The following is a 54,736-nucleotide window of genomic DNA, read 5'->3' on the forward strand; positions in this document are numbered from 1 at the left end:
ATGCATAGTTGTCTGCGAGACACGGGATGGTGAAAAGCTCAAGGGGCATGGCATCGCCGTTCAGTTTGTTTAAAGTTGTAGCCAAGCCTGACCCAAAGGACGACCGTCTGCAATGCACCTTGATGTGTTGGATCTCCGCAACTTCTATTATCGCAGCCAGCTTGGCCGTGCGGTACAGAAGGTTATCCGCAACGATCTGCTGACGCTCTGGCCCGAAGCGAAAGGCCAGACAGTCGTAGGGTTCGGCTTTGCTGTTCCGATGCTGCGCCCCTATCTGACAGAGGCACGGCGGGTGGTGGGTCTGATGCCCGGACCGCAGGGCGTGATGCCTTGGCCTGCTGGGATGCCGAACGTTTCGGTCTTGTGTGAAGAGACGTTCTGGCCGCTCGATACTGGCAGCGTCGACAAGCTGGTGGTGATGCACGGGCTGGAGACATCCGAGAACCCGACTGCCGTCCTCAACGAGTGCTGGCGCGTGCTTGGGCCTGGCGGTCGGGCGATATTCGTCGTGCCGAACCGCGCAGGGCTCTGGTCGCGGAGTGACCGCACGCCTTTTGGTTACGGTCGTCCGTATTCGCTCGGCCAGCTTGAGGCGCAATTCAAGCAGCACAACTTCATTACCGAGCGTTCTCGGTCCTCGCTCTATCAAGTGCCGTCCTCCAAGCGGATCTGGCGAAAGCTTGCAGGGCTGACGGAGAACATCGGAAAGACGCTTCCGTTCGCGGCTGGCGGCGTGCTGATGGTCGAGGTGACAAAGCAGGTCGCGGCTCCTCGCAGGCCCGGATTGGGTGAGGCGGTCAAGCGACCGCTGCGAGTCCTCGAAGGGGTAGGGCGGCCGGTGCCGAAGCCGGGGCTATCGCGAACGCACCGCGAGTCATCTTGAGTGCAAAATATGTGGATGGATTCGGGTTTTCCGCCTCCACCGTTTAATGATGTCGGCAATTAATTGCGCCAATTGTCGCACATGTTGACATATCCACAATCTAGGGCACAAACATTGGCTAATTCCTGCCGTAAGGCTGTTGCCACATAAAAACCCCTCTGATACATCCCCCCGTGATCTTGTTGCCCCCGCAAATGCGAGGGCCATTTAAGCTGCCTGACGGTCGGCCCTCACGGGTCGAAGAGACGGCCTAATCATCGGAAGGGTGGACGTGTCCGAACCAGCTTCGATCTCAACCGGCATTGCTTCGCGCTATGCATCCGCCGTGTTCGACATTGCCAAAGAAGGCAATGGCCTCGCGGCACTCGAATCCGACATTGACGCACTGGCCGCAGCACTCGACTCGAGCGAGGACCTGCGTGCGCTGATCGGCTCGCCGATCTACAGCCGCGATCAACAGGCAGGTGCCGTCTCGGCTCTGGCCAAGAAAATGGAACTTTCGGAAACTATGAACAGCACGCTGGCCCTTCTGGCCCAGAAGCGCCGCCTGTTCGTGCTTCCGCAGCTACTTGAAGTCCTTCGTGCCCGTCTGGCCGAAGAAAAGGGCGAAGTGACCGCTGACGTCGTCAGCGCGAAAGCTCTGACCAAAGGCCAGACCGACAAGCTGTCCCAGACCCTGAAGGCGAAGGTCGGCAAGGACGTCAACATCAATGCCACTGTCGATGCTTCGCTCATCGGCGGTCTTATCGTTAAGGTGGGCTCGAAGATGATCGACACGTCGATCCGCTCCAAGCTCAGCGCTCTCCAGAACACCATGAAAGAGGTCGGATAATGGCGATCCAAGCTGCAGAAATTTCTGCGATCCTAAAAGACCAGATCAAGAACTTCGGCCAGGAAGCCGAAGTGGCCGAAGTCGGCCGTGTGCTCTCGGTCGGTGACGGTATCGCGCGTGTTTACGGTCTGGACAATGTTCAGGCTGGTGAAATGGTCGAATTCCCGGGCGGAATTCGCGGCATGGCGCTGAACCTCGAAGCTGACAACGTCGGTGTTGTTATCTTCGGTTCGGACCGTGACATTAAAGAAGGCGACACCGTCAAGCGTACCAACTCGATCGTGGACGTTCCGGCTGGTGACGAGCTTCTCGGTCGCGTTGTTGACGGTCTGGGTAACCCGATCGACGGCAAGGGTCCGATCAATACCTCGAAGCGCCTCGTCGCTGACGTTAAGGCTCCGGGCATTATCCCCCGTAAGTCGGTTCACGAACCGATGGCAACCGGCCTGAAGTCGGTCGACGCTATGATCCCGGTTGGCCGTGGTCAGCGCGAACTTATCATTGGTGACCGTCAGACCGGTAAGACTGCCGTTGCTCTCGATGCGATCCTGAACCAGAAGTCGTACAACGAAGCTGCTGGCGACGACGAGTCGAAGAAGCTGTACTGCATCTACGTTGCAGTCGGTCAGAAGCGTTCGACCGTTGCCCAGCTGGTTAAGAAGCTCGAAGAAAACGGCGCTATGGAATACTCCATCGTTGTTGCTGCGACCGCTTCGGATCCGGCGCCGATGCAGTTCCTTGCACCGTACGCTGCAACCGCTATGGCCGAGCACTTCCGTGACAACGGCCGCCACGCTCTGATCATCTATGATGACCTTTCGAAGCAGGCTGTTTCGTATCGTCAGATGTCGCTGCTGCTCCGCCGCCCGCCGGGTCGTGAAGCTTACCCGGGCGACGTTTTCTACCTCCACTCCCGCCTGCTCGAGCGTTCGGCTAAGCTGAACGAAGACAACGGCGCTGGCTCGCTGACCGCTCTGCCGATCATCGAAACCCAGGGCGGCGACGTTTCGGCGTTTATTCCGACCAACGTGATCTCGATCACCGACGGTCAGATCTTCCTCGAAACCGAACTGTTCTACCAAGGTATCCGCCCCGCTGTGAACACCGGTCTGTCGGTTTCGCGCGTTGGCTCGTCGGCTCAGACCAAGGCTATGTCCTCGGTTGCTGGTCCGGTTAAGCTGTCGCTCGCTCAGTACCGCGAAATGGCTGCCTTCGCGCAGTTCGGTTCGGACCTCGACGCCTCGACCCAGCAGCTGCTGAACCGTGGTGCCCGCCTGACCGAGCTCATGAAGCAGCCGCAGTACTCGCCGCTGACCAACGCTGAAATCGTCTGCGTCATCTTCGCAGGTACCAACGGCTACCTCGACAAGCTGCCGGTTTCGGATGTTGCCCGTTTCGAAGACGGTCTGCTGAACTTCCTGCGCAACAAGCGTAAGGACATTCTGGACTGGATCTCGAACGAAGACCCGAAAATCAAAGGCGAAGCTGCTGACAAACTGAAAGCAGTTCTGGACGAATTCGCCGCTGATTTCGCCTGATCGTTGGGCTCTAGTTAAGGAGACAAGGCTGTGCCAAGTCTTAAGGACCTAAAAAACCGGATCACGTCGGTCAAATCGACCCGCAAGATCACTAAGGCGATGCAAATGGTCGCGGCGGCTAAACTCCGTCGCGCCCAGGAAGCAGCCGAGGCCTCGCGTCCTTACGCAGAGCGGTTCAATGCGGTCATCTCGTCGCTGGCAGCTTCGGCTGGCGCGTCGGATACCGCTCCGCTCCTGCTCAAGGGTACGGGAAGCGATCAGACCCACATGCTTGTGGTGATGACTGCTGAACGTGGCCTGTGCGGCGGCTTCAATTCGTCGATCGTCAAGCTCGCCCGTCAGCGCATCCAAGCGTTGAAGGCCGAAGGCAAGACAGTAAAAATCCTGACGGTCGGCAAGAAAGGCCGCGAGCAGCTGCGTCGCGACTATGCCGATCTGTTCGTTGGTCACGTTGACCTGAGCGAAGTCAAGAAAATCGGTTACGCTGATGCGCAGTCGATCGCCAAAGACCTGCTCAAGCGCTTCGAGGCCGGTGAATTCGACGTAGCGACGATCCTCTTCTCGGAATTCCAGTCGGTTATCTCTCAGATCCCGACCGCCCAGCAGGTGATCCCCGCTAAGTTCGATGCACCCGAAGATGGTGTGACGACCGACTATGACTACGAACCTGGTGAAGAAGAGATTCTGGACGACCTGCTCCCGAAGAGCGTTGCGACCCAGATCTTCTCTGCTCTGCTGGAAAACGGTGCTTCCGAACAGGGTGCCCGTATGAGCGCGATGGACAATGCTACACGCAACGCCGGCGATATGATCGACCGACTGACCATCGAATTCAACCGTTCGCGTCAGGCCGTTATCACCAACGAACTGATCGAAATTATCTCGGGCGCTGAAGCGCTCTAAGAACCGGAGAAACGAAACATGGCACAAGCAAATGGCAAAATCACGCAGGTGATTGGCGCCGTTGTGGACGTGCAGTTCAGCGATAGCCTGCCGGCGATCCTTAACGCACTGACCACCGACAACAATGGCAAGACGCTGGTTCTTGAAGTAGCCCAGCACCTTGGCGAAAACACCGTACGTACCATCGCTATGGACGCGACCGAAGGTCTCGTTCGTGGTCAGGCAGTTGAAGACACCGGTTCGCCGATTTCGGTTCCGGTAGGTACTGCAACTCTGGGCCGTATTCTGAACGTCGTCGGCGAGCCCGTTGACGAAAAGGGTCCGGTTAACGCGACTGAAACCCGCGCGATCCACCAGCCCTCGCCGGAATTCAGCGAACAGTCGACCGCGACTGAAATCCTCGTAACGGGCATCAAGGTTATCGACCTTCTCGCACCGTACTCGAAGGGTGGTAAGATCGGTCTGTTCGGCGGCGCTGGCGTTGGTAAAACCGTTCTCATCATGGAACTGATCAACAACATCGCAAAAGTGCACTCGGGTTACTCGGTGTTCGCAGGTGTTGGTGAACGTACCCGTGAAGGTAACGACCTTTACCACGAGATGATCGAATCGAACGTTATCAAGCCGGACAACCTCGAAGAGTCGCAGGTGGCTCTTGTGTACGGTCAGATGAACGAACCGCCCGGAGCACGTGCACGTGTTGCTCTGACCGGTCTGACCCTTGCTGAGCAGTTCCGCGACGCTTCGGGTACCGACGTTCTGTTCTTCGTGGACAACATCTTCCGCTTCACCCAGGCTGGTTCTGAGGTTTCGGCGCTTCTCGGCCGTATTCCTTCGGCTGTGGGCTATCAGCCGACCCTGGCAACCGACATGGGCGCCATGCAGGAACGCATCACCTCGACCAAGAACGGCTCGATCACCTCGATCCAAGCTGTTTACGTCCCGGCCGATGACCTTACCGACCCTGCACCGGCAACCACCTTCGCCCACCTCGACGCTACCACGGTTCTTAACCGTGCTATCTCGGAACTCGGCATCTACCCGGCTGTGGACCCGCTCGACTCGTCGTCGCGTATCCTCGACCCGCAGATCGTCGGTGAAGAGCACTACAACGTCGCCCGTCAGGTTCAGAACATCCTCCAGCGCTACAAGTCGCTTCAGGACATCATCGCCATCCTCGGCATGGACGAACTGTCGGAAGAAGATAAGCTGACCGTTTCGCGCGCTCGTAAGATCCAGCGTTTCCTCTCGCAGCCGTTCGACGTTGCGAAAGTGTTCACTGGTTCGGACGGTGTTCAGGTTCCGCTCGAAGACACCATCAGCTCGTTCAAAGCTGTTGTCGCCGGCGAATATGACCACCTGCCGGAAGGTGCCTTCTACATGGTTGGCGGCATCGACGAAGTGCTCGCTAAAGCCGAGAAAATGGCCGCTTCGGCAGCCTAAGGAGTCGTTATGGCTGAATCGTTCCAGTTCGACCTCGTATCCCCTGAACGGAAGCTCGCTTCCGTCCAGGCCACGGAGGTCCAGATCCCGGGTGCCGATGGCGCAATGACGGCGATGGCAGGCCACGCGGCCACCATCACCACGCTGCGTCCGGGTATCCTGCGGGTTGTCCACACTGGTGGTACCGACGAATACATCGTTTCCGGCGGCTTCGCTGAAATCGGTGGTGAGAACGTATCGGTTCTGGCCGAACGCGCTCTCCCGACGGACGAAGTCACTCAGGACGCTTTCGATGCGATGGTTGCGGAATATCGCGCTGCGCACGAGAAGGCTCTCGAGAACTTCAAAAACGAACCGGGTCCGGTCGATGACGCTGCGCGTCTGCTGGCTGACATGGTTGCCGTTGGTACCCACATGGGTCTGTCGTACCGCGAGTAATCCGCGCTATACGAAAGAAATCAAAGAGAAGCCCCGCGACTGCGGGGCTTTTTGCATTAAATCTATCGTAACGCCTATCCGGATATGTTTATATGTCCGCCAAGCCAAGTTGACGGTAGAATGCTCAAACTCGAAAATCATCTTATTGGTGTGGATCAGGGCGATGTGGTGCTCTTTTCCGACTTCGACACCGACGGAGATATGTGGACGGGCGAGGGGCCGCGTCTAACCCGTTTTCCGGTCACCTTCCGCAAGGCCTATCGCAAGCTGCCTGCCGTTCAGGCGTGGGTGTCGATGCTCGATATGTCAAATCAGAGCAATGCGCGCATCGATGTTCAGGTAGAGAATATCAATTCCGAAGGCTGCGAGATCGTCTTCAGAACGTGGGGCGATACGCGCATCGCGCGGGCCCGCGCTGCGTGGATGTCCATCGGCGAGCTCAGGCACGACGACGATTGGGACATCGAATGAAAAAGGCGGGGAAGTTCCCGCCTTTGTTCTTTAGAGCGTGTTGTAGAGGCCTTCGTAGATCGGGATCAGCGTCTCGTCTTCGAAGAGCGAGGACACCGATGTGCCGTTCCACGTGTTCAGAATGGCCTGAGCGAACATCGGTGCAGTCGGTACGATGCGGATGTTCGGCGCCTTGAGGATCGCGTCGGTCGGCTGGATCGAGTCGGTGATGACCAGCGTCTTGAGGTGCGAGTTGGTGACGCGCTCGACTGCCGGACCCGACATGACGCCGTGCGAGATGTAGGCGTGAACTTCGGCAGCACCGGCCTGCATCAGATGCTCGGCAGCTTTGCAGAGCGTACCAGCGGTGTCGCAGAGGTCGTCCACGATGATGCACTTCTTGCCTTCGACGTTACCGATGACGGTCATCTCGGCCACTTCACCCGGCTTTTCGCGGCGCTTGTCCACTATGGAGAGGGGAGCGTTGATGCGCTTCGCCAGTTCACGCGCACGGGCCACACCGCCGACGTCGGGCGATACGACCATGATGTCCTCGAGGCCGCCTTTGAAGTGGTGCTTGATATCGAGAGCGAAAATCGGCGCGGCGTAGAGGTTATCCACCGGAATGTCGAAGAAGCCCTGAATCTGCGCAGCGTGCAGGTCTAGCGTCAGAACGCGGTCGACACCCGACTGGGTGATGAGGTTCGCGACGAGTTTGGAGCTAATCGGCGTGCGGGCCTTGGTGCGGCGGTCCTGACGGGCATAACCGAAGTACGGAATGACTGCGGTGATGCGGCCAGCCGACGAACGCTTCAGCGCGTCGGTGATGATCAGCAGTTCCATGAGGTTGTCGTTCGCCGGGTTCGACGTCGGCTGGATAATAAACATATCCTCGCCGCGTACGTTCTCGTAGACCTCGACAAAGATCTCCTGGTCGTTGAAGCGCTCGACGCGCGTATCCACCAGACCAACGTTCATACCGCGGTGCATGGACATGCGGCGCGCGATCGATTTGGCGAGTGGAATGTTGGCATTACCCGAAATGAGTTTCGGTTCGGTCATCGTCGGCATCTGCAATTGTCCCCGAAAGCTGAGCATCCGCCGGTGCATGACGGATTCGTGACGTTGACACCGCGTAGCACGAACCTAACGTGAGGCAAAGTTTAGACGGGGAGGAACATTCATAATGCCGCATATAGACTACTTCTTCGCGACCATGTCGCCGTTCACTTACCTTGCAGGAACACGGCTGGAGGAAATCGCGGCAAAGCATGGCGCGACCATCACCTACAAGCCGATGGATATCGGGCAGGTGTTCATGCGTACGGGCGGCACGTTGCCTAAAGACCGCCATCCGACGCGGCTTGAATACCGCGATCAGGAACTGCGCCGTCAGGCAAAGAAAGCCGGTCTGCCGCTGAACCTGCGTCCTGCGCATTTCCCCGTGAACGGTGCACCTGCGGCCTATGCGCTGATCGCGGCGCAGAATGCGGGCGGGGGCGATCTGGGAAAGCTCGTGCACGCGTACACCGGTGCCGTCTGGGCAGAGGATGCCAATCTCGCAGACGATGCGGTCATTCGTGCGTGTCTGGAGAAGGCCGGTTTCGATCCTGCACTGGCGGATAGCGGCCTGCTATCGGGCGCTGCGGCCTATGAGGAGAACACCGAGGAAGCAGTGCGCCGCGGTGTGTTCGGCGCACCGTTCTATATCACCGAAACCGACGAGCGGTTCTGGGGGCAGGACAGGCTGGACGATCTGGACGCCCACCTGTCCGGCAATCTTTAACGCAGGTGTGCGAGGAACGTCTCGACGTTTTCGTCGGTCGTTGACCAGCTACACACGAGGCGCGCTGCGAGGGCTTCTTCCGGCGCGCCTTCGAGGCTCTGGTTGAAGGGCCAGAGGTAATACATTGCGCCGGCCTTGTGGGCCGCTTGGTGGCCGCTGCGCGGGAAGCGGGCAAAGACGCAGTTCGCGTCGGTCGGGTGCAGGAGCGATGCGCCTTCAATCTGCTGGATGCCTTCGCTCAGCTTTGCCGCCATCGCGTTGGCGTTCGTCGCTAGATCGAGCCAGAGGTTATCGTCTAGGTAGACGTCCATCTGGGCCGACAGGTAGCGATGCTTGGAGAATAGGTGCCCACCACGCTTGCGGCGCAGTTCGAATTCCCAAGCCTTCTCGGGATTGAAGATCACGACAGCTTCGACACCCATCAGCCCGTTCTTGGTGCCGCCGAAGGACAGGATGTCGACGCCTGCGCGCCATGTCATCTCTGCCGGAGTGGCGCCGGTCGAGACGATGGCGTTGGCGAAGCGGGCGCCGTCCATGTGGACGGGCAGGTTGTAGTCGCGGGCGACGGCGGTGAGGGCCGTGACTTCTGCGACCGAATAGACGGTGCCGTTCTCGGTCACGTTGGTGATCGACACAGCGCCGCGCTGCATGTTGTGGACGCCAGCGCGGCCGGTGAACTCAATCGACTTGCGCAGGGCATCGGGCGACATCTTCGCGTGCTCTCCTTCGACCAGCGCGAGCTTGCCGCCGCCGATGTAGAATTCGGGCGCACCGCACTCGTCTTCTTCGATGTGGGCATTTTGGTGGCAGAACACGGTCTGCCACGGCTCGACCATGATCGACAGCGCGAGCGCGTTGGCCGAGCTACCCGTGGGCACAAAATAGACAGCCGCTTCGGGCGCTTCGAACAGGTCGCGGATTTTCTGGGCGGCGGACTTGGTCACGTCGTCAGCGCCGTAGCCGCTGGCGTAGCCCTCGTTGGCTTTGGCGAGCGCTTCGAAGACCTTGGGGTGCGCGGGGCTCGAATTGTCGGAGGCAAAGAACATCAGGTGGGTTCCTCAATAATGTAGTCTTCCCAGTCGTCATCGGCGACGTCGAACTCCGACACGGTCTGGCCGCGCAGGGATGCGTGCGCTTCGTGGACCGTTTCCGGACGGCCTGTCAGCAGCGGATGCCACTCGGGAAGCGGCTGACCCATGTGCAGAAGGCGGTAGGCGCAGGTCTGCGGGAGCCAGTAAAGGTTTTCGGTAATGGTTTTCGGCGAAAGGACAATGCACTCGGGAACGAACTGGTGACGGATCGGATACTGGCTACATAGGCAGGTATCGTCGTCCAGCAACCGGCAGGCCACGCGGGTCAGCGCCACTTCGCCGGTTTCCTCGTCTTCGAGCTTGTTCAGGCAGCACTTGCCGCAGCCATCGCAGAGGGCTTCCCACTGCGGGCGGGACATCTTGGCCATCGGGATTTTTTCCCAAAAACGATGGCCGAGACCTTTGCGATCAATTTCCGTCATTTGCGAGGATCTCTCGGCTTTGGCGGCAGTCGGCATCCATCTGGTCGATGAGCGCCTGAAGGCTGTCGAACTTGAGTTCGGGGCGAAGGTATTCGATCAGGGCGACCGACAGCATCGTGCCGTAGAGGTCGCCTTTGAAATCGAAGATGAAAGTTTCGATGTTGGGCACGTTGTCCTGACCGAACATCGGGCGCACACCGATGGAAGCCGCGCCGCCATAGGTGCCCTTATAGGTGCCTTCGAGCACGTCGATCTTCACGGCATAGACACCCAGCTTCGGCTGGTGCAGCCCTTCGATCGACATATTGGCGGTCGGGTAGCCGAGGTCACGGCCACGCTGGTCACCGCGAATAACTTCGCCTTCGATCCGATGCAGGTGGCCTAACATCGCCGCGGCATCACCGGGACGGCCTTCGGCCAGCGCATTGCGGATGTTGGTGGAGGACACTTCTTCTTCCAGCGACAGAAGCGGGGTGACGGTCACGCCGAACCCAAGCTCTGCGCCGAGGTTTTTGAGCGTGTTCACATCACCTGCACGCGCCTTGCCAAAGAAGAAATCCTCTCCGACGACCACATGAGCGAGGCCAAGGCGATCAACGATGATCTGCTGGGCAAACTCGCGGGGCGACAGTCCGGCGAGCGCCGCGTTGAACGGCACTTCGTAAAGCTTCTCAACGCCGAGCTTTTCAAGGCGGTGAGCTTTCGCTTCGGCATTCATCAAGCGGAACGCAGGGGCATCCGGAGCGAAGAACTGGCGCGGATGCGGCTCGAACGTCATGACGCCCAGCGGCAGGCCAGCCTCGTCAGCGACCTTGCGGGCCAGCGAGATGACGGCCTGATGGCCGAGGTGAACACCATCGAAATTACCGATGGCTGCAACGGCGCCACGGTCACTCGGGTCGATATAAAGGGTATCGCGGATAATACGCATGACCGATGCCTAGCCCTGCACGAACCTAGGCGCAAGATCAGAGATGTCTGTGCGCCGCCGAACTTACAATCGCACGGATTTGAATTGAAGCGGTGCATGGCCAAGCCTAACTCTGAGACTGTCGAGCTTACATTCGACGCACATTGAAAGATACACTCATGAACAAATTTGGTTTCGCCGGCATCTCGCTGGCCGCTTCGCTCCTCGCGATGCCCGTTTTTGCGGCTGGCACCCATTGGACCTATTCCGGCGATGAAGGCCCCGACCACTGGGGCGAGCTGCCGAAAGAGTACGCATCCTGCTCCGGCGGTACGTTGCAGTCGCCGATCGACCTGTCGGGCGCCGAAACATCGGGCACAGTCAATTACGAATTCGACGACCAGCCGGTCGCGCTGAACATCCTGAACAATGGCCACACCGTGCAGTTCAACACAGCTGAAGGCGGCGATCTGGTTGAGGCGGGCAAGGCGTTCCACCTCGCGCAGATCCACTTCCATACGCCGAGCGAGCACGATGTGGACGGCAAGGAATTCCCGATCGAGGCGCACTTTGTTCACCAAGCCGACGACGGCGCGCTGGCTGTTCTGGGCGTTCTGATCGAGGAAGGTGAGGCGAACGCGACCCTGCAAACCGTGATCGACAATATGCCGACCACGTCGACCGAGGCGACGGATGTTGCGGGCGTGACCATCGACCCGAACGGCCTGATCCCCGCGTCTCACGAAATCTACCGCTACATGGGTTCGCTCACGACGCCGCCCTGTTCGGAAGGTGTGAACTGGCACGTTCTGGCCACGCCGATGACGGCCTCGGCAGAGCAGATCGCGGCCCTGTCCGAGGTTCTGAACCACAACAACCGCCCGCTCCAGCCGCTGAACGCGCGTCTGCTGGTCGGTCCGTCGGGTAACTGATCAGTCGAATTTACGGCTGGGGGCTAGGACGACAGCTTCGCCTATCAGCACCTTTTTGTTGTTCACGAGGCAACGGGTATCAAGGGTGACGCGGCGCTTGGAGTGGTCGATGTTGATGACCTCGACTTCAGCCAGCACCATGTCACCCGGACGTACCGGTGCAAGGAACTTCAGGTTCTGACCAAGGTAGACTGTGCCGTGGCCGGGAAGCTGTTCGCCGATCACGGCAGAGACCAGACCGGCGGTCAGCATACCGTGCGAGATACGGCCTTCGAAGATCGTATCCTGCGCGTATGCGTCGTCCAGATGGACCGGATTTCTGTCGGTCGACACTTCGGCAAACAGTTCGATATCGCGATCGGTCACGACTTTCCGCAGGGAGCGGACCATGCCGATCTCGATATCCTCGATGCAGATCGTTCCGCGGGGGGCGTTATCCAGCATATTTGGCTCCATGAGTAACAAAAAGTCCCATTGTCCATATTGGGTGTAATTTTGTTACTTTGCGGATGCAGAAAAATCAACCCCCTTTAGACTAACTTAGGAAGCCGATCGAATAGGTCGGCGCCTGCATTTCTTTTTCGAGATAAGCACTTAGCGCGTCCGCATCTGGCTGCGTTTCGGTTTTTGTCTCTTCCGCCGCGATGCCGCCAGTGATGAAGAGGGAATCATAGCCCTCTCCCTGAGCGCCCGAGATGTCCGTTTTGATTCCGTCACCGATGCAGATGATCTGGGCTTCGTCAGGCTCGATACCTTCCTGAAGCAGGCGGCGACGGGCGAGGTCGTAGATCGGCGGGTGCGGCTTGCCGAAGTACAGCGTCTCGCCGCCCATTTCCTCATAGACCTTCGCAACGGCACCGGCGCACCATTCGCGCTTGTCGCCGCGGTCGATGATGATGTCAGGGTTCGCGCAGAGCATCTTCAGACCCTTTTCGCGGGCGAGCAGAAGTTGCGGACGCATGTCCTGCGGGTCGGCCTGCGGATCGAACGGGCCGCAGTTCACGATGCCTTCGGCGTCGTCGAGCGGCACGCGCTGAATGTCCACGGGGTTCTCGACGACCTTGATCGGGTTAAAGAACGTCAGGTCGCGGTCTTCACCGATGAACCAGACTTTTTCGCCCACAGCGCCGGAGAACATGGCAACACGCGCCGCGTCACCAGAGGTAGAGATCGCATCCCAAGTGTCGTCGGGCAGACCCCAATTCTTCATCTGCTCGACAACCAGCGGCCACGCGCGCGGGGCGTTCGTCACATAGATGACCTTGCCGCCGCTCTGACGGTAAGCCTGCATTGCTGCAACGGCTTCGGAGAACGCTTCGATCCCGTTGTGCATACAGCCCCAGAGATCCACGAAAGCGGCGTCATACTGGTCGGAGATTTCGGCAAAGGAATTAATGATCTGGGTCATAGGGAGCCCTGTTAACTAAGGTTTCCCATTGACTATAGACCGCTCGTTTAAAAGGAAAGCGTCGCCTTAGTCGAAGGCTTGCGGATAACGCAGCTCGAGGCTCTTCGCTTTCGCGGGGCCTGCAACCATCGTGTGGCCGACGGGGTAGGGCGATGTCAGGCCCTCCGGCGCGGGGCGGAAACCGGCGGTGGTATAAAGCGCCGGATCGCCGAGCATCACGAGCGTCTGGTCCGTCATGCGGGCCCACTCGGTAATTATGCCGACCATCCGTTTGCCGTAGCCCATGCCGTGCAGGTCGGGATGGATCGCCACAGGCGCGAGGCAAAGCCAACCCTTCGGCGCGATCATGCGGGACAGCGCGAGGTAGCCGACGATGCCCTGTTCTGACGGCAGAACCATTTCGCCCGCCATTGCCTTGGACTTGCGGAGCTTGCGCACGAGGTTCGCTTCGTCCGGCTGGCCGAATGCCGTGTTCAGCAGGGCCTCGACGGCTTGCTCTTCGCCGCTCTGCATTTCGCGGAGGAAGTCTGGTGCGAACATGGTAGGCTCCTTAAATAAAAAGGCCCGCACATTGGCGGGCCTCTGAAAGATCGGTCGAAGCTCAGAGTTTGAGGTTCGGGATGATCTGCTTCTTGCGGGACATGATGCCGGGAAGAACAACGCTGTCGCCTTCGACGGTCGCATCGAACGACTTCTCGGCAACGGTTTTGACCAGATCGTTCGGGACGAACAGGGTGGCTTCTTCGTTCAGAATGTCGACGACGAACAGCAGAACCTGATCAACGCCGTCTTCGGCTGCAACGGCAGCCATCGATTCCATGATCGACGCTTTGCGGTCCAGAACCAGCTTCGGCGCGGTGGTCTCGAGAACCGAAACGCGGAACTTGGTGCCTTCGACGGCGTATTCTTTCGAGTCCATGCGGATCAGTTCAGCGTCCGAGAATGCCGAGATGTCCGACTTGGCTTCGAACATTTCCGAAGCATAGGCGCCGAGGTCGATGTTCAGTTCCGAAGCGAGCTTCTGGGCCAGCGCCTTGTCGACGTCGGTGGTGGTCGGCGAACGGAATTCGAGGGTGTCGGACAGGATGCACGACAGCATAGCGCCCTTGATGTTGTCCGGCATCTTGTTGGCGTCGTCGCCCATCAGGTCGTACATGATGGTCGCGGTGCAGGCGAGCGGACGGATGGTGATGTCGATCGGGCCTTTGGTTTCCAGACCGCCGACCAGTTTGTGGTGGTCGATGATGGCGGTGATGTCTGCTGCGTTGATGTCAGCGGGCAGCTCGGCAGGGTTGTTGGTGTCAACGATGACAACCTGCTGGCCGGCGTCGACCGACGAAATGATTTCCGGCTTCTCGAAGCCCCACTTTTCAACGACGAAAGCGGCTTCGGTGTTCGGCTCGCCGAGCAGAACCGGCTTGGCGTCGACGCCCTTAACTTCGTTGAGGTACCAAGCCCAGATAAGCGGGGAGCCGGTAGAGTCGGTGTCGGGGGATTTATGGCCGAAAACAAGAGTCGTCATTTATCGCATCCTTAAAAGGAAAATTGGGTCGCGGGCCTTATAGGAAGGCCAAACGCCTTTGTCACCAGCGATGAACGGTCCGAATGCCGCAGGGCAGCAGTCATTCGATACGCGCAATGCTCCAGCCGTTTTCCGCGAGCAGATTGAGGATGCCGTCCTCTCCGGGCAGGTGGGCGGCACCGACCACAATAGAGATGTCATCATAATCAGTGGTTTCGGCCTCGATCACGGGAATCCAGTTGTGGTTTCGCTGGTCCAGCAGCAGATCGTTCTGGTCCGCCATAATCCGGTCGGCCTCATCGGGGTCGGCGTAAGGCGCGAGCAGTTCGGGAATGGTATCGGCCACCATCAGTAGGCTGATGTCCTGATCAAGATAGGCGTTCACCATGGTCGAGAGCGTCGCGTTGATGATCTCGGGGTTGAAGTTGGCGATCTCCAGCGTCGCGATCTGGTCGTCCAGAGGCATACTGTCCATCAGTTCGAAAATGGTCGTCGGCGTTTCGAGGCTCTTGTTCGGGATGTCCATTTCCTGCGCCGCGAGGAACGCGCTGTGATCGACGCCTTCCATCGTGGCCGGATCTTGCACGTCAATACATTCGCTCATCAGCGAAAGCTGTGTCGCGACCATGAAGGGCTTCAGCCGACCAACGGTGAACGCGGGAATGCCGCGATCTCTGAGGACTTCATGCAGCGCGGACCACGCAACGGGGTCCATCAGGTCGATCAGGGTCTTGTTGTCCGGCAGCAGGATCAGCGACGGGTCGGCGGCGAGCATCTGATTGACCTTGGCGAAATCCTCGGCGGAGGCTTCGGTCAGCAGCACCTCGGTCGGCGCGATCACCTCGTCCACCATCGTCGCAATCAGCGGCTCCAGCTCGGGCGTGTATATGTGAATACTACCGGCGATATATAGAGTGTCCTCGCCGCGCGTGGCAGTCCAGAAAAGACCCTGCGCGTTGATGACGTCAGCGGCTTTGGCCTGCACCTCGGCCTGACGTTCTTGCGACAGAAACTCCATGAACGACATCTCGCCGCAGAACGCGTCCGCTTGGGTGGCGGTCAGAATGGCGATCGTCGGCAGCAAAAAGCGCTTCATCAAATGTCCCCTAATTCGGCTCACCGCATTTGCGGTGAGCGCAAGAGTAAGAAGCCGATCCGCAGAAATCCACGGCCAATCGCAGCTCTGATTCCCAGATTGCTGGCAGGGGCGGAGCGGTCGCGGAACCGCGGATCGCGCGCGAGTTCGATCAGCGTTGCCTGCGGCTGGTGTGCTTTGGCAATTGGCTCGAAGGTGACGAACGGCTCTGCGGGCGAGTTGAAATCAAGCGCCTCGGGCGCACCACGCCGGATCGGCAAACGTTCGTCGAGTAATTTATGACGGTCCTGGCCCTGCGTCCACGCAGGTCCGCCGTTAATCGGGGGAAGCATCGGAAAAATCCTGAAAATCTTGGGAAATGGCGACGGCGCGAGGCTGTCGAAATAGGTTGCAGCACGGCTGGACTAGCAGGCGTGGAATCGGACTCCGTAAATCATATGCAACCTCCAAAGAGAGACAGGGTTTGTGTGGCATCTGCCTAAGCGAGTGCCCGCGCTTCACCAAGGGTAAATTTGCCTATCCAAAAAATCGTGACTTTTTTGCAAAGGGACCTGTTGACAGGGGAGGGGGGCTTTCTTAGCTATTTCGCTGTTAGCACTCACGAGTGACGAGTGCTAACACCCCTCGGGAGGGGTATTAGAGATAACTGTTAGCTAGGAGCTACAACAATGGCTTTCAAACCGCTGCACGACCGCGTTCTGGTTCGCCGCGTTCAGAGCGACGAAAAAACTGCTGGTGGCCTTATCATTCCGGATAGCGCCAAGGAAAAGCCGGCTGAAGGCGAAGTCGTCGCTTGTGGCGAAGGCGCCCGCAAGGACTCGGGCGAACTGATCGCAATGGCCGTCAAAGCTGGCGACCGCGTTCTGTTCGGCAAGTGGTCCGGCACCGAAGTCACCGTCGACGGTGAAGAACTTCTCATCATGAAGGAAGGCGACATTCTCGGCATCATCGCCTGAGAACGCTTCCTGACCTGACAACAATTTTAGACGAGGAATACAGCAATGGCTGCTAAGGACGTCAAATTCGGCACCGAAGCCCGCAACGGCATGCTTCGCGGTGTCAACATTCTTGCTGACGCGGTAAAAGTGACGCTCGGCCCGAAAGGTCGCAACGTTGTTCTCGAAAAGTCGTTCGGTGCCCCGCGCATCACCAAGGACGGTGTTTCGGTCGCCAAAGAGATCGAGCTTGAAGACAAGTTCGAGAACATGGGCGCACAGATGGTCAAAGAAGTCGCTTCGCGTACCAACGACGAAGCCGGCGACGGTACCACCACTGCGACCGTTCTTGCTCAGGCAATCGTTCGTGAAGGTCTTAAGCAGGTTGCTGCTGGCCTGAACCCGATGGACCTGAAGCGCGGTATCGACATGGCAACCGCCAAGGTCGTCGAGCAGATCAAGTCGATGGCTCGCGAAGTCGCTGACTCGGACGAAGTCGCTCAGGTTGGCACCATTTCGGCCAACGGCGAAGCTTCGATCGGTCGCCAGATCGCCGACGCGATGCAGAAAGTCGGCAACGACGGCGTCATCACCGTCGAAGAAAACAAGGGTATGGAAACCGAAGTAGAAGTCGTCGAAGGCATGCAGTTCGACCGCGGCTACCTGTCGCCGTACTTCGTCACCAACCCCGACAAGATGATTGCAGAACTCGATGACTGCATCGTTCTGCTGCACGAGAAGAAGTTGTCGTCGCTCCAGCCGATGGTTCCGCTGCTCGAGCAGGTCATCCAGTCGCAGAAGCCGCTCCTCATCATCGCTGAGGACGTCGAAGGCGAAGCTCTGGCAACTCTCGTTGTCAACAAGCTGCGTGGCGGTCTGAAGATTGCTGCCGTCAAGGCTCCGGGCTTCGGCGATCGCCGCAAGGCCATGCTGCAAGACATCGCGATCCTCACCGGCGGTCAGGTCATCTCGGAAGACCTCGGCATGAAGCTCGAGAACGTCACCATGGACATGCTCGGCTCGGCCAAGAAGATCCAGATCTCGAAGGACAACACCACCATCGTTGATGGCGCTGGTGAAAAGGCAGAGATCGAAGCACGCGTTGCCCAGATCCGTACCCAGATCGAAGAAACCTCGTCGGACTACGACCGTGAGAAGCTGCAAGAGCGCGTTGCCAAGCTGGCAGGCGGTGTTGCCGTTATCCGCGTCGGCGGCATGACCGAAATCGAAGTCAAAGAGCGTAAGGACCGCGTTGATGACGCACTGAACGCTACTCGTGCTGCTGTTCAGGAAGGCATCGTCGTTGGCGGTGGTGTTTCCCTCGTACAGGCTGGCAAGGCTCTCGAAGGCATGACCGGTGCGAACCCCGACCAGAACGCTGGTATCGCTCTGGTACGCCGCGCTCTCGAAGCTCCGCTGCGTCAGATCGCTGACAACGCTGGTGTCGACGGTGCTGTTGTTGCCGGTAAGGTCCGTGAATCGGATGACGTGAAGTTCGGCTTCAACGCTCAGACCGAAGAATACGGCGACATGTTCGCATTCGGCGTCATCGACCCGGCTAAAGTGACCCGCACCGCACTGGAAGACGCTGCTTCCATCGCTGGCCTGCTGATCACCACCGAAGCCATGGTTGCTGACAAGCCCTCCAAAGAAGGTGCTGGCGCGCCGGACATGGGCGGAATGGGCGGCATGGGCGGCATGATGTAATCATCCGTCCCATCCGGGAAATTGGAACGGGGTCGCTTCGGCGGCCCCGTTTCTTTTTGTGCTGTACGAATGGGGTAGGGCGCAAAAAGAAAAGCCGGGCACAAGGCCCGGCCAGTCAAGAGGGAGTCCCGACGCACAAGGCGCCGAGTCACCAAATTATTTCGCGATATAAGCGCGGAGGGTGTCCGCAACGCCGTTGTCGTAGAGGCTGTTCAGTGCAGCGCCGAAGGCCGCAACGAAAGTCTCGTTCTGGGCCAGATCACCAAAGACAGCCTGGTTCTCGAGGAAGGCTGCGGGACGCTCTTTGGCAGCGTCAGCGTATTCCTTGAGAGCGACGTGGTTATCGTCGTTCGGTGCGATCTCGTTGCCAGCTTCGTCAACGCGGGTGCAGTAGCGGCACCACAGAGCGACTTCGAGAGCGAGGCCCGAAACGTCCGCACCGTTAGCCAGCGCGTCACGCAGGGTCGGCAGGATGAACTTCGGCTGGCGGTTCGAACCGTCGAGGCAGAGACGCGGGATCGTGTCGCCGACTTCAGGGTTCGAGAAGCGCTCGATGATCTTTTCGCGGTACTTCTGGTAGTCCACGCCTTCGATCGGCTGAAGGGTCGGGATCACCTCGCGGCGCTCCAGTGCGTCCAGCCAGTCGTGGATGAGGGGGTCAGCCATCGCGTCGTGGACGAAGTGGTGTCCGATGAGAGCCGACGGGTATGCAATCGCAGCGTGGCCACCGTTCAGGATACGCAGCTTCATCAGCTCGTACTGGGCGACGTCCTCGACGAACTCTACGCCAACCTTTTCAAGGGCAGGGCGGCCCTGCGGAAAGTTGTCTTCCATGACCCACTGACGGAACGGCTCGCAAGCCACGGGCCACGCGTCGACGATGCCGAACTTGTCAGCAACCAGCTGGCGCTCGCGGTCCGAAGTGGCGGGAGTGATGCAGTCGACCATCGAGTTCGGGAAGGCGACGTTCTCCGAAATCCAAGTGGCAAAGTCCGCGTCGATCAGCTTTGCGAGGCCAACGACAGTACGCTTCGCAACGTGACCGTTTTCCGGAAGGTTGTCGCAGGACATGAAGGTGAACGGCGGCAGACCGGCGTCGCGGCGCATACGAAGAGCCTTGATGACCATGCCGAAGACGGTTTTCGGGGTATCGGGGTTCTCTGCATCGTGGACGATGTCAGGGTGCTTGGTGTCGAAGCCATCGGTGAGGGCGTCAACGTAGTAGCCGCCTTCGGTGATGGTGGTCGACACGATCTTGGTGACCGGATCAGCCATGCGGGCGATGGTCTTGTCCGCGTTGATTTCGATGAAGTCGATCATGGAGCCGGTGACTCGCGCGGTCAGACCCGACGGGTCGAGCTCGACCACAGTGGTCATCCAGTCCTGAGCTTCCAGCTTTTCACGCATCAGCGCATCGCCTGCACGGACGCCAGCACCGCAAAGTGCCCACTCGCGGCTTTCGCCGAGCGCAAACAGACGGTCGAGATAGACAGCCTGGTGCGCGCGGTGGAAGTTGCCGACACCTACGTGGAGGATACCGGCAGTCAGAGCGCTGCGGTCATACTCAGGCTTACCCACTTCTGCGGGCAGCTGGTCGAGTGCGGATGTTTCGAGTTTGATAGCCATGTCAGCTCATCCAGTTACCGCCGTCTACGTTATAGGTCTGGGCGACCACGTAATCGGCATCTTTTGTTGCTAGGAAAACGGCCATACCGGTGAGGTCTTCGGCACGGCCCATACGCCCATAAGGGACTTCTTTGCCTACGCGGCGCTTTTTCTCGCCGGGAGGAAGTCCCTCGTACTTTGCAAAGAACGCATCCACACCGTCCCAATGTTCGCCGTCGACAACGCCAGGCGCGATCGCGTTCACATTGATACCGTGGTGAATAAGGTTCAAACCTGCGGACTGCGTCATGCTGATGACGGCCGCCTTAGTGGCGCAGTAAACAGCGACGAGGCTTTCACCGCGGCGACCTGCCTGACTAGCCATATTGATGATCTTGCCGCCGCGACCGCGGGCGATCATGCCCTTCGCGACTGCCTGCATCATAAACAGTGTGCCTTTGACGTTGACGTCGAACACACGGTTATAGTCGGCTTCGGAAATCTCGATGATCGGCGCAGCGGTGAAGAGGGCAGCGTTGTTGATCAGGATGTCGATCCCGCCGAACTGCTCTTCGACCGATGCAACGGCGCTTTCGATGCTTTCGACAGACGTCACATCGCATTGCACCGCGATCGCGGCATCGCCGATTTCCGCAGCAGCTTTGGCAGCTGCTTCCGCATTGATATCGGCGATCGCGACCTTTGCACCTTCGGCCACAAAGGCCTTGGCAAAGGCGAGCCCGATCCCTCGGGCTGCGCCTGTAATCAATGCTGTTTTACCAGCAAGCCGCTCCATCAAATGCTCAGTCCTTCTGCGTTGAAGCGGTGGATCTTGTCTGCTTCCGGCGTCAGGTAAACGGTGTCACCGTGGCGCAGGTTGAATTCGCCGCTCACACGGACGGTGAGGGCTTCGCCCAGACCGGTGTCGTGTACATAGAGGAATGTGTCCGAACCGAGGTGCTCCGAAACGCCGACGGTGCCTTTCCAAGCGCCTTCGGTGGCCGATGCAGCAAGGTGCTCCGGACGGATGCCGATGGTGTGGGCATCGTACTTCGCAGCTTCCTGACCTTCGATGAAGTTCATCTTGGGCGAACCGATGAAGCCTGCAACGAACTTGTTCTTCGGGCTCTTGTAGAGTTCCAGCGGCGAGCCGACCTGCTCGATGACGCCAGCCTGAAGAACGACGATCTTGTCGGCCATGGTCATCGCTTCGACCTGGTCGTGGGTCACGTAGATCATCGTGGTTTCGAGGCGCTTGTGCAGCTCCGAAATCTCGAGGCGCATTCCCACACGAAGAGCCGCGTCGAGGTTCGAGAGCGGTTCGTCGAAGAGGAAGGCAGCCGGTTCGCGAACGATCGAGCGGCCGATGGCCACACGCTGACGCTGACCACCCGAGAGCTGGCCCGGACGACGGTCGAGGTAGTTGGTCAGGTTCAGAACCGACGCGGCGTTGTTCACGCGCTTGTCGATTTCAGCCTGATCCATCTTCGCCATCTTGAGCGGGAAGGCGATGTTCTTGCGTACGGTCATGTGCGGGTACAGAGCGTACGACTGGAACACCATTGCCAGACCGCGCTTGGCGGGCGGCAGTTCGGTGGCGTCCTGACCGTCGATGCGGATCTGACCGCCGGAAACGTCTTCGAGACCGGCAATCAGGCGCAGGAGGGTGGACTTACCGCAGCCAGACGGGCCAACGAAGACTACGAACTCGCCGTCTTCAATGGTGAGGTCCAGCGGCGGAATGACTTCGACATCGCCGAAGCGCTTGGTGACTTTATCGAGAGTAATGCGTCCCATAATCGTATTCCCTTATTTCACGGCGCCGAAGGTCAGGCCACGGACAAGTTGTTTCTGGCTGAACCAGCCCATGATGAGGATCGGTGCGATCGCCATGGTCGAGGCTGCAGAGAGTTTTGCGTAAAAGAGGCCCTCGGGGCTGGAGTAGCTTGCGATAAAGGCCGTCAGAGGTGCTGCTTTGGTCACCGTCAGGTTGATCGTCCAGAACGCTTCGTTCCAAGCGAGGATGATGTTGAGCAGCAGGGTCGATGCGATGCCCGGTACAGCCATCGGAGTCAGAATGTAGACGATCTCTTCTTTCAGCGATGCGCCATCCATACGAGCCGCTTCGAGGATCTCGCCCGGAATTTCGCGGAAGTAGGTGTAGAGCATCCAGATGATGATCGGCAGGTTGATGAGCATAATGACGATAACCAGTGCAGTGCGGCTATCGAGCAGGCCCATTTTGGCCGCGCCGATGTAGATCGGGTAGAGAACGCCAACAGCCGGCAGCATCTTGGTGGAGAGCATCCACATCAGGATGTCCTTGGTGCGCTTGGACGGCGTGAAGGCCATCGACCACGCGGCAGGAATTGCCACCAGAAGACCGAGCAGGGTGGAGCCGACCGAGATGAAGATCGAGTTCCACAGGAAGTTCGTGTAGTTCGAACGTTCCTGAACAACGCGGTAGTTCTCGAGCGTCCAGTCAAAGAACAGGAACACCGGCGGATCCGAGATAGCCTGACCTTCGGTTTTGAAGCTGGTCAGGATGGTCCAGAGGATCGGGAAGAAGATCAGCAGACCGACGGCCCATGCGAGGGCAGTGTTGATCGCTTTTTGCTGCGTAGTAACAGAACGTGCCATGATCGCCCCCTTAGTCCAGGTTTTTGCCGACGATGCGCATCAGGAAGATGGCAACGATGTTGGCGAGAATGATTGCGTAGACACCACCTGCGGAACCCAGACCGACAGCTTGGCTTTCGCTGATGCGCTGGAAGATGAGGTAGGTGAGGGTCTTCGTGCCGAATGCACCGCCGGTGGTCACAAAGATCTCGGCGAAGATCGACAGCAGGAAGATCGTCTGGATGAGCAGGACGATGGTGATCGCGCGGCTCAGGTGCGGCAGGATGATGTACCAGAAGCGGGCCAGCGTCGGAGCGCCGTCCATTTCCGATGCTTCGAGCTGCTCACCGTCGAGCGACTGGATCGCCGTCAGAAGGATGAGCGTCGCGAACGGCAGCCACTGCCAGCTGACGATGATGATGATCGACAGGAGCGACTGTTCCGACATCCAGACCACCGGGTCCGCTCCGAAGAAGCGCCACAGGTGGGCCAGAAGGCCGTTGGTCGGGTCCATGAACATGTTCTTCCAGACGAGCGCCGAAACGGTGGGCATGACGAAGAACGGTGCGATAACGAGGATACGCACGACGCCTTGGCCCCACATCGGGCGGTCAAGGAGAAGGGCGAGAAGAACACCGAAAACGATGGTGATGGCGAGTACGCCGCCAACGATAATCAAGGTGGTGAGGATGCTGGGCCAGAAAGAGCTGCTGCCAATAAAGCGCGTGTAGTTTTCCAAACCAGCGAAGCCGAGGTCGCCGCCGCGCATCGGTCTGTAGTCTCGGAAAGAGAGGTACAGCGTGGCGATCAGCGGAACGAGCATCCATCCCAGAAGGAGGGTAACCGCCGGCGCCATCATAATGCGGGCAGCTGAGCGAGAGTGTTGTGTTGCCATGATACACTTCCTCTGTTGGCAGTAATGACACCACCTGAAAATTTAAACGAGTTGTGCGGGGAAAGTGGAAAACAGGGGGGCAGCCTACGGCCGCCCCCCTGCGTTGGAGGAGACTATTAGCGGTAGCCAGCAGCTTCCATTGCGTCGTTGGTGATCGCCTGTGCCTTCTCAAGAGCTTCTTCGACGGTCTGCTGACCGGCGTAAGCTGCCGAGAATTCCTGCGAAACTTCGGTGGCGATGCCAGCGAATTCCGGGATAGCGGCGAACTGAACGCCAACGTACGGCGATTCATTCACGGTCGAGTCGAGCGGGTCAGCCGACAGGATCGAGTCCAGGGTCATCTGAGCGAACGGAACTTCCATGTAGTTCGGGTTTTCGTACAGCGAGGTACGTGCGCCCGGCGGTACGTTTGCCCAGCCTTCGTTCTCAGCGACGAGCTCGATGTAGTCCTTCGAGGTTGCCCATTCGATGAACTGCTTAGCAGCGTCTTGCTTCTGCGAACCTGCCGGGATGGCAAGTGCCCAAGCCCAGAGCCAGTTCGAGCGCTTGCCCAGACCGTTATCGGGTGCCAGTGCGAAGCCTACGCTGTCAGCAACTTCCGACTCGTTTGCGTTGGTGACGAACGAAGCAGCAACGGTTGCGTCGATCCACATGCCGCACTTGCCCTGCTGGAACAGCGAGAGGTTTTCGTTGAAGCCGTTGGTTGCGTAACCAGCCGGGCCCGACTCGTCCATCATGCCTTTGTAGAAGTTGAGGGTGTTTGCCCAAGCTTCGCCGTCAAAGGTTGCGTTCCAGTCCATGTCGAACCACTGGGCGCCGAAGGAGTTACCCATTGCAGTGATGAAAGCACCGCCTTCACCCCAGCCGGCTTTACCGCGGAGACAGATACCGTTGATGTCGGCGTCACGATCGGTCATTGCAGCCGCTGCTTCGCGGATGAATTCCCAGGTCGGAGCGTCCGGCATTTCCAGACCAGCTTTTTCCATCAGGTCGGTGCGGTACATGATCATCGACGATTCACCGTAGAACGGTGCAGCGTAGAGGGTGCCGTCGTGGCTCAGACCGCCAGCCATTGCCGGCAGGATGTCGTCTGCATCGTATTCGTCCGAAAGATCGTCGAGCGGGACGAGCCAGCCGTTCGCACCCCAGATCGGGGTTTCGTACATGCCGATGGTCATGATGTCGAATGCGCCACCGTTGGTCGAGATGTCGGTGGTTACGCGCTGGCGAAGAACGTTCTCTTCGAGGGTGACCCACTCCAGCTCGATGCCGGTCTTTTCGGTGAAGTCATCGTCAAGACCCTGCATGCGGATCATGTCACCGTTGTTAACGGTGGCGATGGTCAGCGTTTCAGCGTTTGCGAGAGCAGCGGCCGAGCACAGAGCAGTCGCGCCGAGAAGCGCGCGCACAGTCATTGTCATATTTTCCTCCCAATGCCCTTGATGGGCAATTGCTACGTTAGTGGGCAAATGTTCGCGAAAAGGCCGATTCATGTCAATCCCTGACCCTAGCTGCAGCGCAGTAGGCCAGAAAAATTCAATGAAATCAGTTATGCGTTTGAGAAATGCTTGTACGGAAGTACAGGTATGCGCTGACGGCAGGGCTTATTGCTGCGCTGCGGCGAAGCAAATCATGCGACGAATTGGTGGGTTGGGCGGAGAATCAGTCGGCCGAGAGAATCGCTTCGGCGGTTGATTCGCTCGTGATCAGACCGGAGATCAGGCGGCCCCTGAGAGCCCCCATGATACCTCGAACTTTGGATGGCCCGACGGCCACGCCGATGAACCGCTGATCACACGCCGGACGGAGCGGCGCAGAGGCCACACGGCGATTGAACGCGCAGTCGATGATCTCGCCGCTGTCGTCGTAAATCCACGAGGTGATCTCGCCCGCAGCGCCGCGGGCCTGAATTTCGTCGACCTCGTCACGGGTCAGGAAGCCGTCGACGAACAGCGGCGCGGTGCTGTCCATCTGACCGATGCCGACCAGCGTCAGGTCAGCCCGCTCGCAGAGGCTCAGCGTGTTCTTCACCGCCTCTTGGCCGAAGAGGGTGCCGAGTTCCTCGCTGGAGTTCGCGAGCACCGGAAGCGGGTAGGGATACTGCACCGCGTTGATGCGTTCGGCGAGCTGAATCGTAGCGTTATAAGGCGTTGCGGAGCCGTCTGACATCATGTTGCCCAGCCGCGAGACGACGCGGTGCTGGGGGCAATGCATGCGCGGAACCTGCTCAACCGTGGCTTTCAACGCGCGGCCAGTTCCGAGCGCGATAATACGCTCTTCGTCGGTCTTCAAAGTGCGTTCGATCTCCGCTCCGGCGGCGATGGCTGCGCCTGCCATGAGGTTCGGCGCTTCGGGGTCAGAGGGGACAACTTCGCAGAATTGCAGCCCGAATTTTTCGAGGATCGCTTGCGACAGATCCATGCATCTGGCGATCGGGTGGTCGAGGCGAACCTTGACCAGACGCTCGCTCACGGCCATCGCAACGAGGCGCTGCGCGGACTGTCTGGAGACCCCCAGTTTGCGGGCGATTTCGTCTTGGGTGTTGCCTGCGACATAATACAGCCAACCGGCACGAGCAGCGTCGTCCAGTCGCGTAGTTTCGGGCGTGAAACGTCCGACAGTCACAGATTTCTCCCTCTCTCAAAATTGTCGTAAGAGGTGTGCGAAATCGGACCAGTTGTCAAAGGATTGCGTATCGTCAGGCAATCTTATCCCGAGATTCCGCAGGTGCGAAGCGCCCGTGTAGGCCAGTACATTCATCTCTGCGGCCTTGGCTGCCGTGATGCCCGGAATGCTGTCCTCAACGACGAGAATGCGCTCTTTCGGAATGCCCATCTCCTTGGCAACATGGAGAAAAAGGTCAGGCGCGGGCTTGCCGCGCTCGACGAGGCTGGCGGTATAAACATGCTCGCCGAAGTACTTGTCGAGGCCGGTGAGTTCGAGCGTTCTCGCGACCCTCGGGGGGCTGGAAGATGTTGCAACGCAGCGACGGATATCGAGCTGTTCGAGCATCTCCGCAATACCCTCTGTTGGGCGAAGGCGGGTCTCGAACCTCTCCAGTAGCGTGTTGCGGTAGCGCATCTCGAAATCGTCGGGAAGCGGCGTTCTGTGGCTCTCGCGGATCGCCTTCGCGACGGTCGGGAAGCTGCGGCCAAGGCAGTGGATGCGAACATAGTCCCGATCAATTTTGATGCCGACATTGCGCAATTCTTCGATCAGAACCTCCGCGCTGATGATCTCGCTGTCCACGAGGACGCCGTCGCAATCGAAAATAATCAGGTCAATCATTAGTGCTCTCACAATGTATTGCCTCTCTCGTGCCACGGGCTAGCCTACGGAAGCAAGCACAGGAGCGAAAATGACCTCAATTCCCGTATTCGATGGCCACAACGATTTCCTCTTCCGCGTGTCCTCGGTGTCCCCCGACAAGAGGGAAGCCATGTGGTTGGAAGGCGTGGGTGCGCACCACCTCGATTTGCCCCGCATGAAAGAGGCGAACTTCGCGGGTGGCTTTTTCGCGATCTGGGTGCCGTCGCCCGACGATGGCTCCGGCCTCGATTTCGAGGCACAGATGGAGACGCTGCCCTATCACCTGAACCTGCCGCCCATGCTGTCGCAGGCCGATGCCGTGCTAACCGCGATGACCCAAGCGGCCTGTCTGCGTCAGATGGAGCGGGTCTCGGGCGGCGATTTCGTCATTGTTGAGAGCGGTAAACAGATCCGTCCTTTAATCGAAAGCGGGAAGATCGCGGCAATCATGCACATGGAAGGGGCGGAGGCGATCGGGCCAGAGCTTGATCATCTGCAACTATGGTACGACATGGGCCTGCGGTCGCTGGGCCCTGTGTGGAGCCGTCCGACGCTGTTCGGTGAAGGCGTGCCCTTTGCGTTTCCGTCGTCGCCCGATCATGGCGCGGGTCTGACGGACCTTGGAAAGCGATTGGTTGCCGAATGCGACCGCCTCGGCATCCTGATCGACCTGTCGCACCTGAACGAAAAAGGCTTCGAGGATGTCGCCGCGCTCTCCAGCCAGCCGATGATGGCAACGCACTCGAATGCCCATGCCATCACGCCGTCCTCCCGTAACCTCACCGATCGCCAGCTGAAGATCATGGCGGAGACGGACGGGATCGTGGGTTTGAACTATGGTTGCGCCTTCCTGCGTGACGACGGGCGCCGCGATGAAAACGTGGGTTTCGACCCGATGATGCGGCACCTCGACCATCTGTTGTCGATCATGGGTGAGGACCGTGTTGCGCTTGGCTCCGACTTTGACGGAGCGGTCATTCCCAAAGCCATTGGCGATGTCATGGGCCTCTACGATCTGATCCAAGCCATGCAGGCACACGGCTACGGGACCGAGCTCACGGCCAAGATCGCTAACGGCAACTGGCTCAACTTCCTCGAACGCGCGATGTGATTATTCGGCAGGAGCCCAGCCGGCGATAAGCTGACGAAGCCCCAACCAAGCGCCCGCAAAGATGCTCGCGACGACCAGAGGGGCGGACCATGACAGGACGGACATGGCAGACAGGCCCTGTCCAATGCTGCACCCCATGGCTACAACGGCGCCGACGCCCATAAGGGCCGCACCAAAGACCTGACGGCGAAGTTCGCGCGGGTCTTCGCAGGCTTCCCAGCGGAAGTGGCCCTTGATCAGCGAGCCGAGGAACGCGCCGCACCACACGCCGCAGACCGAACCGACTGCGAACGATAGCGAGCTCCCGCTGGCGGTCATGGTCCAAAGGATCGTCTCGCCCAGTGGGGCGGCAAAGGTGTGGCTCGCGACGATAGCGGGGTTGAACGCATATTCGGCGATCCACTGTGTCCCCGCCCAAGCAAGGACGACCGACAAGCCGACGACAGCGCCCCATGCGATGTACTCAGGCGCTTTGCGGACGTGCGACGGGGCGATGGTGGCCGCTAGGACTACGAGGCCGGCGGCAATTCCGATGAGGTTCGGCGAAACGCCTACGATATTGCCAAGCGTATGCGCGATACCCGCTGGAGCATCGGCGCGACCTTGCGGAAAGACCGCGACACGAAGATAGGCGAGGGGGCCGCTAATCGTGGCAAAGGCAGCGATGCCCATAACCACCACGATGACGAAGTTCCGCAGATCGCCGCCGCCCAATCGCGCGAGAGCGCCGTAACCGCAGTTGCCCGCAAGGGCCATGCCGTAGCCGAAAACGAGACCGCCAACGATAGCGCCAATGGGCGCAAACCCGAAGCCGAGGTAGATCGTATCCATGGGGCGGAGCAGGCCGACTGCCATCAGCCCGAAGGTTCCGAGCACAGCCACACCGATCGCCACGCCCCACATCCGGAGGCGCAAGTCATTGTTGCCGTAGAAGTAATCCTCGATTGCGCCGAGCGTGCAGAAGCGCCCGAGGCGAGCTGCTAGTCCGAGCATGATGCCGGTAGCGAGGCCGACAATAGCGGCCATGGTCCCGTCTCCGAGCCAGTCGATCATAAAGTGTCCTCCCTTGGCGACCCAAGGGCCGCACTCACGATCGTTCGCAGAACATCTCGTAGAGCACGTTGATAATCTGGCGGGGACGGTCGTCGGTCAAGCTGTAGTAGATGGTCTTGCCCTCGCGTCGCGGCACCACGAGACCCTCGAGGCGCAGGCGGGCAAGCTGCTGGGATACCGCGGCCTGACGGGCCGAGATAAGTTCTTCGAGTTCGGTTACCGACTTTTCGCCGGAGGCCAGATGGCAGAGGATCATGAGGCGACCCTCATGACTGATCGCCTTGAGAAAATTCGCGGCATCCGTCGAATTCTTCTCCATCTTCGCCATGTCAGCGAGGCTGATAGCGAGCTCACCCATGTCCCAATCCCAGCTTTTTGTAGAGCGTTCCATCGCGACTTACTGATCTTTGTCTACGTTTCAAGTCCCCAATAGGTCCCAGTTCACCCGAGTTGTTAACGCTATCACCCATAAGTCAGATATTCGGCGCGGGTAATTCGGCCTCCGCTAGCAGGTTTCCGAGAAAGCCCCAGAAGAAATCTTCGCCCGGATATCCTTCGATCCGGCCCAGTTCGACGTTGTCTTCGATCAGCACGAAAGTCGGCGAGAAAACAACGGGGCGCACGAAGTCATAGGCGTCCAGCGAGCCATGCAGATCCGCTGTAACCAGAGGTGCGGCCTTGCCCTCGGTCGTCTTGTCATAGGCGTCGCCGACTTCGGCGTCCCAGCGGGCGCACCAAAAACAGCCCGTTTCGCGCACCATCAGAAGCTGCGTTTCGGCTGCGACAGGTGCCGCTACAAGTATTGATAAGGCTGCGATAAGGTACTTCAGCTTCGGTCTCCTAATTCGTTTGACCGGCGTACGACTAGTCATCTAGCGTAATATGAATATGTGAATTCATCAAGGATGCCGCAATGGAGATCAGTTATCTCGGTGCAGCGATTGCCGGTCTGCTTTCTTTCTTCACGCCCTGCGTGTTGCCCATGGTTCCGTTCTACCTGTCATATATGGGCGGGATGTCGATGGCGGAACTGCAAGGCGACGATGAAATTGCGCCTGGTGCGCAGCGTCGGCTGATTTTGGCTTCCATCGCGTTCGCGCTGGGTGTCACGACGATCTTTGTTTTGCTGGGGATGGGCGCGACGACTGCGGGGCAATTCGTGGCGCAATGGAAATCGGTGCTGGCCTATGTGGCCGCTGCGATCCTCATCGTTTTCGGCCTCCATTTCCTCGGCATTTTCCGCATAGGTCTGCTTTACCGCGAGGCGCGCCTCGACTCGACGAAAAAGCCGGCGGGCCTAGCTGGCGCCTACGTAATGGGCCTTGCCTTTGGCTTTGGTTGGACGCCCTGCGTCGGGCCTGCGCTGGCCTCGGTGCTGTTCATGGCGGGCGGTATGGGCAACGTCTGGGAAGGGGGCCTTCTGCTGCTGGTATACGGTGTCGCCATGACCTCGCCGTTCGTCATCGCTGCGTTCTTTGCCAAGCCGTTCCTTGGCTGGGCGCGTAGGAACCGCAAATATTTGGCCTATGTTGAAAAAGTCATGGGCGTCATGCTGATCGTGTTCGGTATCCTCATCGCGACGGGGAGCGTAAACGTGATCGCGGACTGGATGATCAAGGCGATGCCTTGGTTCACCAACATACTCTGATTTCGCAATACGGGAGGAGAATCCGATGCGGAAACTACTGACTTTGCTTGCCGCGTGTCTTTGGACGTCGGTCGCTAGCGCAGCCACGCTCGGCGACGACGGGCTGCACAAGGAAACGTGGATGCGCGACACCTTCAAGGATCTGCGCGAAGACCTCGACGAAGCGACCGCAGAGGGCAAGCGCCTGCTGATCATGGTCGAGCAGCGCGGCTGCATTTACTGCACCAAGATGCACGAGGAGGTGTTCCCCAACGAGACCATCTCCCAGTACATCGAGGACAACTACTTTGTCGTTCAGATCAATATGTTCGGCGATGTCGAAGTCACCGATTTCGACGGAACGACTCTGCCTGAAAAAGAGATGGTCAAGAACTGGGGGATTCTTTTCACGCCGACGCTGATTTTCTATCCGAAAGAAGTGGAAGACGGCGTTGCCGGAATGGATGCAGCTGCAGCGGTGATGCCGGGCGCTTTCGGTAAATGGACCACCTATAACCTGCTACGCTGGGTGGTCGACGAAGGTTACCTCGGCGACGAGAATTTCCAGAAATATCATGCGCGTATGATCGAGGAGGGCGGGCTGTCCGATTGACAGCCTGCGACAATTCGCGCATACGTTGAGGCCCGCCGCAGAGCAGCAATATTCAAATTTTTGAATTTATCGTTGTCAGCGGCGAATGGTGTGCACTAAGGTATTCATTAAGCCGCATATGATGATCAGGGAGGGCTCATGAAGAGCATCATTCAAATGACGGCCGGTCTGGCTTTGGCCGCCACAGTCGCTTCGGCAGAGGACGTTGCTCCGGCAGATGTCGTTTACGAAGAGTATGGTGAGGTCACTGCTTCTCTGACTGGCATAGCTGGCGATCCGGAAAACGGCATCGTTGTTATGACTTCGCGTGGCAAAGGCAACTGCATCGCCTGCCACGAAGTTACGGCTCTCGCGGATTATCCGTTCCATGGCGAGGTCGGGCCGATGCTCGACGGCGTGGGCGGCTACCGCAGCGAAGCCGAACTTCGCGGTATCGTCGCGAACGCGAAACACACATTCCCCGACACGATGATGCCCGCGTTCTACAAGACTAGCGGTTACATCCGTCCGGGCGATGCGTTCACCGGCAAGGCAGGCGAAGAGCCACTTCCGCCGCTGCTGACCGCGCAGGAAATCGAGGATGTCGTCGCGTACCTGCAGACGCTGACCGACTGATCCAACCGTATTCTAAGGAGACAACATGAACCTGAACCGCAGAGAAATGATCCTGCTGGCGACGGGCGCTTCGGTGGCCGCAATGCTGCCGTTCCGCGCTTCGGCTGCCGCTGATGAAGCGATCAATGCATTCACTGGTGGTGCCGAAGTCGGCGAGGGTGGTCTGACCCTCACCGCACCGGAAATCGCCGAAAACGGCAACACTGTGCCGATCGAAGTCGACGCTCCGGGCGCGACCGCGATCTTGGTGCTTGCTGCTGGCAACCCGACCCCCGCGGTCGCAACCTTCAACTTCGGCCCGCTTGCGGGTGCGCAGATGGCTTCGACCCGTATTCGCCTTGCTGGTACGCAGGACGTCATCGCCATCGCGAAGATGTCGGACGGCTCGTTCGTTCGCGCTTCGAAAGAAGTTAAGGTCACCATCGGCGGCTGCGGCGGCTAAGGCATCGGAGAGAGAAAATGGCAGACAACGTAACACCCCGCGTCCGCGTTCCCCGCGATGCCACTGCTGGTGAAGTCATCACCATCAAGACCCTGATTTCGCACCCGATGGAGTCGGGCCAGCGCAAAGACGGCGACGGCAACCCGATCCCGCGTTCGATCATCAACCGCTTCACTTGTGACTTTAACGGCCAGAACGTTATCGACGTCACTCTCGAGCCGGCAATCTCGACCAACCCATACTTCGAATTCCAGGCCACCGTGCCGGAAAGCGGCGCGTTTACCTTCACTTGGTATGACGATGACGGTTCGGTCTACGAGGACACCAAGGAAATCGCGGTCAGCTAAGGGCTGATCGCGTCACAAGGGGAGGATCAATAATGATGAAAACGGCTCTTAAGGGTGCTGTGTACGGGCTGATCGCCCTTGCTGCATCCACTGCCGTCGCTGACGAGAGCGCCGAGCTTGTCATCAACGGCGAAACCGAGATCGTGACCCGCGCTGACGCGCCGGCACACCTTGATGGCGCTCTTTCGGAAGTCACTTCGGGCTGGCTCTACCGCTCCGATGAAACCCAAGCCATGCAGATGGACGACTTCGACAATCCGGGCATGCTCGCTGTCGAAGACGCCATGGTCGCTTGGGGCACCGCCGAAGGCACCGAGAACAAGTCCTGCGCGGATTGCCACGGCGCTGCCGAAGAGGGCATGGCCGGTGTGCGTGCGACCTATCCCAAGTGGAACGACAACGCCGAGGAAGTCCGTACTCTCGCGATGCAGATCAATGCCTGCCGTACCGAGAATATGGGCGCCGAGGAGTGGAAGTACGACGGTGGCGACATGCTCGCCATGGAAGGTCTGATTTCCTACGCCGGTCGTGGTGACACCATCAACGTCGCCATCGACGGACCTGCCCAGGCCATGTGGGAACAGGGTCGTGACATGTACTATACCCGCACCGGTCAGCTCGAGCTCTCCTGCGCGAACTGCCACGAGCAGAATTATGGTAACATGATCCGCGCTGACCACCTCAGCCAGGGCCAGATCAACGGCTTCCCGACCTACCGTCTGAAGAATGCGAAGCTGAACGGCGTTCACTCGCGCTTCAAGGGTTGTGTCCGCGATACCCGTGCAGAGACCTACGCAGTCGGCAGCGAAGACTTCATCGCTCTCGAACTGTACGTTGCAAGCCGCGGTAACGGCCTCTCTGTCGAAGGCCCGTCGGTTCGTAACTAAGCACCTAGGCAGGCCCGCATTCCATGTGGATGCGGGCTTTCTCCTAGCTAAAATATTCAATTTTCAGAATGCGAAGAAGGATCGAGTGACATGATCTCGCGTCGTGATTTTCTACAGGCAAGCATGGCGGCCAGCGCCATCGTCGGTGCCTCGGGGTTTGGTAATTGGGGCCGTCTGGCGGCGCAGCAACTCCTGACGCAGGACGACCTGCTGTCGTTCGAGACTTTCGGCAACGTGTCTCTGATCCACCTGACCGACATCCACGCCCAACTGAACCCGATGTATTTCCGCGAGCCGGAGATCAATATCGGCGTGGGCGAGAACAAGGGCGAGGTGCCGCACATCACTGGCGCGGACTTCCGTCGTCTGTACGGCATCGAGGATGGCTCCCCGTCCGCATATGCGCTGACCTACAACGACTTTGCCTCGCTCGCCAAAGGCTACGGCAAGATGGGCGGACTCGACCGTATCGCGACCGTGGTAAAGGCGATCCGCGCCGACCGCCCCGACGCGCTGCTGCTTGATGGTGGCGATACGTGGCAGGGCAGCTACACCTGCTACCACACCCAAGGTCAGGACATGGTCAACACCATGAACCTGCTCAAGCCCGACGCGATGACGTTCCACTGGGAATTCACGCTGGGTCAGGACCGCGTCCGCGAGATCGTCGAAAACCTCCCCTTCGCCGCGCTGGGCCAGAACATCTTCGACGCGATGTGGGATGAACCCGCTGCGGAATTCGCGCCCTACAAGTTCTTCGAACGTGGCGGCGTGAAGATCGCCGTAATCGGTCAGGCGTTCCCCTACATGCCGATCGCCAACCCTGGCTGGATGTTCCCCGATTACTCCTTCGGTATCCGCGACGAGAACATGCAGGCCATGGTCGACGAATGCCGCGCCAAGGGCGCCGAATGCGTCGTCGTCCTGTCCCACAACGGTTTCGACGTGGACAAGAAGATGGCTGAACGCGTGCAGGGCATCGATGTTGTGCTGTCGGGTCACACCCACGACGCACTGCCGGAGCCGTACCTCGTCGGTGAAACCATCGTCATTCCGTCGGGCTCGCACGGCAAGTTCGTCAGCCGTATCGACCTCGATATACGCGACGGCCGTATGATGGGCTTCCGTCACAAACTGATCCCGATCTTCTCCGATGTCATCGAAGCCGATGCCGAAATGGCCTCCGCGATCGAAGCCGAACGTGCGCCGTTCCAGAGCGAACTGAGCGAAGTGCTCGGCACCGTCGCCGACGACACCACGTTGTTCCGCCGCGGTAACTTCAACGGCTCGTGGGACGATCTGATCTGTGACGCGCTGCTCGAAGAGCGTGATGCAGAGATTGCCATGTCGCCCGGCGTGCGCTGGGGTCCGTCGCTGATCCCCGGTCAGCAGATTACCCGTGAGGACGTCTTTGGCGTGACCTCGATGACCTACCCGAACGCTTACCGCACAGAGATGACGGGCGAGTTCATCCACACCATCATGGAAGACGTTGCCGACAACATCTTCAACCCCGATCCCTATTACCAGCAGGGCGGCGACATGGTGCGTATGGGCGGCCTTGGCTACCACATCGACGTCAGCAAGCCGATCGGCGAGCGCATCTCCAACATCACCATGCTCAAGACCGGCGAACAGCTCGATCCGGCCAAGAGCTACGTCGTCGCAGGCTGGGCGAGTGTCAATGAAGGCACCGAAGGTCCGGCGATCTGGGACGTGGTGGAATCGCACATCCGCAAACTTGGCACCGTTTCCGTAGCGCCGAATACGTCGGTGCAGGTCAGCGGCGTCTAACCGGAGGAAAACAGGATGGATATCAAAATCAAAGGCACAAAGCCGTCCCGCCGGAATTTCCTGACCGGCGCCATGGCTGCTGGCGGTGCCGCTGTCAGCGCGTCGTTCGCGCGTGCCCAAGGTGCGCCCGATCCGGCGATCACCGAACTGCAACCGTGGCGCAACCAGCTTGGCGATGGCGTCGACGCGCGTCCCTACGGTGTGCCGTCAAAGTACGCTTCCGAGGCCGTGCGCCGCGACGTCCCGTGGCTGACTGCCGACCCGATCAGCTCGGTCAACTTCACGCCGCTCCACGAACTTGACGGTATCATCACGCCCAACGGTCTGTGCTTCGAACGCCACCACGGCGGTGTCGCTGACGTCGATCCGGCAGAGTACCGCCTGATGATCAATGGTCTCGTGGACAAGGAAATCGTGTTCACGCTGGAAGACCTGATGCGTTACCCGCGTGAGAACCACGTCTACTTCCTCGAATGCGCGGCGAACTCGGGCATGGAATGGGCGGGCGCGCAGCTCAACGGCTGTCAGTTCACCCACGGCATGATCCACAACGTCATGTATACGGGCATCCCGCTGCGCCTTCTGCTCGAAGAAGCGGGTGTTCAGGCAGGTGGCAAGTGGTTGCTTGCTGAAGGTGCCGATGCGTCTGCCATGACCCGTTCGATCCCGATGGAAAAGGCGCTCGACGACTGTCTTGTTGCGTTCAAGATGAATGGCGAAGCGCTTCGCCCCGAGCAGGGCTACCCTGTTCGCCTCGTCGTTCCCGGTTGGGAAGGCAACATGTGGATCAAGTGGCTCCGCCGCCTCGAAGTGGGTGACGAGCCTTGGCACCACCGCGAAGAAACGTCGAAGTACACCGACCTTCTCGCCAACGGTCAGGCCCGCCGCTTCACATGGGAGATGGACGCCAAGTCGGTCATTACCAGCCCGTCGCCGCAAGCACCGATCACCCACGGCAAAGGCTGGACTGTGGTCACCGGCATCGCATGGTCGGGCCGTGGCACGATCCCGCGCGTGGACGTGACCCTCGACGGCGGCAAGAACTGGCATCAGGCCCGCATGAGCGGTCCGTCGTTCAACAAGTCGGTTCACCGCTTCTACTACGAATTCGAATGGGACGGCTCGCCCTTGCTTCTGCAATCCCGCGCCCACGACAGTACCGGATACGTGCAGCCGACGAAAAACGAGCTGCGCGCCATCCGTGGCGAGAATTCGATCTACCACAACAACGGCATCCAGACTTGGTATGTCAACGAGAACGGCGAGGCTGAAAATGTCGAAATTTCTTAAGATCTTCGTCCCCGCTCTGGGCGGCGCGACAGGCATCCTCGCGATTTCCTACATGATGGCCGACCAGCTGGTCGTCGACATTCCCGCGCCTGTGCGCGAGGCCATCGCGGTTCGCGCGGCCTACGCCGAAGAGGTCAAAGCGCAAGCTGCTGCCGACGCGGAGGCTGCCGCAGCACTCGCCGCGCAAATGGAAGCTGCAGGCCATGCGCCGTCGATCGAAGGCGGCTATGGCCTTGGACGTCCTGCACTGACCGAAGAAGTCGCGGCTTGGAACACCGACATTCGTCCCGATGGTATGGGTCTTCCCGAAGGCTCTGGTGATGTCTGGACCGGTGAAGAAGTTTTCGTCGAAAAGTGTGCCATGTGTCACGGCGACTTCGGTGAAGCTGTTGGTCGCTGGCCGGTGCTCGCAGGCGGGCAGGGAACGCTGGAAAACGAAGATCCGGTGAAGACTATCGGGTCGTACTGGCCCTACCTGTCGACCGTCTATGACTACGTGAATCGCGCCATGCCGTTCGGCGATGCGTCGACCCTCACACCTGACGAAGTCTACGCGATTACCGCTTACCTTCTGTACCTCAACAACGAGGTCGAGGACGACTTCACCCTGTCGAGCGACAACTTCACCGAAGTGCGACTGCCCAACGAAGAGAACTTCTTCATGGACGACCGCATGGACACCGAATTCCCCGTCTTCATTCGTGCCGACATCTGCATGGAGAATTGCAAGGACGAGGTGGAGATCACGATGCACGCCAGCGTGCTCGACGTGACGCCTGAAGAAGAGGGCGCTTCGGAAGAAGATGCTCTGAACGAAGAAGCTGCCACAACAACCGAGGAATCGACAACCGAAGTCGCAGCCCAAGAAACCACCGAGGAAGCTCCGGCCGAAGAACCTGCTGTGGAAATGGCGGCCTTCGATCCTGAACTCGCGGCCGCTGGTGAGCGTGTCTTCGGCAAGTGCCGCGCCTGTCACAAGGTCGGTGACGGCGCGCGTAACGGCACCGGTCCGCAGCTCAACGGCATTGTCGGTCGCGGGATCGGAGCACTCGAAGATTTCCGTTATTCCGATGTTTTCCAAGAGGCTCACGCCAACGGCGAGACGTGGGATGAGGAACGCCTTGGCGCATTTCTTGCAAACCCGCGTGACGCTATGCCGCGTACCCGTATGAGCTTTGCGGGTCTACGTGATCAGGGTGATATCGACGCGGTGATCGATTACCTGAAATCGGTCGATCAGTAATCGGAGCGCTTCCCCCTTGGTTGTAGCCGCGAGGGAAGCTACATGCTCCGAAACATGATATAGATCAAAGCCACGTTTTTGATGTGGCTTTATCAACACCGCAGACTGAGGGGCTTTTGCCATGAACCGTTTTGCCATTTCCGCACTGGTCGCACTGACCGCTTCGACTGCCTTTGCGCAGGAAGCAGTGACCTATGACGTGAATGGCACCTTCGACGATGCCATCTTCGGACTGGAATCGGCGATCACGGGGCGGGGACTGGTGGTCGACTGGGTCAGCCACACCGGAGAAATGCTTGCCCGCACGGGCGAGGATGTCGGCTCCGATGTGACGCTCTTTGACAAGGCCGACGTCTACAACTTCTGCTCGGCAGCCCTGTCGCGCAAGATGATGGAGATTGACCCCCTCAATATCGCGCACTGTCCGTATGCGGTCTTTGTCTTCGAACGGGAAGGCGAAGTGACCGTGGGCTACCGCACCCAACCCGAAGGCGAGATGCAGGAAGTTCAGGCACTTCTTGACGAAATCGCCCGCGAAGCTGCCGGAGAATAATCATGGACTATCAGAACTTCTTCCGCTCGGAGCTGGACAAGCTCCGCGATGAAGGAAACTACCGCGTGTTTGCCGATCTCGAGCGTGAACGCGGCAATTTCCCTCAAGCGGCGAACTTCATTGAGGATAGCGTCCGCAAGGTGACGATCTGGTGCTCTAACGATTACCTCGGCATGGGTCAGCATCCTGTCGTCCTGTCCGCCATGCATGATGCGCTGGATAAGGTCGGCGCCGGTGCGGGCGGTACACGCAACATTTCGGGCACGACGCATCACCATGTCCTTCTGGAGCGCGAACTGGCCGATCTGCATGGCAAGGAAGCCGCGCTGCTGTTCACTTCCGGTTACGTCTCGAACTGGGCCGGTCTGGGTACCCTTGGCGCAAAGATCCCCGGTCTCGTGATCCTGTCGGACGCGTTGAACCACGCTTCGATGATCGAAGGCATCCGTCATTCCAAGGCGCAGCGCATCATCTGGAAACACAACGATCTCGAAGACCTCGAGCGTCATCTTGCGAGCCTGCCTGCCGAACAGCCGAAGCTCATCGCATTCGAGTCCGTTTACTCGATGGATGGTGACATCGCCCCGATCAAGGAAATCTGTGACCTCGCCGACAAGTACAACGCGATGACTTACCTCGACGAAGTGCACGCTGTCGGCATGTACGGCCCCCGCGGTGGCGGCGTGGCAGAGCGCGAAGGTCTGATGGACCGTATCACCGTCATCGAAGGCACGCTGGGCAAAGCGTTCGGCGTCATGGGTGGCTACATCACCGCCTCGCGCGAATTGGTCGATTTCGTCCGTTCGTTCGCTTCGGGCTTCATCTTTACCACAGCACTGCCGCCCGCCGTGGCCGCGGGTGCGTGTGCCGCGATCCGTCACCTCAAAGTTTCCGCAGAAGAGCGTGACGGCCAGAAGGAAAAGGTCGCCAAGGTTCGTGCAATGCTCGACAAAGCAGGCATCCCGCACATCGATAACCCGAGCCACATCATTCCGGTGATGGTCGGCGATCCGGTGAAGTGTAAGTGGCTATCGGACGTGCTGATGGACCAGCACGGCATCTATATCCAGCCGATCAACTACCCGACCGTCCCCAAGGGCACCGAGCGTCTGCGTATCACACCGTCGCCCGTTCACACCGACGAGGACATCGAAAAGCTGATCGGCGCGCTCTCGGACCTGTGGGAGCAATGTCAGGCGGCGCGAATGCCGATGGCAGCACAGTAATAAAGGAGGGGCCGATAGGCCCCTTTTTCATAGCTGGTCTTCGACGGATTTGCGGTCGATTACCGACCAGACTTGCCGGACTTTGCCGTCTTCGAACCTGTAGAACACGTTCTCGTCGAACTGTACGCGCTTGCCGTTGATGGGCAGGCCGAAGAATTCGCCCATTGGCGTGCAGTCGAACTCTAGCTTCGCGGCGATATGCGGCGGCTCTGCGATCAGGAGGCCGATGTTGAACCGCAGGTCGGGGATTTCGCGAAAGTCCCGCTCCAGCATTTTGCGGTAGCCCGAGAGCCCGATCTGATTGCCGTTGTGCTCAGCATCGTCATGGACAAAATCGCCGAGGTTGTCCCAATCCTGCCTGTTCAGACAGTCGATGTAGCCACGGTAAATGTCGGAAAGTTCTACGGGTGTCACTGCGACCACCTTAAGTCAGTCGCAGCGACCCTAGTACGCGTCAGGCGGGAATGAAACGGTAGCCGTCGCCCGATTTTTCTGCGTGTCCGATGCCGGGGAAGGGGAAGTGGAAACCGATCAGCATCGCCTTGTCCGCATTCAGACGGTCCAGCAGCGCGGTCCGCGTCGCCGCGCCGAGTTCGCCATCCTGATCCGAGCCAAGCTCCCACTGCGGCTGTTCGAACGCGACGTGGTGATTGCCGATGCTGTCGCCGACAATGACCAGCGGATCGGAGCCGTTCACGGCGAACGCCATGTGACCGGGGGTATGCCCCGGCGTGCCAACGGCCTGAAGGCCGGAAAGGACATCATCACCATCCTCGAAAACGTCCATTTCGACGGCATTTAGATAGCGAAGCGCCCCAGCAGCGAATGCCATACGCTCTTCGCCGATGGTGTTCACCGTTTCGGGGTCGAGCCAGTAGTCACGCTCCGCACGTCCGATCATGTGGCGGGCGTTGTAGAACACCGGCTCGTCGAAATCGTCGAGCACGCCCCAGAGGTGGTCAGGGTGCGCGTGGGTGAAGAGGACATGCGTGACGTCCTCCGGTGCGACACCCAGCGTGTCCAGCGAGTCGACCAAGCGGCCTGCGCTGGGCTGGAAGTTCATGCCAGACCCGACGTCGATCAGGACGGTATTCTCGCCATCGCGGAGCAGCGTCACGTTGCAATCGGGGGTCAGTTGCTCTGTGCCGAGGTCGTACCGCGCGAGGATATCGGCAGCGTCGTTCACATGCTCGCCGAGGATAAAACCCGCAGGCAAAATCAGGTTGCCATCGGACAGCGTGTCGACCGTGTAATTGCCGACCGTTGTCGAGGCATGAAGGCGAAAGGGCAGGGTTCCGGCTAGCGCGGCAGTGCCCATGATCATCGTCCGACGTGTGATGGCCATAATGGCTCCTCCCTCATCACATTCAATTTCGCCTATGTATATAGCGCCTTGCCTATTTTGGCTACATCGGTCATCGGTGCCGCAAATAAAACGCGGATGGTCGTATTTTCCCACTAGACGACCCCCGATAAATTTCCTATCGGAAACTTACGTGTTCGGGAGAACTGGATCGCCAGTGCCGAAGGAGCAACCGCCCCGGGAAACTCTCAGGCAAATGGACCTTGCACGTGCAAACACTCTGGAGAGAGGCGCAGCGCGCCCGCCGAAGGGATAACGATCTCAGGCGAAGGGACAGAGGGGGCATCGACAACGGGCGGAGACCCTGATGCTGGAGTGGACATGAGCGATATGAAACGCACGGGGCTTTTCGATCTTCATCTGGAACTGGGTGCCAAGATGGTGCCTTTCGCAGGCTACGACATGCCTGTGCAGTACCCGATGGGCGTGATGAAAGAACACCTCTGGACCCGTGAGAATGCGGGCCTGTTCGATGTCAGCCACATGGGTCAAGTCATCCTGCGCGGGGATGATGTCGCGGCCAAATTCGAGGCGCTGGTTCCGATGAACGTGCAGGGCCTAAAAGAGGGCCGTCAGCGCTACGGCCTTTTCACCAACGATGACGGCGGCATCCGCGACGACCTGATGTTTGCCAACCGCGGCGACCATCTGTTCGTGGTCGTCAACGCTGCATGTAAGGATGCCGATATCGCCTACATGCGGTCTGCGCTCGAAGGCGTCGACGTGATCGAGGTGACTGACCGCTCGCTCGTTGCGCTTCAGGGACCGAAAGCCGAAGCCGCGCTTCAGCCGATTGCGGACGTGGCCGCGATGAAGTTCATGGACGTGGCCACCATCGACACCGAATTTGGCGAGCTTTGGATCAGCCGTTCGGGTTACACCGGCGAGGACGGATTCGAGATATCAGTGCCCGACCAACATGCCGAAGCCTTCGCCCGCCGACTTCTGGCCGATGATGCGGTCGCTCCGATTGGCCTCGGCGCGCGCGATAGCCTGCGTCTTGAGGCGGGTCTGTGCCTCTATGGTTCCGACATCGACGAAGTGACCACGCCTGCGGCTGCCGATCTCCTCTGGGCGATCCAGAAGGTGCGCGTGACTGGCGAGCGGGCAGGCGGATTCCCTGGTGCGGACCTTATCATCGCCGAAATTGAAAACGGCGCGCCGAGCAAGCGTGTTGGGCTGCTGCCCGAAGGCCGCGCCCCGATGCGCGCAGGCACGCGTCTTTTCGCGGATGCCGAAGGCGGAGAGCCGATTGGCGTCGTCACGTCGGGCGCATTCGGACCGTCAATCGAGCGCCCGATGTCGATGGCGTATGTTCCAACGGAACTTGCACACAATGACGTAGTTATTTTCGGAGAAGTGCGTGGCAAACGCCTTCCCGCTAAAGTGACGGCACTCCCGTTCCGTCCTTCCACCTATAAACGCTGATGTCCAACACGGAGACCATGGACATGAAATATACCGAAGAACATGAATGGCTGCGGGTCGAAGGCGATCTGATTGTCGTAGGCATTACCGAATACGCAACTGAACAGCTCGGCGATATCGTGTTCGTCGAACTGCCGGAAGAAGGCACCGAAATCAGCAAGGACGACGAAGTTGTCGTCATCGAGTCCGTCAAGGCGGCCTCCGAGATCCTCGCCCCCCTCGATGGAGAAGTTGTCGAGGTCAACGATGTACTGACTGACAATCCGGCGCTCGTGAACGAAGATCCGCTGAATGACGGCTGGTTCTTCAAGATGAAGATCGAAGACATGTCCGTGCTCGACGAGCTGATGGACGAAGCCGCCTACAAAGAACACATCGGCTGATCTGGTCCCGCCTTCGGGCGGGCTCTTTTCGGAATAAATTCAGGGGGTGTCTCGGCATCCTCCGGGATAGCTTTTGCCTGAGGACACGGGATGACCTTCACTCCTACCGATTACCGCCCCTACGACTTTGCCAACCGCCGCCACATCGGTCCGAGCCCATCGGAAATGTCCGAAATGCTCAGGGTGGTCGGCGCGGATAGCCTCGACTCGTTGATCGAAGAAACCATTCCTGCGTCGATCCGTCAGGCGGAGCCGCTGGACTTCGGTAAGCCCAAGTCCGAGGGCGAGTTGCTGCACTTCCTCGGCAATGTGGCTAAGAAGAACAAGGTGATGACCAGCCTGATCGGGCAGGGCTTCTACGGCACGGTCACGCCGCCCGCGATCCAGCGCAACATCCTCGAAAACCCTGCGTGGTACACGGCCTACACGCCGTATCAGCCCGAGATCTCGCAGGGCCGTCTCGAAGCGCTCCTGAACTACCAGACCATGATCTGCGACCTGACCGGTCTCGAGATCGCCAATGCCTCGCTGCTGGATGAGGCGACCGCCGCTGCCGAAGCGATGACGATGGCAGAGCGTGTGGCCAAGTCCAAAGCCAAGGCGTTCTTCGTCGACGAAAACTGCCACCCGCAGAACATCGCCGTCATGAAAACCCGCGCCGAGCCGCTGGGCATCGAAATCATTGTCGGCTCGCCTGATGTTCTGGATGCGGAGGCAGTCTTTGGCGCGATCTTCCAGTATCCGGGCACCTACGGTCACGTCCGCGATTTTACCGCGCAGATGGAAGCGCTGCACGCGGCCAAAGCCATCGGTATCGTCATCGCTGACCCGTTGGCGCTGACCCTGCTCAAGGAACCGGGCGCGATGGGTGCCGATATTGCCGTTGGCACGACCCAGCGCTTTGGCGTTCCGCTCGGCTATGGTGGTCCACACGCCGCCTATTTCGCGTGTAAGGAAGAGTACAAGCGCTCCATGCCGGGCCGTATCGTCGGTGTCTCGGTCGACAGCCGCGGTGGCCGCGCGCTGCGCCTCGCGCTTCAGACCCGTGAACAGCACATCCGCCGCGAGAAGGCGACGTCGAACGTCTGTACCGCTCAGGCGCTGCTGGCTGTCATGGCTTCGATGTACGCTGTGTTCCACGGCCCAGTTGGCCTCAAAGCCATCGCGCAGCGTATCCATCGCAAGACCGTTCGCCTCGTGCGCGGACTGCAAGCGGCGGGCTTTAAAGTCGAGCCGGACGTCTATTTCGACACCGTCACCGTCGAGGTCGGCCCGTTCCAAGGTGCCGTGATGAAATCTGCGGTCGAAGAAGGCGTGAACCTGCGAAAAATCGGCACCACCAAAGTCGGCATCAGCCTCGATGAGCGCACCCGCCGTTCGACCATCGAAGCCGTCTGGCGTGCGTTCGGTATCAATGCCTCCGACGATGACCTGACGCACCGCTATGTCATCCCCGATGCGGTCATGCGCACCTCGGCGTACCTTGAGCACCCGATTTTCCACATGAACCGTGCCGAGACCGAGATGATGCGCTACATGCGCCGTCTGTCGGACCGTGACCTTGCGCTTGATCGCGCGATGATCCCGCTCGGCTCCTGCACCATGAAGCTGAACGCTGCGGTCGAGATGATGCCGATCACGTGGCCCGAGTTCGCGTTCATGCATCCCTTCGCGCCAGTCGATCAGGCTGCGGGCTATCAGGAGATGATCACCGACCTGTCGGACAAGCTCTGTCAGATCACGGGCTACGACAACATGTCGATGCAGCCGAATTCGGGTGCGCAGGGCGAATACGCGGGCCTTCTGACCATTCAGGCCTATCACCGTTCGCGCGGCGACGATCAGCGCAACATCTGCCTCATCCCGATGTCCGCACATGGCACCAATCCCGCGTCTGCGCAGATGTGCGGCATGAAGGTCGTCGTGGTGAAGTCCGCCGAGAACGGCGACATCGACGTGGAGGACTTCCGCGCCAAGGCCGAGAAAGCGGGCGAAAACCTCGCCGCTTGCATGATCACCTATCCGTCCACTCACGGCGTGTTCGAAGAGACCGTCCGCGAAGTGTGCAGCATCACGCATGAATTCGGCGGTCAGGTTTACATCGATGGCGCGAACCTCAACGCGATGGTTGGTCTGGTGAAGCCGGGCGAGATCGGCGGCGATGTCAGCCACCTCAACCTGCACAAGACCTTTGCCATCCCGCACGGCGGCGGTGGCCCCGGCATGGGCCCGATCGGTGTGAAATCGCACCTCGCGCCGTTCCTGCCCGGTCACCCCGAAACGGGCGGCTCCGAAGGCCCGGTCTCGGCTGCGCCGTGGGGCTCGGCGTCGATCCTGCTGATCTCTTGGGCCTACGTGCTGATGATGGGCGGGCAAGGCCTGACCCAAGCCACCAAGGTCGCGATCCTCAATGCCAACTACATCGCGAAGCGACTGGAGGCGGGCTACGACGTGCTGTTCAAGGGCCGTTCGTCCCGCGTGGCGCACGAGTGCATCATCGACACACGCCCGTTTGCGGATAGCTGTGATATCACGGTGGACGACATCGCCAAACGCCTCATCGACAACGGCTTCCACGCTCCGACCATGAGCTGGCCCGTTGCTGGCACCTTGATGGTGGAGCCGACGGAGTCCGAGACCAAAGCGGAGCTTGACCGCTTTTGCAACGCGATGCTCGAAATCCGTACGGAGATCGACAAGGTGGCAGAGGGTAAATGGCCAGCGGACAACAATCCGCTCAAGAACGCGCCCCATACCGTCGAAGACCTCGTTGGTGAATGGGACCGTCCGTACACCCGCGAAGAGGCCTGCTACCCTGCCGGATCTTTCCGCGTCGACAAGTATTGGGCCCCTGTGAACCGCGTCGACAACGTGTGGGGGGACCGCAACCTGACTTGTATCTGCCCGCCAGTGGAGAACTACGCCTGATTCACTTATCCAGAGGTTTCTCGGCTTAAGTGTCGCCTAATTGACAATAAGGCTGAACGAATCCCCTCATGGGTAAGTAGTTACGAGTTTGTAAGGTTCAGGTTGTGTGGACTGTGTGTGCGTACAGTCCGCACAACCTGCTTTTGCTTTGCAACGTAGACCGTGTATTCTTGCTCTGTGCCTATATCAGCTGCTCTGAACTCGACCTACCAGCCCTGTAACAAATCGCTGCGCCATTCGCAGCGATACCCCGCAATCATGTCCGCTCCGCTTCTTTCCGCTCTGCCAGAGGATGAACGGGCCGCGTTCATTGACGCGGGCCGTTTGGTTGTGGTGCAGGAGGACAAGGATATCGTCAGGCAGGGCGAAATGCCCGTCGGTGCGATGATCGTCGGCTCAGGCAGAGTAGAGATTATCTACCTCAGCGAAAATGGTCTGCGGCTCCCCGTAAAGGTGTCCGAAGCGGGCGATGACCTTGGCACGGCAGAGACGATTGCGGGCGTGCCATACGCTGCCACCTGCCACGTCGCGGCCAGCACTGCACTGGTTGTCTTTACACAAGCGCAGATGCTGGAGTTAATGACCGACATGCGCTGCGTTCAGGTGCTCGCAGCTGCGGCCTGCAATGCCTACATGAGCCACAACCAATACTGCGCCGCCGACCGCGCGCTGGCGGTGCCGCAGCGGATCGCACGATACCTGCTGGAAATCCGTGATCGCTCCAACACGATCTACCAGAACCAGAGCTTTCTGGCGGATGCGACGGGCTCTTCGCGTCAGACCGTGAACCGCGTACTGGGCGAACTTCGCCGCCGCGAGATCATTGAGGTTGGAAAAGGCACGATCCACATTACATCAGTGCCATCACTGCTGGCCTACGCTGATTACAAAGACGCGGACGATAATCTCGCTTGAAGAGGCGGGTCAAAGTTCCTATTTGGCGGGCCTAATTGCCAAATCCTTGCCTGATGGGGGGAGCCGATGATCCAGACGCCGTACTACTTGATCGACAAGGCACAACTGCTTCCGAATATGGAAAAGATCGCGTGGCTCCGTGAGAACTCAGGCGCCAAGGCTCTGCTCGCGCTCAAGTGCTTCGCGACGTGGTCCGTGTTCGACTTCATGTCCGAATACATGGACGGCACGACCTCCAGTTCGCTGTTCGAGGTCAAACTGGGCCGCGAAAAATTCCCGGGTGAAACCCACGCCTATTCCGTCGCTTGGAAAGACGACGAGATGGACGACGTTCTCGCGAACTCGGACAAGATTATCTTCAACACCGTCGGTCAGCTGACCCGCCACGAGGAAGTCTCGCGCGGTCACAAGCGCGGTCTGCGCGTGAACCCCGGTGTGTCGACCTCCGGCTTCGACCTCGCCGACCCTGCACGCCCGTTCAGCCGTCTGGGTGAGCACGACCCGAAGAATATCGAACCTGTAGCCGACCTGATCTCGGGCTTCATGTTTCACAACAACTGCGAGAACGCCGACTTCGAACGCTTCGACGGTATGCTCAACAGCATTGAGCAGAGGTTTGGTTATCTGATCCGCCAGATGGAATGGATCAGCCTTGGAGGCGGTATCCACTTCACCGGCGAAGGCTACCCGCTCGACAAGCTGGCGGAGCGTCTGAAGCGTTTCTCCGCGCAGAACGAAGTGCAGGTTTACCTAGAACCCGGTGAGGCGGCGATCACCAAGTCGACGACCCTCGAGCTCACCGTTCTAGACACGCTTCACAACGGCAAGAACCTCGCGATCGTGGACAGCTCGATCGAAGCGCACATGCTCGATTTGCTGATCTACCGCGAAAGTGCCAAGATGAACGAAAGCGGCGACGAAGACTGGATGGTCTGCGGCAAATCCTGCCTCGCAGGCGATATCTTCGGCGAATTCAAGTTTCCCGCGCCGCTCAAGGCCGGTGACCGGATCAGCATTCAGGATGCGGCCGGATACACCATGGTGAAGAAAAACTGGTTCAACGGCGTAAAGATGCCGTCGATTGCCGTCCGCGAACTCGACGGCACGGTCCGTCTGGTCAAGGACTTCACCTACGAAGATTTCTCGGCAGCTCTGTCGTGAATGTGTCGCTCTCGGGCGATAGACATAAACAATAACCTTAACTGCAAACCAAAGGGGGTCCGTTGAGTTGAAACAGAACGTACTCATCATCGGCGCTGGTGGCGTCGCTCAGGTCGTGGCGCACAAGTGCGCGCAAAACAACGATGTGCTCGGTGATATCCATATCGCGAGCCGGACGCTTTCCAAGTGTGAGGCGATCCTTGAGTCCGTCCGTGAGAAGGGCGCGATGAAACAAGAGGGCGTTCTTGAAGCTCACGAGCTGGACGCAACCAAATCGGCTGACGTCGCGGCCCTCATCCGCAAGACCGGCGCAGAGATCGTCATCAATGTCGGCACCGCCTTCGTGAACATGCACGTCCTCGATGGCTGCATCGAAACGGGCGCTGCGTACATCGACACCGCGATCCACGAAGAGCCCGACAAGATCTGCGAAACGCCGCCGTGGTACGCCAACTACGAGTGGAAGAAGCGCGACCTGTGCGCAGAGAAAGGCGTCACCGCCATCCTCGGCGCCGGTTTCGATCCGGGCGTTGTGAACGCCTACGCACGTTTCGCCATCGATATGATGGACGAAGTGAAGTCGATCGACATCGTGGACATCAACGCCGGCTCGCACGGCAAGTACTTCGCGACCAACTTCGACCCCGAAATCAACTTCCGCGAATTCACCGGCACGGTCTATTCGTGGCAGGAAGGCGAGTGGAAGTCGAACAAGATGTTCGAGGTTGGCAAGGTCTGGGATCTGCCGGTCGTCGGTCCGTCGCAGTCCTATATGTCGGGTCACGATGAGGTGCATAGCCTTGCGACCAACTACCCTGACGCGGACGTCCGTTTCTGGATGGGCTTCGGCGATCACTACATCAACGTCTTCACCGTTCTGAAGAACATTGGCCTCCTGTCCGAGCAGCCGGTCAAGCTAGCCGAAGGTCAGGAAGTCGTGCCGCTCAAGGTCGTCAAAGCGTGTCTACCCGATCCGGCATCGCTCGCGCCGAATTACACCGGCAAGACCTGCATCGGCGATCTGGTCAAAGGCACCAAGGACGGCGAAGAAATCGAAGTCTTCGTATACAACGTGGCCGACCACAAGGAAGCCTACAACGAGGTTGGCTCGCAGGGCATTTCCTACACCGCAGGTGTGCCGCCCGTAGCTGCCGCGATGCTGGTTGCGACCGGTGAGTGGGATGCCAAGACCATGAAGAACGTCGAAGAGCTCGACCCCAAGCCGTTCTTCTCGATCCTCGACCGCATCGGCCTGCCGACTCGCAAGCGCATTGGCGGTCTTCAGGGCGAAGACACGGCCTGGGACGCGTAAATATACGAATGCGCGGCGCCCTCTTCGAAGGGGGCGGCGGGCTAAAGTTGTTCGCGATATGCGACGTATTAAGGTGGGCTTCGGCCCACCTTTTTTGTTTGGAAAGTGAATGATTGCTGCTGGTATCGAGATAGGCACGAACAAGATCGAAGGTTTGATCTTTGATCGGAATTGGAAAGTCTCTGCGAGAAAACGTCTGGCGACGCCCACGGGGTACAAGAACCTGATCAAGACGACGGTGCAGGTGATCCGCTCTTGTGGCGATCTGCCAATCGGTATCGCGGGCTCTGGCCTCATCAATCCGGCAAACGGCAAGGCCATTACCTCCAACGTCGGGGCAGAGGGTCAGACCTTTCCGCGTGACGTTATCACCGCTGCCCGCCGCTCGACTACGTGGGTCAACGACTCGCGGGCGATCATCCTGTCAGAGGCCAGCTTCGGCATGGCCGAGGGACACAACCGCATCGCGGCGCTGCGGATCGGTAGCTCGGTGTCCTGCGCGTACCTCGTCGGTGGACGATTGGTGAATGGGCCGTCTGGCGCCTGCGGAGAGGTCGGCCATATGGCACTGCCCGCCCGCTCGTGGCGAAGTGGCGTCTGTCGCTGATCGACTGTTCCTGCGGCCGCGCGGGCTGCTTTGAGACGCTGTTGTCCGGTCCGGGGATGGTGCGATTGGCGCAATCGTTCGGAGAAAACCCACCCTCTGCCAAAGAAATTGCGGACGAGCGCGGACGCATCTGGGGCATCTGGACGGAAATCGCGGCGGAAGCGGTCGCGAACTTGATTTTCAGCTTCGACCCCGACGTCATCGTGCTCGGCGGCGGCGTGTCGCAGGCACCGAACGCCATCGAAGACATCAACGCAGCACTCAAGAAAACCATGATAAAAGGCTTCCCGCTGCCGGAGATCGTGACAGCATCGGCGGGGCAGGCATCAGGTCCGCTCGGCGCAGCATATGCGACATGGAGCAATACGCTTCACGACTGATAGTGCGTTGAAATGTAGGGGAGAAGTGGCAGCCCGTAGGGGAATCGAACCCCTCTTTCCAGGTTGAAAACCTGGCGTCCTAACCGATAGACGAACGGGCCACTCTTGCTGTGAAGCGGCTTCTAAGAGAAGTCCGAGGCCGCTGCAAGAGGTATTTTCAAAAAACTTTTAACTTGCTGGCGCGGCGTCTTCGAGGCGCAGTTGAACGCTCTGTCGACCCTGCCAGATGTTGATTTCGAGACGCCCCGCGAGGTGGAAACGCGCGCCCTTATGACCTTCGAGCATTGGTCCGATGTGGCCGTCGTAGGCACCGAATGCAATCGCGTCGATCCGCGCGCCGAGGCCATCGCCAAAGCTGATTTTCAGGTGGTTTGCACCGACCTTTTTCGCGAACAAAATCGTGCTGTCGGGAAAAGCGAAACGCGGGGCGGAAGCGGATGCCCCAAACGGGCCGGCCTTTTCGATCTGCTCGATTAGTTCGACCGTCGCAGCCCCGGGCATGAGGATACCGTCGAGCCGTAGGTCAGCCGGTCCCATGCGATCCGCACCCTGACGCGCCAGAAGTTCGGACAGACGCTCCATCGCGGGTTCCAGTTGGTCACGGTGGACGGTCAGACCAGCCGCCATCTTGTGTCCGCCCCCCTTCATCAGCAGACCTTCACCCGCGACGCGCTGGATCGCCGCGCCAAGGTCGATACCGGTCACCGAACGGCCGGAGCCTTTGCCGATGTCCCCTTCGAAACCGATGACGACCGCGGGGCGGTTGGTCGACTCCTTGATGCGGGCCGCAACGATCCCGACCACGCCGGGGTGCCAGCCGTCCTCGGCCGCCCAGACGAGTGCACCGTCGAGGCCGCGCGCCTCGGCTTGGGCGGTGGCTTCCTCGCGGACGGCGTTTTCGATCTCGCGGCGTTCGCGGTTGAGCATGTCGAGTTGTTGCGCCAGCTTCTCTGCCTCGAAACGGTCGTCGGTCGCTAGAAGCCGCGCACCGAGGTCGGCGGCCCCGATCCGTCCGCCAGCGTTCACGCGCGGTCCGAGCAGGAACCCGAGGTGATAGGACGTCGGCGCAGAATCCATGCCTGCGACATCCGCCAGAGCAACAAGGCCAATGCGTTCACGCTTGGCCATCACCGAAAGGCCCTGCCGCACGAAGGCGCGGTTGAGGCCGATCAGCGGCGCAACATCGGCCACCGTGGCCAGCGCGACGAGGTCTAGGAGGGCCATCAGATCCGGCCCGCGCACGTTCTTAGCCCGCAAGCGACGGTTTACATCGACCAGAAGCATGAACACGACGCCAGCCGCACAAAGGTAGCTGAGCGTTCCGCTCTCGTCCTGACGGTTCGGGTTCACGACGGCCACGCAGTCAGGCAAAGTTTCGCCCGCCAAGTGGTGGTCGAGCACAATGACATCCGCGCCCTTAGCGGCAGCAATCGGCCCGTGGGACAGTGTTCCGCAGTCCACGCAAACGATCAGGTCGTGGTCGCGGGCCAGAGCCTCCATCGCGGGCTCGTTGGGGCCGTAACCTTCGTCGATGCGGTCGGGAATGTAGAGCGTCGCCTTCCGGCCCATCTGGCGCAGCCAAACGATCAGCAGTGCCGCGGATGAGCCACCGTCCACGTCATAGTCGGCAAAGATCGCGATACGTTCGTTCCGCTCCACCGCGCGTTCGAAACGAGCGGCGGCGGGGTCCATATCCAGCATGGTGAGCGGATCGGGCAGCAGGTCGCGGAGCTTCGGCTCCAGAAAACTATCGGCTTCCATCGGGGGAACGCCGCGACGCACGAGCGTGGTGCACAGGGCAGGGGGCAAGCCGGTTGCCTGCTCCATCGCCTCGCATTGGCGGGTGTCTTCGATTGAGGGGCCGACCCAGCGGCGGCCCGTCGCGGAACATTCGACGTCGAGGAAAGCCTTCATGGGCCGAGTATATCGCCCGAAGCGCCGCCGAGGGCAAATACGAAAAGGGCCGCAGCGGTGACTGCGGCCCTTTTGTGATCAGACAGGGTTGCGGTAGGTCATGTAACGCACCGAGCCGGTCTTGGAGCGCATGAGCACCGTTGTCGCGGTCAGATAACCCGGTTCGCGCTTGATCCCCGGAACCAGGCTGCCATCGGTGACGCCCGTTGCGGCGAAAATCACGTCGCCGGTCACGAGGTCATCGCGGGTGTAAACGCGGTCGAAGTTGGTGATGCCGGCTTTGCGCGCGCGCCCTTTTTCGTCCTCGTTGCGGAACAGCAGCTTGCCGTAGAATTGGCCGCCCATGCATTTCAGCGCAGCAGCAGCCAGAACGCCTTCCGGTGCGCCGCCCGACCCCATGTACATGTCGATGCCGGTCTTCTCGACCTCTGCGCAGTGCATAACGCCTGCGACGTCGCCGTCGGTGATCAGGCGGATCGCGGCGCCGGTGCTGCGCAGTTCGCGGATCATCTCGTCATGGCGCGGGCGTTCAAGAACGCAAACGGTGATGTCTTCGGTCGAGCAACCTTTGGCCGCGGCCAGTGCGTTAACGCGCTCGGAAGGGCTCATCGACAGGGTGACAGTGCCCGGCTTGAAGCCCGGACCGATGGCAAGTTTTTCCATATACACGTCGGGTGCGTGCAGCATCGTTCCGCGCGGGCCCATTGCGATGACGGTCAGCGCGTTGGGCATGTCCTTGGCGGTCAGCGTGGTGCCTTCGAGCGGGTCGAGAGCGATGTCCACGGCCGGCCCCTGACCTGCGCCAACCTCTTCGCCGATATAGAGCATCGGCGCTTCGTCTCGCTCGCCCTCACCGATGACGACAACGCCCTGAATGTCGAGCTTGTTGAGCTGGTCGCGCATGGCGTTCACGGCAGCTTGGTCGGCGGCTTTTTCGTCGCCGCGGCCGATCAGCTTGGCCGATGCGAGTGCAGCCGCTTCGGAAACGCGGGCGAGGCCCAGAGAAAGCATACGGTCGTGAAATTCGGGGGTCTTGGACATACTCAATTCCTTTGGGCTATCGAATTCATCTACGCTGCGCCTGTGCGCTGCCGCAATACTGGGTGCGCTAACATCCGCAAAACACTATCTTTTGCGGCCAAGAACTATACAGATTTGGAACGATTTGATGAATTGACGGTAACGGTCTGCCGAAAATCAAAAGGCCGCCCTGCGGCGGCCTCTGGAAGTGTCTCAGACCTTCTCGATCCGGAGGGCGACGGGATCGCCCGAAACCACTCCGGTCTGGCCGAATAGCTCGATCGCATGTTCCAGCGCCTGACGCGTGGTGCGGTGCGTGACGATCACGACCGGCGCGTGGCTGCCGTCGTGGTCGTGCTGGCGCATACGGTGGATGGACACCCCAGCTTCGCCGAGGGCCGAGGCAACCTTGCCCATCGCGCCTGGCTTATCCAGCAGGTCGATGCGGATGTAGTAAGGCGCGGGCACAGCGGCGCGGGCCGATGCGGTTTTCTTCAGCGAGGCGGCGGGCTGACCGAATGTCGAGCAGCGGAAGCCGCGCGCGATATCCATGACGTCGGCCATGACGGCGCTAGCGGTCGGGCCTTCGCCCGCGCCTGCGCCGCGCAGAACGATCTGGCCAACGCTGTCGCCTTCAAGGACGACCATGTTGGTGCCGCCGACCAGTTGGCCGAGCGGGGAAGTTGCCGGAACGAGGCAGGGCGACATGCGCTGTTCGAGGCCACGGCCCGTCATCTGGGCCACGCCGAGGAGCTTGATCTTGTAGCCCATGTCGGCCGCATTGCGGATGTCTTCGATAGTGATCGCGCCGATGCCCTCAAGCTCCACGCCTTCGAAATCGACCTGCGTGCCGTATGCGATCGACGACAGCAGCGCGAGCTTGTGGCCCGCGTCGATGCCGCCGACGTCAAGGTTCGGATCGGCTTCGAGGTAGCCAAGGCCGTCAGCCTCGTCGAAGGCTTCTTTGTAGCTCAGGCCAGCATCTTCCATCCGCGTAAGGATGTAGTTGCAGGTGCCATTCATGACGCCCATCACACGCTCGACCTTGTTGGCCGAAAGGCCCTCGGTCAGCGATTTGATGACAGGGATGCCGCCAGCGACGGCAGCTTCGAAGCGAACGACGTTGCCTTTGGCTTCGGCAGCTTCGGCGAGCGCCTGACCGTGGTGGGCCAGCAGCGCCTTGTTCGCGGTCACGACGTCCTTGCCGCAGGCGATGGCTTTTTCGATGGAGGCTTTGGCGGAGCCGTTCTCACCGCCCATCAGCTCGACATAGACGTCAACGTCATCGCGCGCCGCCAGTGCGACCGGATCGTTTTCCCATGCGTAGGCGGACAGGTCGACGCCGCGATCCTTGTCTTTCGAACGGGCCGAAACCGCTGTGATGACCACGTCGCGTCCTGTTCGTGCACGCAGCATATCAGCGTGTTTCTGAACGATGCGGATGACACCGACACCAACGGTGCCGAGACCCGCAATACCAAGACGAAGTGCGTCACTCATGGTTGGATTCCACGTTAATCGGAAAGTATCGCAGTGCTGTTATCCTGTCCCGCCCGTCACTGCAACGAAGAGGCGTCCGCATCTTCACTTTCGATGTCCATATTGCGCAGAGTTTCAGCGCGGGCACGCAGCGCGGCGGCGCGGGCAAGGAGGTTGCTCTGTTCGTTCGCGGTCGCCTCGGGCACCGACGCCAAGAGCGTTTTGAGGTTCACCAGTTCGGGATATGCGGTGTCGTCATCGGGTTTGCCGCCCAGCGACGGGATGTTCGTGCAGGCAACAAGGACGAGGGGAAGGGCAAGC

General features: G+C 59.6%; 59 protein-coding genes, 1 tRNA gene and 1 riboswitch (2 of these 61 cut by a window edge). Of the genes, 31 read left to right on the plus strand and 29 right to left on the minus strand.

Annotated elements, in window-relative coordinates:
* Nucleotides 1–49, minus strand: partial view of a hydroxyacylglutathione hydrolase gene (gene gloB, locus HCZ30_RS01130; protein ID WP_167635923.1) — the 5' end (the start) only. Its footprint begins 719 nt before the window's first position; 49 of the gene's 768 nt are visible here — the first part of the coding sequence; its start codon is at nucleotides 47–49; its stop codon lies beyond the left edge, outside the window.
* Nucleotides 50–112: 63 nt separating this feature from the next.
* Between gloB and HCZ30_RS01135 the strand changes: the two genes are divergently transcribed.
* The 7 genes from HCZ30_RS01135 (at nucleotide 113) to HCZ30_RS01165 (ending at nucleotide 6,508) form a co-directional block, all read left to right on the plus strand.
* Nucleotides 113–883, plus strand: coding sequence for a class I SAM-dependent methyltransferase (locus HCZ30_RS01135; RefSeq protein WP_167635924.1), 771 nt, complete (start codon nucleotides 113–115; stop codon nucleotides 881–883).
* 265 nt (nucleotides 884–1,148) lie between these two features.
* Nucleotides 1,149–1,715, plus strand: a complete 567-nt coding sequence (locus HCZ30_RS01140) for a F0F1 ATP synthase subunit delta (RefSeq protein WP_167635925.1) — start codon at nucleotides 1,149–1,151, stop codon at nucleotides 1,713–1,715.
* Nucleotides 1,715–3,253 carry a F0F1 ATP synthase subunit alpha gene (gene atpA / locus HCZ30_RS01145; protein WP_167635926.1) on the plus strand — a complete coding sequence of 513 codons (1,539 nt, stop codon included), beginning with the start codon at nucleotides 1,715–1,717 and terminating at the stop codon, nucleotides 3,251–3,253. The genes HCZ30_RS01140 and atpA overlap by 1 nt, the downstream gene beginning before the upstream one ends.
* Before the next feature lie 30 nt (nucleotides 3,254–3,283).
* Nucleotides 3,284–4,156: a F0F1 ATP synthase subunit gamma gene (locus tag HCZ30_RS01150; protein ID WP_167635927.1), complete on the plus strand. Its 873-nt coding sequence runs from the start codon at nucleotides 3,284–3,286 to the stop codon at nucleotides 4,154–4,156.
* Between the two features lie 18 nt (nucleotides 4,157–4,174).
* On the plus strand, nucleotides 4,175–5,599 hold the full coding sequence (atpD, locus tag HCZ30_RS01155; protein ID WP_167635928.1) for a F0F1 ATP synthase subunit beta: 1,425 nt from the start codon (nucleotides 4,175–4,177) through the stop codon (nucleotides 5,597–5,599).
* A gap of 9 nt (nucleotides 5,600–5,608) precedes the next feature.
* Nucleotides 5,609–6,037, plus strand: coding sequence for a F0F1 ATP synthase subunit epsilon (locus tag HCZ30_RS01160; RefSeq protein ID WP_167635929.1), 429 nt, complete (start codon nucleotides 5,609–5,611; stop codon nucleotides 6,035–6,037).
* A gap of 120 nt (nucleotides 6,038–6,157) precedes the next feature.
* Nucleotides 6,158–6,508, plus strand: a complete 351-nt coding sequence (locus tag HCZ30_RS01165) for an H-type lectin domain-containing protein (RefSeq protein ID WP_167635930.1) — start codon at nucleotides 6,158–6,160, stop codon at nucleotides 6,506–6,508.
* Nucleotides 6,509–6,538: 30 nt separating this feature from the next.
* Here the strand turns inward: HCZ30_RS01165 and HCZ30_RS01170 are convergent, their stop codons facing one another.
* On the minus strand, nucleotides 6,539–7,558 hold the full coding sequence (locus tag HCZ30_RS01170; protein WP_167635931.1) for a ribose-phosphate pyrophosphokinase: 1,020 nt from the start codon (nucleotides 7,556–7,558) through the stop codon (nucleotides 6,539–6,541).
* A 115-nt stretch (nucleotides 7,559–7,673) separates the two neighbouring features.
* On the opposite strand from HCZ30_RS01170, the gene HCZ30_RS01175 reads away from it, so the two are divergent.
* Entirely contained in the window at nucleotides 7,674–8,273 is a 600-nt protein-coding gene (locus HCZ30_RS01175; protein ID WP_167635932.1) for a 2-hydroxychromene-2-carboxylate isomerase, read from the plus strand.
* Here the strand turns inward: HCZ30_RS01175 and HCZ30_RS01180 are convergent.
* Genes HCZ30_RS01180 through HCZ30_RS01190 form a run of 3 tightly spaced genes read right to left on the minus strand, consistent with a single transcriptional unit; the run spans nucleotide 8,270 to nucleotide 10,717 of the window.
* On the minus strand, nucleotides 8,270–9,319 hold the full coding sequence (locus HCZ30_RS01180) for a threonine aldolase family protein (RefSeq protein WP_167635933.1): 1,050 nt from the start codon (nucleotides 9,317–9,319) through the stop codon (nucleotides 8,270–8,272). The two genes, HCZ30_RS01175 and HCZ30_RS01180, sit on opposite strands and share 4 nt — an antisense overlap.
* Nucleotides 9,319–9,786 (minus strand): YcgN family cysteine cluster protein, encoded by a 468-nt coding sequence (locus HCZ30_RS01185; RefSeq protein ID WP_167635934.1) that lies wholly within the window; start codon nucleotides 9,784–9,786, stop codon nucleotides 9,319–9,321. Before HCZ30_RS01185 ends, HCZ30_RS01180 begins: the two co-directional genes overlap by 1 nt.
* Nucleotides 9,773–10,717 (minus strand): bifunctional riboflavin kinase/FAD synthetase, encoded by a 945-nt coding sequence (locus HCZ30_RS01190; RefSeq protein ID WP_167635935.1) that lies wholly within the window; start codon nucleotides 10,715–10,717, stop codon nucleotides 9,773–9,775. The genes HCZ30_RS01185 and HCZ30_RS01190 overlap by 14 nt, the downstream gene beginning before the upstream one ends.
* 158 nt (nucleotides 10,718–10,875) lie before the next feature.
* Between HCZ30_RS01190 and HCZ30_RS01195 the strand changes: the two genes are divergently transcribed.
* The gene (locus tag HCZ30_RS01195) at nucleotides 10,876–11,628 is read left to right on the plus strand and encodes a carbonic anhydrase (RefSeq protein WP_167635936.1); all 753 of its coding nucleotides are present in this window, start codon (nucleotides 10,876–10,878) and stop codon (nucleotides 11,626–11,628) included.
* Here the strand turns inward: HCZ30_RS01195 and HCZ30_RS01200 are convergent, their stop codons facing one another.
* From HCZ30_RS01200 to HCZ30_RS01225, 6 genes are all read right to left on the minus strand, one after another.
* Complete coding sequence (locus tag HCZ30_RS01200) at nucleotides 11,629–12,072, minus strand: MaoC family dehydratase (RefSeq protein ID WP_167635937.1); 444 nt, start codon at nucleotides 12,070–12,072, stop codon at nucleotides 11,629–11,631.
* Nucleotides 12,073–12,163: 91 nt separating this feature from the next.
* Nucleotides 12,164–13,036 carry a TIGR01459 family HAD-type hydrolase gene (locus HCZ30_RS01205; RefSeq protein WP_167635938.1) on the minus strand — a complete coding sequence of 291 codons (873 nt, stop codon included), beginning with the start codon at nucleotides 13,034–13,036 and terminating at the stop codon, nucleotides 12,164–12,166.
* Nucleotides 13,037–13,102: 66 nt separating this feature from the next.
* The gene (locus HCZ30_RS01210; protein ID WP_167635939.1) at nucleotides 13,103–13,576 is read right to left on the minus strand and encodes a GNAT family N-acetyltransferase; all 474 of its coding nucleotides are present in this window, start codon (nucleotides 13,574–13,576) and stop codon (nucleotides 13,103–13,105) included.
* Between the two features lie 61 nt (nucleotides 13,577–13,637).
* The gene (locus tag HCZ30_RS01215) at nucleotides 13,638–14,558 is read right to left on the minus strand and encodes a manganese-dependent inorganic pyrophosphatase (RefSeq protein WP_167635940.1); all 921 of its coding nucleotides are present in this window, start codon (nucleotides 14,556–14,558) and stop codon (nucleotides 13,638–13,640) included.
* A 100-nt stretch (nucleotides 14,559–14,658) separates the two neighbouring features.
* Nucleotides 14,659–15,654 (minus strand): TraB/GumN family protein, encoded by a 996-nt coding sequence (locus tag HCZ30_RS01220; protein ID WP_167635941.1) that lies wholly within the window; start codon nucleotides 15,652–15,654, stop codon nucleotides 14,659–14,661.
* Between the two features lie 20 nt (nucleotides 15,655–15,674).
* On the minus strand, nucleotides 15,675–15,986 hold the full coding sequence (locus tag HCZ30_RS01225; protein WP_167635942.1) for a hypothetical protein: 312 nt from the start codon (nucleotides 15,984–15,986) through the stop codon (nucleotides 15,675–15,677).
* A gap of 336 nt (nucleotides 15,987–16,322) precedes the next feature.
* Here HCZ30_RS01225 and HCZ30_RS01230 point away from each other — a divergent pair, with 336 nt between their 5' ends.
* Both HCZ30_RS01230 and groL read left to right on the plus strand, forming a co-directional pair.
* Nucleotides 16,323–16,610, plus strand: coding sequence for a co-chaperone GroES (locus HCZ30_RS01230; protein WP_167635943.1), 288 nt, complete (start codon nucleotides 16,323–16,325; stop codon nucleotides 16,608–16,610).
* A 45-nt stretch (nucleotides 16,611–16,655) separates the two neighbouring features.
* A complete protein-coding gene (groL, locus tag HCZ30_RS01235; RefSeq protein ID WP_167635944.1) occupies nucleotides 16,656–18,296 on the plus strand; it encodes a chaperonin GroEL in 1,641 nt (546 codons plus the stop codon).
* Between the two features lie 156 nt (nucleotides 18,297–18,452).
* Here groL and HCZ30_RS01240 read toward each other — a convergent pair whose 3' ends face one another.
* The 8 genes from HCZ30_RS01240 to HCZ30_RS01275 all read right to left on the minus strand — a co-directional run bounded on the left by HCZ30_RS01240 (nucleotide 18,453) and on the right by HCZ30_RS01275 (nucleotide 26,703).
* Nucleotides 18,453–19,922, minus strand: a complete 1,470-nt coding sequence (locus HCZ30_RS01240) for a mannitol dehydrogenase family protein (protein ID WP_167635945.1) — start codon at nucleotides 19,920–19,922, stop codon at nucleotides 18,453–18,455.
* Nucleotide 19,923: 1 nt separating this feature from the next.
* A complete protein-coding gene (locus HCZ30_RS01245; protein WP_167635946.1) occupies nucleotides 19,924–20,697 on the minus strand; it encodes an L-iditol 2-dehydrogenase in 774 nt (257 codons plus the stop codon).
* Nucleotides 20,697–21,698 (minus strand): ABC transporter ATP-binding protein, encoded by a 1,002-nt coding sequence (locus HCZ30_RS01250; RefSeq protein WP_167635947.1) that lies wholly within the window; start codon nucleotides 21,696–21,698, stop codon nucleotides 20,697–20,699. Before HCZ30_RS01250 ends, HCZ30_RS01245 begins: the two co-directional genes overlap by 1 nt.
* Before the next feature lie 12 nt (nucleotides 21,699–21,710).
* Nucleotides 21,711–22,541: a carbohydrate ABC transporter permease gene (locus HCZ30_RS01255; protein WP_167635948.1), complete on the minus strand. Its 831-nt coding sequence runs from the start codon at nucleotides 22,539–22,541 to the stop codon at nucleotides 21,711–21,713.
* 10 nt (nucleotides 22,542–22,551) lie between these two features.
* On the minus strand, nucleotides 22,552–23,415 hold the full coding sequence (locus tag HCZ30_RS01260) for a carbohydrate ABC transporter permease (RefSeq protein WP_167635949.1): 864 nt from the start codon (nucleotides 23,413–23,415) through the stop codon (nucleotides 22,552–22,554).
* Between the two features lie 116 nt (nucleotides 23,416–23,531).
* On the minus strand, nucleotides 23,532–24,830 hold the full coding sequence (locus tag HCZ30_RS01265; protein WP_167636250.1) for an ABC transporter substrate-binding protein: 1,299 nt from the start codon (nucleotides 24,828–24,830) through the stop codon (nucleotides 23,532–23,534).
* A gap of 247 nt (nucleotides 24,831–25,077) precedes the next feature.
* Nucleotides 25,078–26,040, minus strand: coding sequence for a sugar-binding domain-containing protein (locus HCZ30_RS01270; RefSeq protein WP_167635950.1), 963 nt, complete (start codon nucleotides 26,038–26,040; stop codon nucleotides 25,078–25,080).
* A 15-nt stretch (nucleotides 26,041–26,055) separates the two neighbouring features.
* Entirely contained in the window at nucleotides 26,056–26,703 is a 648-nt protein-coding gene (locus HCZ30_RS01275) for an HAD family hydrolase (protein WP_167635951.1), read from the minus strand.
* Between the two features lie 70 nt (nucleotides 26,704–26,773).
* On the opposite strand from HCZ30_RS01275, the gene HCZ30_RS01280 reads away from it, so the two are divergent.
* On the plus strand, nucleotides 26,774–27,835 hold the full coding sequence (locus HCZ30_RS01280; protein WP_167635952.1) for a dipeptidase: 1,062 nt from the start codon (nucleotides 26,774–26,776) through the stop codon (nucleotides 27,833–27,835).
* On the opposite strand, the gene HCZ30_RS01285 is transcribed toward HCZ30_RS01280, so the two are convergent.
* The 3 genes from HCZ30_RS01285 to HCZ30_RS01295 all read right to left on the minus strand — a co-directional run bounded on the left by HCZ30_RS01285 (nucleotide 27,836) and on the right by HCZ30_RS01295 (nucleotide 29,649).
* Complete coding sequence (locus HCZ30_RS01285; protein WP_167635953.1) at nucleotides 27,836–28,888, minus strand: YeeE/YedE family protein; 1,053 nt, start codon at nucleotides 28,886–28,888, stop codon at nucleotides 27,836–27,838. It lies immediately after the preceding gene.
* Between the two features lie 34 nt (nucleotides 28,889–28,922).
* Nucleotides 28,923–29,246, minus strand: coding sequence for an ArsR/SmtB family transcription factor (locus HCZ30_RS01290; protein ID WP_167636251.1), 324 nt, complete (start codon nucleotides 29,244–29,246; stop codon nucleotides 28,923–28,925).
* 115 nt (nucleotides 29,247–29,361) lie between these two features.
* Nucleotides 29,362–29,649, minus strand: a complete 288-nt coding sequence (locus HCZ30_RS01295; protein ID WP_246212508.1) for a hypothetical protein — start codon at nucleotides 29,647–29,649, stop codon at nucleotides 29,362–29,364.
* Nucleotides 29,650–29,801: 152 nt separating this feature from the next.
* Here HCZ30_RS01295 and HCZ30_RS01300 point away from each other — a divergent pair, with 152 nt between their 5' ends.
* From HCZ30_RS01300 to hemA, 11 genes are all read left to right on the plus strand, one after another.
* A complete protein-coding gene (locus tag HCZ30_RS01300) occupies nucleotides 29,802–30,536 on the plus strand; it encodes a cytochrome c biogenesis CcdA family protein (RefSeq protein ID WP_167635955.1) in 735 nt (244 codons plus the stop codon).
* A 25-nt stretch (nucleotides 30,537–30,561) separates the two neighbouring features.
* Nucleotides 30,562–31,128 carry a thioredoxin family protein gene (locus HCZ30_RS01305; RefSeq protein WP_167635956.1) on the plus strand — a complete coding sequence of 189 codons (567 nt, stop codon included), beginning with the start codon at nucleotides 30,562–30,564 and terminating at the stop codon, nucleotides 31,126–31,128.
* A gap of 138 nt (nucleotides 31,129–31,266) precedes the next feature.
* A complete protein-coding gene (gene soxX, locus HCZ30_RS01310) occupies nucleotides 31,267–31,743 on the plus strand; it encodes a sulfur oxidation c-type cytochrome SoxX (RefSeq protein ID WP_167635957.1) in 477 nt (158 codons plus the stop codon).
* A gap of 25 nt (nucleotides 31,744–31,768) precedes the next feature.
* Entirely contained in the window at nucleotides 31,769–32,185 is a 417-nt protein-coding gene (gene soxY, locus HCZ30_RS01315; RefSeq protein ID WP_167635958.1) for a thiosulfate oxidation carrier protein SoxY, read from the plus strand.
* A 17-nt stretch (nucleotides 32,186–32,202) separates the two neighbouring features.
* Nucleotides 32,203–32,532, plus strand: coding sequence for a thiosulfate oxidation carrier complex protein SoxZ (soxZ, locus tag HCZ30_RS01320; RefSeq protein ID WP_167635959.1), 330 nt, complete (start codon nucleotides 32,203–32,205; stop codon nucleotides 32,530–32,532).
* Nucleotides 32,533–32,564: 32 nt separating this feature from the next.
* Nucleotides 32,565–33,419: a sulfur oxidation c-type cytochrome SoxA gene (soxA, locus tag HCZ30_RS01325; RefSeq protein ID WP_167635960.1), complete on the plus strand. Its 855-nt coding sequence runs from the start codon at nucleotides 32,565–32,567 to the stop codon at nucleotides 33,417–33,419.
* A 90-nt stretch (nucleotides 33,420–33,509) separates the two neighbouring features.
* Complete coding sequence (gene soxB, locus HCZ30_RS01330) at nucleotides 33,510–35,213, plus strand: thiosulfohydrolase SoxB (protein ID WP_167635961.1); 1,704 nt, start codon at nucleotides 33,510–33,512, stop codon at nucleotides 35,211–35,213.
* A 15-nt stretch (nucleotides 35,214–35,228) separates the two neighbouring features.
* Nucleotides 35,229–36,503: a sulfite dehydrogenase gene (gene soxC / locus HCZ30_RS01335; protein ID WP_167635962.1), complete on the plus strand. Its 1,275-nt coding sequence runs from the start codon at nucleotides 35,229–35,231 to the stop codon at nucleotides 36,501–36,503.
* The gene (locus HCZ30_RS01340; RefSeq protein ID WP_167635963.1) at nucleotides 36,487–37,746 is read left to right on the plus strand and encodes a c-type cytochrome; all 1,260 of its coding nucleotides are present in this window, start codon (nucleotides 36,487–36,489) and stop codon (nucleotides 37,744–37,746) included. The genes soxC and HCZ30_RS01340 overlap by 17 nt, the downstream gene beginning before the upstream one ends.
* A gap of 121 nt (nucleotides 37,747–37,867) precedes the next feature.
* Nucleotides 37,868–38,299 (plus strand): DUF302 domain-containing protein, encoded by a 432-nt coding sequence (locus tag HCZ30_RS01345; RefSeq protein WP_167635964.1) that lies wholly within the window; start codon nucleotides 37,868–37,870, stop codon nucleotides 38,297–38,299.
* A 2-nt stretch (nucleotides 38,300–38,301) separates the two neighbouring features.
* On the plus strand, nucleotides 38,302–39,525 hold the full coding sequence (gene hemA / locus HCZ30_RS01350; RefSeq protein WP_167635965.1) for a 5-aminolevulinate synthase: 1,224 nt from the start codon (nucleotides 38,302–38,304) through the stop codon (nucleotides 39,523–39,525).
* A gap of 27 nt (nucleotides 39,526–39,552) precedes the next feature.
* Here the strand turns inward: hemA and HCZ30_RS01355 are convergent, their stop codons facing one another.
* The gene (locus tag HCZ30_RS01355; RefSeq protein WP_167635966.1) at nucleotides 39,553–39,939 is read right to left on the minus strand and encodes an ester cyclase; all 387 of its coding nucleotides are present in this window, start codon (nucleotides 39,937–39,939) and stop codon (nucleotides 39,553–39,555) included.
* Nucleotides 39,940–39,979: 40 nt separating this feature from the next.
* Nucleotides 39,980–40,870, minus strand: coding sequence for an MBL fold metallo-hydrolase (locus HCZ30_RS01360; RefSeq protein ID WP_167635967.1), 891 nt, complete (start codon nucleotides 40,868–40,870; stop codon nucleotides 39,980–39,982).
* 146 nt (nucleotides 40,871–41,016) lie between these two features.
* A riboswitch (glycine riboswitch) is annotated at nucleotides 41,017–41,102 on the plus strand.
* Nucleotides 41,103–41,209: 107 nt separating this feature from the next.
* On the opposite strand from HCZ30_RS01360, the gene gcvT reads away from it, so the two are divergent.
* The 8 genes from gcvT to HCZ30_RS16715 all read left to right on the plus strand — a co-directional run bounded on the left by gcvT (nucleotide 41,210) and on the right by HCZ30_RS16715 (nucleotide 50,002).
* A complete protein-coding gene (gene gcvT, locus HCZ30_RS01365; protein ID WP_167635968.1) occupies nucleotides 41,210–42,316 on the plus strand; it encodes a glycine cleavage system aminomethyltransferase GcvT in 1,107 nt (368 codons plus the stop codon).
* A gap of 23 nt (nucleotides 42,317–42,339) precedes the next feature.
* A complete protein-coding gene (gene gcvH / locus HCZ30_RS01370) occupies nucleotides 42,340–42,699 on the plus strand; it encodes a glycine cleavage system protein GcvH (protein WP_167635969.1) in 360 nt (119 codons plus the stop codon).
* A gap of 90 nt (nucleotides 42,700–42,789) precedes the next feature.
* Complete coding sequence (gene gcvP / locus HCZ30_RS01375) at nucleotides 42,790–45,627, plus strand: aminomethyl-transferring glycine dehydrogenase (protein ID WP_167635970.1); 2,838 nt, start codon at nucleotides 42,790–42,792, stop codon at nucleotides 45,625–45,627.
* A gap of 258 nt (nucleotides 45,628–45,885) precedes the next feature.
* Complete coding sequence (locus HCZ30_RS01380) at nucleotides 45,886–46,542, plus strand: Crp/Fnr family transcriptional regulator (RefSeq protein WP_167635971.1); 657 nt, start codon at nucleotides 45,886–45,888, stop codon at nucleotides 46,540–46,542.
* Nucleotides 46,543–46,611: 69 nt separating this feature from the next.
* On the plus strand, nucleotides 46,612–47,703 hold the full coding sequence (locus tag HCZ30_RS01385; RefSeq protein ID WP_167636252.1) for a carboxynorspermidine decarboxylase: 1,092 nt from the start codon (nucleotides 46,612–46,614) through the stop codon (nucleotides 47,701–47,703).
* A 67-nt stretch (nucleotides 47,704–47,770) separates the two neighbouring features.
* Entirely contained in the window at nucleotides 47,771–49,015 is a 1,245-nt protein-coding gene (locus HCZ30_RS01390) for a saccharopine dehydrogenase family protein (RefSeq protein WP_167635972.1), read from the plus strand.
* Nucleotides 49,016–49,124: 109 nt separating this feature from the next.
* Nucleotides 49,125–49,622, plus strand: a complete 498-nt coding sequence (locus tag HCZ30_RS16710; protein WP_167635973.1) for an ROK family protein — start codon at nucleotides 49,125–49,127, stop codon at nucleotides 49,620–49,622.
* Nucleotides 49,598–50,002, plus strand: a complete 405-nt coding sequence (locus tag HCZ30_RS16715) for an ROK family protein (RefSeq protein WP_167635974.1) — start codon at nucleotides 49,598–49,600, stop codon at nucleotides 50,000–50,002. Before HCZ30_RS16710 ends, HCZ30_RS16715 begins: the two co-directional genes overlap by 25 nt.
* Nucleotides 50,003–50,028: 26 nt before the next feature.
* Here the strand turns inward: HCZ30_RS16715 and HCZ30_RS01405 are convergent.
* From HCZ30_RS01405 to HCZ30_RS01425, 5 genes are all read right to left on the minus strand, one after another.
* Nucleotides 50,029–50,103: transfer RNA gene (locus tag HCZ30_RS01405), tRNA-Glu, on the minus strand.
* A gap of 67 nt (nucleotides 50,104–50,170) precedes the next feature.
* Complete coding sequence (gene recJ, locus HCZ30_RS01410) at nucleotides 50,171–51,916, minus strand: single-stranded-DNA-specific exonuclease RecJ (protein WP_167635975.1); 1,746 nt, start codon at nucleotides 51,914–51,916, stop codon at nucleotides 50,171–50,173.
* Nucleotides 51,917–51,994: 78 nt separating this feature from the next.
* The gene (gene glpX, locus HCZ30_RS01415; RefSeq protein WP_167635976.1) at nucleotides 51,995–52,957 is read right to left on the minus strand and encodes a class II fructose-bisphosphatase; all 963 of its coding nucleotides are present in this window, start codon (nucleotides 52,955–52,957) and stop codon (nucleotides 51,995–51,997) included.
* 192 nt (nucleotides 52,958–53,149) lie between these two features.
* A complete protein-coding gene (locus HCZ30_RS01420) occupies nucleotides 53,150–54,436 on the minus strand; it encodes a homoserine dehydrogenase (RefSeq protein WP_167635977.1) in 1,287 nt (428 codons plus the stop codon).
* 56 nt (nucleotides 54,437–54,492) lie between these two features.
* Nucleotides 54,493–54,736 carry the 3' portion of a hypothetical protein gene (locus HCZ30_RS01425; RefSeq protein ID WP_167635978.1) on the minus strand. 11 nt of this gene lie beyond the right edge of the window, so the window shows 244 of its 255 coding nt (coding positions 12–255); its start codon lies beyond the right edge, outside the window — the gene reads right to left on this strand; its stop codon occupies nucleotides 54,493–54,495.

Origin of the sequence: Marivivens donghaensis (assembly GCF_011806565.1) — a bacterium.
Lineage (GTDB): Bacteria > Pseudomonadota > Alphaproteobacteria > Rhodobacterales > Rhodobacteraceae > Marivivens > Marivivens donghaensis_A.

Excerpts from the sequence above, each read along its gene's own strand:
- recJ (WP_167635975.1), bottom strand. The coding sequence starts at position 51,916 with ATGAAGGCTTTCCTCGACGTCGAATGTTCCGCGACGGGCCGCCGCTGG.
- HCZ30_RS01190 (WP_167635935.1), bottom strand. The coding sequence starts at position 10,717 with ATGCGTATTATCCGCGATACCCTTTATATCGACCCGAGTGACCGTGGC.
- HCZ30_RS01245 (WP_167635946.1), bottom strand. The coding sequence starts at position 20,697 with ATGGAGCGGCTTGCTGGTAAAACAGCATTGATTACAGGCGCAGCCCGA.
- HCZ30_RS01200 (WP_167635937.1), bottom strand. The coding sequence starts at position 12,072 with ATGCTGGATAACGCCCCCCGCGGAACGATCTGCATCGAGGATATCGAG.
- HCZ30_RS01290 (WP_167636251.1), bottom strand. The coding sequence starts at position 29,246 with ATGGGTGAGCTCGCTATCAGCCTCGCTGACATGGCGAAGATGGAGAAG.
- HCZ30_RS01260 (WP_167635949.1), bottom strand. The coding sequence starts at position 23,415 with ATGGCAACACAACACTCTCGCTCAGCTGCCCGCATTATGATGGCGCCG.
- HCZ30_RS01285 (WP_167635953.1), bottom strand. The coding sequence starts at position 28,888 with ATGATCGACTGGCTCGGAGACGGGACCATGGCCGCTATTGTCGGCCTC.
- HCZ30_RS01280 (WP_167635952.1), top strand. The coding sequence starts at position 26,774 with ATGACCTCAATTCCCGTATTCGATGGCCACAACGATTTCCTCTTCCGC.
- gcvH (WP_167635969.1), top strand. The coding sequence starts at position 42,340 with ATGAAATATACCGAAGAACATGAATGGCTGCGGGTCGAAGGCGATCTG.
- HCZ30_RS01175 (WP_167635932.1), top strand. The coding sequence starts at position 7,674 with ATGCCGCATATAGACTACTTCTTCGCGACCATGTCGCCGTTCACTTAC.
- HCZ30_RS01360 (WP_167635967.1), bottom strand. The coding sequence starts at position 40,870 with ATGGCCATCACACGTCGGACGATGATCATGGGCACTGCCGCGCTAGCC.
- HCZ30_RS01275 (WP_167635951.1), bottom strand. The coding sequence starts at position 26,703 with ATGATTGACCTGATTATTTTCGATTGCGACGGCGTCCTCGTGGACAGC.
- HCZ30_RS01420 (WP_167635977.1), bottom strand. The coding sequence starts at position 54,436 with ATGAGTGACGCACTTCGTCTTGGTATTGCGGGTCTCGGCACCGTTGGT.
- HCZ30_RS01220 (WP_167635941.1), bottom strand. The coding sequence starts at position 15,654 with ATGAAGCGCTTTTTGCTGCCGACGATCGCCATTCTGACCGCCACCCAA.
- HCZ30_RS01250 (WP_167635947.1), bottom strand. The coding sequence starts at position 21,698 with ATGGGACGCATTACTCTCGATAAAGTCACCAAGCGCTTCGGCGATGTC.
- atpD (WP_167635928.1), top strand. The coding sequence starts at position 4,175 with ATGGCACAAGCAAATGGCAAAATCACGCAGGTGATTGGCGCCGTTGTG.
- HCZ30_RS01135 (WP_167635924.1), top strand. The coding sequence starts at position 113 with ATGCACCTTGATGTGTTGGATCTCCGCAACTTCTATTATCGCAGCCAG.
- HCZ30_RS01240 (WP_167635945.1), bottom strand. The coding sequence starts at position 19,922 with ATGGCTATCAAACTCGAAACATCCGCACTCGACCAGCTGCCCGCAGAA.
- HCZ30_RS01300 (WP_167635955.1), top strand. The coding sequence starts at position 29,802 with ATGGAGATCAGTTATCTCGGTGCAGCGATTGCCGGTCTGCTTTCTTTC.
- HCZ30_RS01380 (WP_167635971.1), top strand. The coding sequence starts at position 45,886 with ATGTCCGCTCCGCTTCTTTCCGCTCTGCCAGAGGATGAACGGGCCGCG.
- HCZ30_RS01170 (WP_167635931.1), bottom strand. The coding sequence starts at position 7,558 with ATGCCGACGATGACCGAACCGAAACTCATTTCGGGTAATGCCAACATT.
- HCZ30_RS01160 (WP_167635929.1), top strand. The coding sequence starts at position 5,609 with ATGGCTGAATCGTTCCAGTTCGACCTCGTATCCCCTGAACGGAAGCTC.
- HCZ30_RS01305 (WP_167635956.1), top strand. The coding sequence starts at position 30,562 with ATGCGGAAACTACTGACTTTGCTTGCCGCGTGTCTTTGGACGTCGGTC.
- HCZ30_RS01185 (WP_167635934.1), bottom strand. The coding sequence starts at position 9,786 with ATGACGGAAATTGATCGCAAAGGTCTCGGCCATCGTTTTTGGGAAAAA.
- atpA (WP_167635926.1), top strand. The coding sequence starts at position 1,715 with ATGGCGATCCAAGCTGCAGAAATTTCTGCGATCCTAAAAGACCAGATC.
- HCZ30_RS01210 (WP_167635939.1), bottom strand. The coding sequence starts at position 13,576 with ATGTTCGCACCAGACTTCCTCCGCGAAATGCAGAGCGGCGAAGAGCAA.
- soxY (WP_167635958.1), top strand. The coding sequence starts at position 31,769 with ATGAACCTGAACCGCAGAGAAATGATCCTGCTGGCGACGGGCGCTTCG.
- HCZ30_RS01340 (WP_167635963.1), top strand. The coding sequence starts at position 36,487 with ATGTCGAAATTTCTTAAGATCTTCGTCCCCGCTCTGGGCGGCGCGACA.
- HCZ30_RS01295 (WP_246212508.1), bottom strand. The coding sequence starts at position 29,649 with ATGGTGCGCGAAACGGGCTGTTTTTGGTGCGCCCGCTGGGACGCCGAA.
- HCZ30_RS01255 (WP_167635948.1), bottom strand. The coding sequence starts at position 22,541 with ATGGCACGTTCTGTTACTACGCAGCAAAAAGCGATCAACACTGCCCTC.
- gcvT (WP_167635968.1), top strand. The coding sequence starts at position 41,210 with ATGAGCGATATGAAACGCACGGGGCTTTTCGATCTTCATCTGGAACTG.
- groL (WP_167635944.1), top strand. The coding sequence starts at position 16,656 with ATGGCTGCTAAGGACGTCAAATTCGGCACCGAAGCCCGCAACGGCATG.
- HCZ30_RS01345 (WP_167635964.1), top strand. The coding sequence starts at position 37,868 with ATGAACCGTTTTGCCATTTCCGCACTGGTCGCACTGACCGCTTCGACT.
- soxA (WP_167635960.1), top strand. The coding sequence starts at position 32,565 with ATGATGAAAACGGCTCTTAAGGGTGCTGTGTACGGGCTGATCGCCCTT.
- soxC (WP_167635962.1), top strand. The coding sequence starts at position 35,229 with ATGGATATCAAAATCAAAGGCACAAAGCCGTCCCGCCGGAATTTCCTG.
- HCZ30_RS01265 (WP_167636250.1), bottom strand. The coding sequence starts at position 24,830 with ATGACTGTGCGCGCGCTTCTCGGCGCGACTGCTCTGTGCTCGGCCGCT.
- hemA (WP_167635965.1), top strand. The coding sequence starts at position 38,302 with ATGGACTATCAGAACTTCTTCCGCTCGGAGCTGGACAAGCTCCGCGAT.
- glpX (WP_167635976.1), bottom strand. The coding sequence starts at position 52,957 with ATGTCCAAGACCCCCGAATTTCACGACCGTATGCTTTCTCTGGGCCTC.
- HCZ30_RS01205 (WP_167635938.1), bottom strand. The coding sequence starts at position 13,036 with ATGACCCAGATCATTAATTCCTTTGCCGAAATCTCCGACCAGTATGAC.
- soxB (WP_167635961.1), top strand. The coding sequence starts at position 33,510 with ATGATCTCGCGTCGTGATTTTCTACAGGCAAGCATGGCGGCCAGCGCC.
- HCZ30_RS01225 (WP_167635942.1), bottom strand. The coding sequence starts at position 15,986 with ATGCTTCCCCCGATTAACGGCGGACCTGCGTGGACGCAGGGCCAGGAC.
- HCZ30_RS01165 (WP_167635930.1), top strand. The coding sequence starts at position 6,158 with ATGCTCAAACTCGAAAATCATCTTATTGGTGTGGATCAGGGCGATGTG.
- soxX (WP_167635957.1), top strand. The coding sequence starts at position 31,267 with ATGAAGAGCATCATTCAAATGACGGCCGGTCTGGCTTTGGCCGCCACA.
- HCZ30_RS01195 (WP_167635936.1), top strand. The coding sequence starts at position 10,876 with ATGAACAAATTTGGTTTCGCCGGCATCTCGCTGGCCGCTTCGCTCCTC.
- HCZ30_RS16710 (WP_167635973.1), top strand. The coding sequence starts at position 49,125 with ATGATTGCTGCTGGTATCGAGATAGGCACGAACAAGATCGAAGGTTTG.
- HCZ30_RS01230 (WP_167635943.1), top strand. The coding sequence starts at position 16,323 with ATGGCTTTCAAACCGCTGCACGACCGCGTTCTGGTTCGCCGCGTTCAG.
- soxZ (WP_167635959.1), top strand. The coding sequence starts at position 32,203 with ATGGCAGACAACGTAACACCCCGCGTCCGCGTTCCCCGCGATGCCACT.
- gcvP (WP_167635970.1), top strand. The coding sequence starts at position 42,790 with ATGACCTTCACTCCTACCGATTACCGCCCCTACGACTTTGCCAACCGC.
- HCZ30_RS01180 (WP_167635933.1), bottom strand. The coding sequence starts at position 9,319 with ATGTTCTTTGCCTCCGACAATTCGAGCCCCGCGCACCCCAAGGTCTTC.
- HCZ30_RS01215 (WP_167635940.1), bottom strand. The coding sequence starts at position 14,558 with ATGACGACTCTTGTTTTCGGCCATAAATCCCCCGACACCGACTCTACC.